This is a genomic window from Aeromonas crassostreae, assembly GCF_054052445.1.
In genome coordinates, this window is sequence record NZ_JBSTYM010000004.1 from 1 (window position 1) to 57,671 (window position 57,671).

The 57,671-nt window shown below is 55.5% G+C and carries 52 protein-coding genes and 3 tRNA genes; 24 read left to right on the forward strand and 31 right to left on the reverse strand.

Annotated elements, in window-relative coordinates; genetic code table 11:
* Positions 1-182 precede the first annotated feature (182 nt).
* Positions 183-1,331, forward strand: a complete 1,149-nt coding sequence (locus ACW5W4_RS04170; RefSeq protein ID WP_456688528.1) for an MFS transporter — start codon at positions 183-185, stop codon at positions 1,329-1,331.
* Between the two features lie 155 nt (positions 1,332-1,486).
* Here ACW5W4_RS04170 and ACW5W4_RS04175 read toward each other — a convergent pair whose 3' ends face one another.
* The 3 genes from ACW5W4_RS04175 to dinG all read right to left on the reverse strand — a co-directional run bounded on the left by ACW5W4_RS04175 (position 1,487) and on the right by dinG (position 5,355).
* Positions 1,487-2,383 carry a histone deacetylase family protein gene (locus ACW5W4_RS04175; RefSeq protein WP_456688529.1) on the reverse strand — a complete coding sequence of 299 codons (897 nt, stop codon included), beginning with the start codon at positions 2,381-2,383 and terminating at the stop codon, positions 1,487-1,489.
* 89 nt (positions 2,384-2,472) lie between these two features.
* Complete coding sequence (locus ACW5W4_RS04180; protein WP_456688530.1) at positions 2,473-3,132, reverse strand: YccT family protein; 660 nt, start codon at positions 3,130-3,132, stop codon at positions 2,473-2,475.
* A gap of 150 nt (positions 3,133-3,282) precedes the next feature.
* Positions 3,283-5,355: an ATP-dependent DNA helicase DinG gene (dinG, locus tag ACW5W4_RS04185; RefSeq protein WP_456688531.1), complete on the reverse strand. Its 2,073-nt coding sequence runs from the start codon at positions 5,353-5,355 to the stop codon at positions 3,283-3,285.
* A gap of 381 nt (positions 5,356-5,736) precedes the next feature.
* Here dinG and ACW5W4_RS04190 point away from each other — a divergent pair, with 381 nt between their 5' ends.
* The 3 genes from ACW5W4_RS04190 (at position 5,737) to ACW5W4_RS04200 (ending at position 9,219) form a co-directional block, all read left to right on the forward strand.
* The gene (locus tag ACW5W4_RS04190) at positions 5,737-6,756 is read left to right on the forward strand and encodes a porin (protein ID WP_456688532.1); all 1,020 of its coding nucleotides are present in this window, start codon (positions 5,737-5,739) and stop codon (positions 6,754-6,756) included.
* Between the two features lie 190 nt (positions 6,757-6,946).
* Positions 6,947-7,888 carry a hypothetical protein gene (locus tag ACW5W4_RS04195; protein ID WP_456688533.1) on the forward strand — a complete coding sequence of 314 codons (942 nt, stop codon included), beginning with the start codon at positions 6,947-6,949 and terminating at the stop codon, positions 7,886-7,888.
* Between the two features lie 140 nt (positions 7,889-8,028).
* Positions 8,029-9,219, forward strand: a complete 1,191-nt coding sequence (locus ACW5W4_RS04200) for an amino acid aminotransferase (protein ID WP_456688534.1) — start codon at positions 8,029-8,031, stop codon at positions 9,217-9,219.
* A gap of 94 nt (positions 9,220-9,313) precedes the next feature.
* Here the strand turns inward: ACW5W4_RS04200 and ACW5W4_RS04205 are convergent, their stop codons facing one another.
* From ACW5W4_RS04205 to ACW5W4_RS04215, 3 genes are all read right to left on the reverse strand, one after another.
* Positions 9,314-10,843: a helicase HerA-like domain-containing protein gene (locus tag ACW5W4_RS04205; RefSeq protein ID WP_456688535.1), complete on the reverse strand. Its 1,530-nt coding sequence runs from the start codon at positions 10,841-10,843 to the stop codon at positions 9,314-9,316.
* Between the two features lie 100 nt (positions 10,844-10,943).
* Positions 10,944-11,432: a DUF2062 domain-containing protein gene (locus tag ACW5W4_RS04210; protein WP_456688536.1), complete on the reverse strand. Its 489-nt coding sequence runs from the start codon at positions 11,430-11,432 to the stop codon at positions 10,944-10,946.
* Positions 11,429-11,944, reverse strand: a complete 516-nt coding sequence (locus tag ACW5W4_RS04215) for a DUF2062 domain-containing protein (RefSeq protein ID WP_456688537.1) — start codon at positions 11,942-11,944, stop codon at positions 11,429-11,431. The genes ACW5W4_RS04210 and ACW5W4_RS04215 overlap by 4 nt, the downstream gene beginning before the upstream one ends.
* 27 nt (positions 11,945-11,971) lie before the next feature.
* Between ACW5W4_RS04215 and ACW5W4_RS04220 the strand changes: the two genes are divergently transcribed.
* The 18 genes from ACW5W4_RS04220 to ACW5W4_RS04305 all read left to right on the forward strand — a co-directional run bounded on the left by ACW5W4_RS04220 (position 11,972) and on the right by ACW5W4_RS04305 (position 27,572).
* Positions 11,972-14,182, forward strand: coding sequence for a DNA internalization-related competence protein ComEC/Rec2 (locus tag ACW5W4_RS04220; RefSeq protein WP_456688646.1), 2,211 nt, complete (start codon positions 11,972-11,974; stop codon positions 14,180-14,182).
* Positions 14,183-14,212: 30 nt separating this feature from the next.
* Entirely contained in the window at positions 14,213-15,991 is a 1,779-nt protein-coding gene (gene msbA, locus ACW5W4_RS04225) for a lipid A ABC transporter ATP-binding protein/permease MsbA (RefSeq protein WP_456688538.1), read from the forward strand.
* The gene (lpxK, locus tag ACW5W4_RS04230; RefSeq protein ID WP_408794830.1) at positions 15,991-16,977 is read left to right on the forward strand and encodes a tetraacyldisaccharide 4'-kinase; all 987 of its coding nucleotides are present in this window, start codon (positions 15,991-15,993) and stop codon (positions 16,975-16,977) included. The genes msbA and lpxK overlap by 1 nt, the downstream gene beginning before the upstream one ends.
* Complete coding sequence (locus tag ACW5W4_RS04235; RefSeq protein WP_408794712.1) at positions 16,961-17,149, forward strand: Trm112 family protein; 189 nt, start codon at positions 16,961-16,963, stop codon at positions 17,147-17,149. The genes lpxK and ACW5W4_RS04235 overlap by 17 nt, the downstream gene beginning before the upstream one ends.
* Positions 17,146-17,910 carry a 3-deoxy-manno-octulosonate cytidylyltransferase gene (kdsB, locus tag ACW5W4_RS04240; protein WP_456688539.1) on the forward strand — a complete coding sequence of 255 codons (765 nt, stop codon included), beginning with the start codon at positions 17,146-17,148 and terminating at the stop codon, positions 17,908-17,910. Before ACW5W4_RS04235 ends, kdsB begins: the two co-directional genes overlap by 4 nt.
* Before the next feature lie 203 nt (positions 17,911-18,113).
* Entirely contained in the window at positions 18,114-18,758 is a 645-nt protein-coding gene (gene uvrY, locus ACW5W4_RS04245) for a UvrY/SirA/GacA family response regulator transcription factor (RefSeq protein WP_041998212.1), read from the forward strand.
* Positions 18,759-18,869: 111 nt separating this feature from the next.
* On the forward strand, positions 18,870-20,723 hold the full coding sequence (gene uvrC, locus ACW5W4_RS04250; protein ID WP_456688540.1) for an excinuclease ABC subunit UvrC: 1,854 nt from the start codon (positions 18,870-18,872) through the stop codon (positions 20,721-20,723).
* 169 nt (positions 20,724-20,892) lie between these two features.
* Entirely contained in the window at positions 20,893-21,447 is a 555-nt protein-coding gene (gene pgsA, locus ACW5W4_RS04255) for a CDP-diacylglycerol--glycerol-3-phosphate 3-phosphatidyltransferase (protein ID WP_041998207.1), read from the forward strand.
* A 203-nt stretch (positions 21,448-21,650) separates the two neighbouring features.
* A tRNA-Gly gene (locus ACW5W4_RS04260) sits at positions 21,651-21,726 on the forward strand.
* A 55-nt stretch (positions 21,727-21,781) separates the two neighbouring features.
* Positions 21,782-21,855, forward strand: a tRNA-Cys gene (locus tag ACW5W4_RS04265).
* 41 nt (positions 21,856-21,896) lie between these two features.
* A tRNA-Leu gene (locus tag ACW5W4_RS04270) sits at positions 21,897-21,983 on the forward strand.
* A 352-nt stretch (positions 21,984-22,335) separates the two neighbouring features.
* On the forward strand, positions 22,336-23,541 hold the full coding sequence (locus ACW5W4_RS04275) for a tyrosine-type recombinase/integrase (RefSeq protein WP_456688541.1): 1,206 nt from the start codon (positions 22,336-22,338) through the stop codon (positions 23,539-23,541).
* 149 nt (positions 23,542-23,690) lie between these two features.
* Positions 23,691-24,047 (forward strand): hypothetical protein, encoded by a 357-nt coding sequence (locus tag ACW5W4_RS04280; protein WP_335831321.1) that lies wholly within the window; start codon positions 23,691-23,693, stop codon positions 24,045-24,047.
* The gene (locus ACW5W4_RS04285; RefSeq protein WP_025201450.1) at positions 24,040-24,342 is read left to right on the forward strand and encodes a YkvA family protein; all 303 of its coding nucleotides are present in this window, start codon (positions 24,040-24,042) and stop codon (positions 24,340-24,342) included. The genes ACW5W4_RS04280 and ACW5W4_RS04285 overlap by 8 nt, the downstream gene beginning before the upstream one ends.
* Before the next feature lie 136 nt (positions 24,343-24,478).
* Positions 24,479-25,114 carry a hypothetical protein gene (locus ACW5W4_RS04290; protein ID WP_042648291.1) on the forward strand — a complete coding sequence of 212 codons (636 nt, stop codon included), beginning with the start codon at positions 24,479-24,481 and terminating at the stop codon, positions 25,112-25,114.
* Positions 25,115-25,285: 171 nt separating this feature from the next.
* Complete coding sequence (locus ACW5W4_RS04295) at positions 25,286-25,594, forward strand: DUF2787 family protein (protein WP_456688647.1); 309 nt, start codon at positions 25,286-25,288, stop codon at positions 25,592-25,594.
* Between the two features lie 634 nt (positions 25,595-26,228).
* Entirely contained in the window at positions 26,229-26,861 is a 633-nt protein-coding gene (locus tag ACW5W4_RS04300) for a hypothetical protein (protein WP_456688542.1), read from the forward strand.
* A gap of 3 nt (positions 26,862-26,864) precedes the next feature.
* Complete coding sequence (locus tag ACW5W4_RS04305; protein ID WP_456688543.1) at positions 26,865-27,572, forward strand: PIN domain-containing protein; 708 nt, start codon at positions 26,865-26,867, stop codon at positions 27,570-27,572.
* Positions 27,573-27,788: 216 nt separating this feature from the next.
* Here the strand turns inward: ACW5W4_RS04305 and ACW5W4_RS04310 are convergent, their stop codons facing one another.
* The 15 genes from ACW5W4_RS04310 to ACW5W4_RS04380 all read right to left on the reverse strand — a co-directional run bounded on the left by ACW5W4_RS04310 (position 27,789) and on the right by ACW5W4_RS04380 (position 44,578).
* Complete coding sequence (locus tag ACW5W4_RS04310) at positions 27,789-28,055, reverse strand: hypothetical protein (RefSeq protein WP_456688544.1); 267 nt, start codon at positions 28,053-28,055, stop codon at positions 27,789-27,791.
* Positions 28,056-28,063: 8 nt separating this feature from the next.
* Positions 28,064-28,324, reverse strand: coding sequence for a hypothetical protein (locus ACW5W4_RS04315; RefSeq protein ID WP_456688545.1), 261 nt, complete (start codon positions 28,322-28,324; stop codon positions 28,064-28,066).
* Positions 28,325-28,797: 473 nt separating this feature from the next.
* The gene (locus tag ACW5W4_RS04320) at positions 28,798-31,662 is read right to left on the reverse strand and encodes a hypothetical protein (protein WP_456688546.1); all 2,865 of its coding nucleotides are present in this window, start codon (positions 31,660-31,662) and stop codon (positions 28,798-28,800) included.
* Positions 31,663-31,740: 78 nt separating this feature from the next.
* On the reverse strand, positions 31,741-32,193 hold the full coding sequence (locus ACW5W4_RS04325; protein WP_456688547.1) for a hypothetical protein: 453 nt from the start codon (positions 32,191-32,193) through the stop codon (positions 31,741-31,743).
* A gap of 16 nt (positions 32,194-32,209) precedes the next feature.
* Positions 32,210-32,404 (reverse strand): hypothetical protein, encoded by a 195-nt coding sequence (locus ACW5W4_RS04330; protein ID WP_244054165.1) that lies wholly within the window; start codon positions 32,402-32,404, stop codon positions 32,210-32,212.
* Positions 32,405-32,471: 67 nt separating this feature from the next.
* Positions 32,472-33,614, reverse strand: a complete 1,143-nt coding sequence (locus ACW5W4_RS04335) for a tyrosine-type recombinase/integrase (protein WP_456688548.1) — start codon at positions 33,612-33,614, stop codon at positions 32,472-32,474.
* A gap of 92 nt (positions 33,615-33,706) precedes the next feature.
* Positions 33,707-34,855, reverse strand: coding sequence for a hypothetical protein (locus ACW5W4_RS04340; RefSeq protein ID WP_456688549.1), 1,149 nt, complete (start codon positions 34,853-34,855; stop codon positions 33,707-33,709).
* 287 nt (positions 34,856-35,142) lie between these two features.
* Positions 35,143-38,154, reverse strand: a complete 3,012-nt coding sequence (locus ACW5W4_RS04345; protein ID WP_429220335.1) for a DEAD/DEAH box helicase — start codon at positions 38,152-38,154, stop codon at positions 35,143-35,145.
* 459 nt (positions 38,155-38,613) lie between these two features.
* Complete coding sequence (locus ACW5W4_RS04350) at positions 38,614-40,056, reverse strand: hypothetical protein (protein ID WP_456688550.1); 1,443 nt, start codon at positions 40,054-40,056, stop codon at positions 38,614-38,616.
* Between the two features lie 161 nt (positions 40,057-40,217).
* The gene (locus ACW5W4_RS04355) at positions 40,218-40,907 is read right to left on the reverse strand and encodes a hypothetical protein (protein ID WP_111587618.1); all 690 of its coding nucleotides are present in this window, start codon (positions 40,905-40,907) and stop codon (positions 40,218-40,220) included.
* Between the two features lie 12 nt (positions 40,908-40,919).
* Complete coding sequence (locus ACW5W4_RS04360) at positions 40,920-41,588, reverse strand: TM2 domain-containing protein (protein WP_111587619.1); 669 nt, start codon at positions 41,586-41,588, stop codon at positions 40,920-40,922.
* A gap of 126 nt (positions 41,589-41,714) precedes the next feature.
* Positions 41,715-42,095, reverse strand: coding sequence for a WCX domain-containing protein (locus tag ACW5W4_RS04365; RefSeq protein ID WP_456688551.1), 381 nt, complete (start codon positions 42,093-42,095; stop codon positions 41,715-41,717).
* Positions 42,096-42,122: 27 nt separating this feature from the next.
* A complete protein-coding gene (locus ACW5W4_RS04370) occupies positions 42,123-42,608 on the reverse strand; it encodes a hypothetical protein (RefSeq protein ID WP_456688552.1) in 486 nt (161 codons plus the stop codon).
* Positions 42,609-42,832: 224 nt separating this feature from the next.
* Entirely contained in the window at positions 42,833-43,837 is a 1,005-nt protein-coding gene (gene rhuM, locus ACW5W4_RS04375) for a RhuM family protein (RefSeq protein ID WP_456688553.1), read from the reverse strand.
* A gap of 318 nt (positions 43,838-44,155) precedes the next feature.
* Positions 44,156-44,578 (reverse strand): hypothetical protein, encoded by a 423-nt coding sequence (locus ACW5W4_RS04380; protein WP_456688554.1) that lies wholly within the window; start codon positions 44,576-44,578, stop codon positions 44,156-44,158.
* Between the two features lie 278 nt (positions 44,579-44,856).
* On the opposite strand from ACW5W4_RS04380, the gene ACW5W4_RS04385 reads away from it, so the two are divergent.
* Complete coding sequence (locus ACW5W4_RS04385; protein ID WP_456688555.1) at positions 44,857-45,582, forward strand: hypothetical protein; 726 nt, start codon at positions 44,857-44,859, stop codon at positions 45,580-45,582.
* A gap of 79 nt (positions 45,583-45,661) precedes the next feature.
* Positions 45,662-46,168, forward strand: coding sequence for a hypothetical protein (locus tag ACW5W4_RS04390; RefSeq protein WP_456688556.1), 507 nt, complete (start codon positions 45,662-45,664; stop codon positions 46,166-46,168).
* A gap of 260 nt (positions 46,169-46,428) precedes the next feature.
* Here ACW5W4_RS04390 and ACW5W4_RS04395 read toward each other — a convergent pair whose 3' ends face one another.
* From ACW5W4_RS04395 to ACW5W4_RS04440, 10 genes are all read right to left on the reverse strand, one after another.
* Positions 46,429-47,532 (reverse strand): hypothetical protein, encoded by a 1,104-nt coding sequence (locus ACW5W4_RS04395; RefSeq protein ID WP_125729360.1) that lies wholly within the window; start codon positions 47,530-47,532, stop codon positions 46,429-46,431.
* Positions 47,533-47,564: 32 nt separating this feature from the next.
* Positions 47,565-48,623 (reverse strand): HNH endonuclease, encoded by a 1,059-nt coding sequence (locus tag ACW5W4_RS04400; RefSeq protein ID WP_125729361.1) that lies wholly within the window; start codon positions 48,621-48,623, stop codon positions 47,565-47,567.
* Positions 48,624-48,730: 107 nt separating this feature from the next.
* A complete protein-coding gene (locus ACW5W4_RS04405) occupies positions 48,731-50,230 on the reverse strand; it encodes a hypothetical protein (protein ID WP_263309386.1) in 1,500 nt (499 codons plus the stop codon).
* Positions 50,231-50,426: 196 nt separating this feature from the next.
* Positions 50,427-51,335, reverse strand: coding sequence for a nuclease-related domain-containing protein (locus tag ACW5W4_RS04410; RefSeq protein ID WP_215270495.1), 909 nt, complete (start codon positions 51,333-51,335; stop codon positions 50,427-50,429).
* A 277-nt stretch (positions 51,336-51,612) separates the two neighbouring features.
* A complete protein-coding gene (locus tag ACW5W4_RS04415; protein ID WP_103260365.1) occupies positions 51,613-52,632 on the reverse strand; it encodes a Fic family protein in 1,020 nt (339 codons plus the stop codon).
* Between the two features lie 471 nt (positions 52,633-53,103).
* Positions 53,104-54,684 carry a diguanylate cyclase gene (locus ACW5W4_RS04420; protein ID WP_456688557.1) on the reverse strand — a complete coding sequence of 527 codons (1,581 nt, stop codon included), beginning with the start codon at positions 54,682-54,684 and terminating at the stop codon, positions 53,104-53,106.
* 504 nt (positions 54,685-55,188) lie between these two features.
* Complete coding sequence (locus ACW5W4_RS04425) at positions 55,189-55,317, reverse strand: Fic family protein (RefSeq protein WP_456688558.1); 129 nt, start codon at positions 55,315-55,317, stop codon at positions 55,189-55,191.
* Positions 55,318-55,631: 314 nt separating this feature from the next.
* The gene (acuI, locus tag ACW5W4_RS04430) at positions 55,632-56,615 is read right to left on the reverse strand and encodes an acrylyl-CoA reductase (NADPH) (protein ID WP_427262225.1); all 984 of its coding nucleotides are present in this window, start codon (positions 56,613-56,615) and stop codon (positions 55,632-55,634) included.
* Positions 56,616-56,666: 51 nt separating this feature from the next.
* On the reverse strand, positions 56,667-57,302 hold the full coding sequence (gene acuR / locus ACW5W4_RS04435; RefSeq protein ID WP_427262226.1) for an acrylate utilization transcriptional regulator AcuR: 636 nt from the start codon (positions 57,300-57,302) through the stop codon (positions 56,667-56,669).
* A 108-nt stretch (positions 57,303-57,410) separates the two neighbouring features.
* Positions 57,411-57,659, reverse strand: a complete 249-nt coding sequence (locus ACW5W4_RS04440) for a GlsB/YeaQ/YmgE family stress response membrane protein (RefSeq protein ID WP_408794726.1) — start codon at positions 57,657-57,659, stop codon at positions 57,411-57,413.
* Positions 57,660-57,671: the final 12 nt, after the last annotated feature.

The following is a 57,671-nucleotide window of genomic DNA, read 5'->3' on the forward strand; positions in this document are numbered from 1 at the left end:
CAAAAACCCCCGTCGCGGCCCCCTCAAACCCCCCCGCCCCCCCCGGGGGGCCCCCTCTTCTGTTATGGCGCCAATGGCCGGACCGGGGCAACACCTGGCAGCCGTTCGTTCAGCGCCGATTGACAATGGCTTTGGCGGTGGCATGATGCGCTCGCATTTTGACTCTCCCCACGGTTTTATCCATGACCACATACTCCCGGCCAGTGCTGTCATTGCTCTGTGGCCTGCTGCTGTTGACCCTGGCCATCGCGGTGCTAAATACCCTGGTGCCGCTCTGGCTCGCCCATGACAAGCTGCCGACCTGGCAGGTGGGCATGATCGGCTCCGCCTATTTTTGCGGCAACCTGCTGGGGACTCTGCTGGCGGGGGCGCTGATCAGACGCGCCGGGTTCAACCGCAGCTACTACTTGGCCAGTGCCCTCTTCGCCGCTGGCTGTGTGGGCTTAGGAGTCACCCTGGGCTTCTGGAGCTGGCTTATCTGGCGCTTCATCGCCGGCATCGGCTGCGCCATGATCTGGGTGGTGGTGGAGAGTGCGCTCATGTGCAGCGGCAACGCGCGCAACCGGGGGCGCCTGCTCGCCGCCTACATGATGGTCTATTACCTGGGGACTGTGCTCGGGCAGCTGCTGGTCAGCACCTTGCCGACCGGTCTGATGGATGTGCTGCCCTGGGTCACTGGCCTGGTCGCGGTCGCCATCCTGCCGCTGCTGTTTACCCGCATTGTCAACCAGCAGGGCGAGCAGCAGGGGCCAACCCGGGTGTGGTCCATGCTGCGCCTGCGCCAGGCGCGCCTTGGGGTCAACGGCTGCATCCTCTCCGGCATCGTGCTGGGGTCGCTCTATGGTCTGATGCCGCTCTACCTGAACCACCAGGGGGTCAGTGATGCCGGTATCGGTTACTGGATGGCGGTGATGGTGAGTGCCGGCATCCTGGGGCAGTGGCCTGTCGGCCGTCTGGCGGACAGGTTCGGCCGCCTGCCGGTACTGCGGATACAGGTACTGGTGGTCATTCTGGGCGCCTTGGCGATGCTCGGCGCCGCAGGGATGGGCCCGGCGCTCTTCATCCTGGGCGCCGCCGGCTTTACCCTCTACCCGGTGGCCATGGCCTGGGCCTGCGAGCAGGTCGAGCAACATCAGCTGGTGGCGATGAATCAGGCGCTGCTGCTGAGCTACACCCTGGGCAGCCTGCTCGGCCCGGCCTATACCGCGCTCTTGATGCAGCACTACTCGGACAAGCTGCTGTTTATCATGATCGCCAGCGTCTCCTTCATCTATCTGCTGATGCTGCTGCGCCCCATGGGCAAGCATCCGACGCCGTTGGCACATGCCTGATGGCCGTGATGGTAGATGCCTGATGAAAAGGAGTGCCGTATGCCATCTCCTGACCGATCTCTGATGGTGGTTCCGAAAGGGGCTTTTTTGCGAGATGCAACCAGGCGGCCCCGGAGCCGCCTGGTTGTTATCAGGGGTCGGCGAGGGGGCAGGGGCTAGCCGTAGCGCTTGTTCGCCTCTTCGAACAGGGACAGATGCAGGGGGATCAACTGCCGCCAGTCGCGCCTGTATCCGCCTCCCGGTACGGCGGCGATGGGCAGGCCGTGGCGCATCGCACAGTCAAACACCATGGCGTCCCGCTGGCGCACCCCGGCGTCGCTCAGGGAGAGGTAACCGAGCTCATCGGCCTGGTGCACGTCGACCCCGGCCTGATAGAGGATGAGGTCGGGGCGGTAGAGGCGCAGCGCCAGATTGAGCGCCTGGGTCAGGGTCTCGAGGTAGGCGTCGTCCTCCATGCCGCTTGGCAGGGCAAAATCCAGGTGGGATGCGGGCTTGTGGTGGGGAAAATTGTGCTCGCCATGGAGGGAGAGGGTGATGATGTCCCGGCTCCCCGCGCACAGGGCGGCGCTGCCATCCCCTTGATGGACATCGAGATCGACGATGAGCACCTGTCCGCAGCGCCCCTCGTCGAGGCAGGCCCGGGCCGCGATCACCAGATCGTTGAACAGGCAGAAGCCGCTGCCAAAGTCCCTGTGGGCGTGGTGATAGCCGCCGGAGATCTGCAAACCGCAGCCCTGCTCGAGGGCGTGACGGCTGGCGGCCAGGGTGGCCCCGACCGAGCGCAGGGTGCGCTCAATGAGCAGGGGGGACCAGGGAAAGCCGAGTCTGCGGATGGCGTCTCTCTCAAGCTGGCCGCTGAGGGCTGCCGCCACATAATCGGCATCGTGGACCCGTGTTATCTGCTCCCGGCTCGCGGTGGGGGCCTCTGCCAGGGGATAGCCCCGAGCAGCCAGGATCTGGTAGAGCGCCTGGTACTTGGCCAGGGGAAAGCGGTGACGCGCTGGCAGGGTCAGGGAGGAGTAATGGGGGTGATAGAAGATGCGCAGGGCCATGGCAATGGGTCCGAACGGAGATGAAAAAGGGGAGCCTGGCTCCCCTTTTTGCATAAAGCGACTTTTGCATAAAGCGACGCGCTGCGCCCTTATTGCTGCTGGATGACCCAGATCTGGAAGGCTTTGCGAGTCTCTGTATCTGCCTTGTTGTACCAGCTCTGCAGCTGGGTCAGGGCTTCGGGGTTGCTCTGGGCCTTGCTCGGGGCAACCTGGACAGGGGCACTGGCGGCGGCCATGACGGCGGCGGTGGAGACGGCGACCGTGGTCGGCTGGTTGAAGGCCTTGCCCATGGCGATCAGCTCCTGCTGATAGTCACGGGTCAGCTGGAACCCTTCAACCTTGGGCAGGACGAACTGCTCGCTCTTGACGGGCTGACCGCTCACCTTGTCCTTGAGCACCACTTGCTGGGTCTTGATGAACTGCTTGGCTTCGGCTTCGTTGCGCGGCTTCTTGTAATCCAGGGCCAGGCGCTGGTTGTCTTCGGCGGTGAAGTTGATGACCAGGGGCTCGGCGGTCACGAACTTGGTGTCGCTGCGGCTGGAGTAGTTGCCTTCGAAGGCGACCACCAGCTGATGATCACCCGCCTCAAGCGGATATTGGTTGGATTTGTCGAGCAGCTTGGGATTAACGGATTCGCCATCGATCAACTGCACCACATAGGGTGGGGTGACTTCCAATTGGACATTGGCCAGGGCGCTTCCGGCCCACAACAGACCAGCCAGAGCCGGCACCAGAACAGTCAGTTTCATCTCTTCTCCTTGAACAGTCAGGCGATGGCCTGCTGAAAACAGGGGCCATTTTTGCAGGTTTGGCCGAGGGCGGCAATAGCCAAGGGGCGCCGATTCGAGCCCGGGCCGGGCCCCTCTATTCCTCGGTTTCTCAATAGCGGGCGGCCGCCGTCACTCGATGCGGCGGGTAAAGGGCGGCAGGGCATCGAGCAACCCCTTGCCGTAACGCTTGGTGAGCAGGCGGCGATCGAGAATGGTCACCCGGCCCAGATCCGTCTCCTTGCGGATGAGGCGACCGCAGGCCTGGATCAGCTTGCGGGACGCCTCCGGCACCGTCAGCTGGAGGAAGGGGTTGCCGCCGCGCTGCTCGACCCATTCGGCGGTCGCCTCCTCCACCGGGGAGTTGGGCACCGCGAACGGGAGCTTGGTGATCACCAGGTTGGTGAGGTAGTGGCCGGGCAAGTCCAGCCCCTCGGAGAAGCTGCCGGTGCCAAAGAGGATGCTGGCCTGGCCGCCGTCGCATTTTTGCTTGTGCAGGGTCAGCAGGGCGTTGCGCGACGCCTCCCCCTGCACCAGCAGAGAGAGCCCCTTGCCCCTCAGCCCCTGGGCGACCTCGTTCATCTGCCGGTAGGAGGAGAAGAGCACCAGGCTCGCCTCCTTGCCGGCCACCAGCCGAGGCAGCACCTCGACAAGCTCCTGGGTGAATCCGGGAGCGCTCGGTTCATGGGTCATTTTTGGCAGGTAGAGCTCCGCCTTCTGATAGTCGAAGGGGGAGCGCAGGCGCAGGTAGCGGGTGCCGTCGTGCTCCTTGAGTCCCACCTGATGGCGAAAGTAGGTGAAGGAGGAGAGGGCGGTGAGGGTGGCCGAGACCAGCACGGCGCCGATGCAGCGGGACCAGAGCCACTCCTCCAGCAGATAGCCGACCTCGATGGGGGAGGCGTGCAGCCAGGTGTCCCCATCCTCGCCTCTCACCATCCAGCGCGCCAGGGGTGTCTTGCCCTCGGGGACATGGCGACCGAGCATCTCCCACAGGGCGGTGAAGCCCTCCAGCCGTTGCAGGTGAAAGCCGGTCTCGGCCAGCAGGGGTTCGGCCTCCTTGCGGCGGATTTCGCCATCTTTCAGGGCCTCGCCGATGGCGCCCTGCATCCTGTCCAGCGCCCGCAACGCCTTCTTGCTCGCCTCTTTCAGGTTTTCGGCCAGCATGGGCAGCGGATCGGGCAGTACCCCGCCCTCGAACCTGTGCTGTCCCTCCGGGGTCAGCAAGCCCTCGTGGGCGGTGAGCCACTGCTCGAGGGCCTTGAGATCCGGCTGCAGGGAGGCGAGCGCGTCTTGCAGCTTGAGCTGGGGATCGAGCAGGCTCTCCTTGTTGAGGGCCCGGGCCAGCTTGCCGCTGCTCTGGGCCAGCTTCTCCAGCCAGCGACGGGACCCCTTGATGTTGGCGCTGGCGGCGCCGTGATCCCGGGCTATGGTGGGCAGGTGATGGGCTTCGTCGAGCACATAGAGGCACTCGTCCGGGCTCGGCAGGATGATGCCCCCCCCCATGGTGAGGTCGGAGAGCAGCAGGGCATGGTTGACCACCAGCACATCGGCCGCCTCCATGTCGTTTCTGGCGCGATGAAACGGGCAGTGCTGATGGTGGCTCAGGGCCTTGTTGCAGCTGTGGCGGTCGGCGGCGATGCGCAGCCAGCCCGGATCCGGGATGGGATCGGGCCAGTTGTCCCTGTCCCCGTCCCACTTGCCGTCGGTGTAGGCCTGCCACAGCGCCTGGTAGAGGCGCTGATCCCCGGCGCTCGGCTTGTGTTTGCTCAAGGCCTCGAAGTCGAACTCGAAGTTGCTCATGTCGGCGCCGCTGGCCGCCTGCTCCAGCAGGTGCTCGCAGCAGTAACGCTGGCGCCCCTTGACCAGCATGAAGCGAAACGGCAGCTCGCTGTGGCGATGATAGAAGGGCAAATCCTTGTGGATCAGCTGCTCTTGCAACGCCACCGTGGCGGTGGAGATGATGAGCTTCTTCTGGGTGAGCCGCGCCACCGGGATGGCGCCCTGGGCATAGGAGAGAGACTTGCCTATCCCAGTGCCCGCCTCGGCCACCAGGATGCGGCGAGACCTGTCGTACTCCCCGGTGAGGGTCTTGGCTATCTCGGCCACCAGGAAATTCTGCTCCCTGCGGGGCACAAAGCCGGGCAGGCCGTCGGCTATCTGACGATAGGTGGCGCGAATACTGGCTTTGAGACGGGTCGATAACATGGCTTTGGCGGGTCATGGCTGGGATTGGAGTGACAGGATACCCGCAACCCGGCGCCCGGGTCGAGGCAGGGATGACAGCCCCTTGTCATGCCCGCCGCCAAATATGCCAACACAGCGGTTGGGGGGTGGATGACTCCCCTCAGCTGGCATAAAAAAGCAGCGTTTTTCGCTGTAAACGTTTTCCCTTAACAGGGGGAAAGAGATGAGAGAGGGATCACATTTTTTCCCCTATGACTATGGAATCACGGGAAAGTTCCAAGTTTTTTCATTGCGGATTGCAAAACCCGGTGCTAGTCTCGGGCCCCATAGTGATGCAAAGAACATCGCTAACACAGGGAATAACAACAACTTAGTGTTTAATTACAGTAGGCATTGGAAACTATGAAAAAGACAATTCTGGCTATTGCTATCCCGGCTCTGTTTGCATCCGCAGCTAACGCTGCCGTCATCTATGACAAAGACGGTACCTCTTTTGACGTTTACGGCCGTGTTCAGGCTAACTACTACGGTGAGCACGACGATACCGATGGCGAACTGATTGGTTCCTCCCGTCTGGGTTGGTCCGGCAAAGTTGCCCTGAACGACACCTGGTCCGGTATCGCCAAGACCGAGTGGCAGGTTTCTGCCGAGAACTCCGATGGCACCAAGTTTGACACCCGTCACCTGTATGTTGGCCTGGACGGCAACCAGTACGGCAAGGTCATCTTCGGTCAGACCGACACCGCTTTCTACGACGCCCTGGAAGCGACCGATATCTTCAACGAGTGGGGTGACGTAGGTAACTTCTACGACGGTCGTCAGGAAGGCCAGATCATCTACTCCAACAGCTTCGGCGGTTTCTCCGGCAAGCTCTCCTACCAGACCAACGACGAAGAGGCTGTCAAAGTCTCCGACGTCGGTCAAAGCGTGAAAGAAGTTGCCGTATTCGGTCCGGACGTGAAGCGTAACCACGGCTTTGCCGCCGCTGCCGGTTACGACTTCGACTTCGGTCTGGGCTTCGACGCCGCCTACTCCACCTCCGAGCTGGAAAACAAGACCTCTGGTGACAAGGGTGACAAGGACGAGTGGGCCATCGGTGCCAACTATGCCATCAACGGTTTCTACTTCGCTGGTGTGTATACCCAGGCTAAAGTTGACAACGACAACACCGGTTGGGACAGCAAGGGCCGTGGCTACGAGCTGGCTGCTTCCTACAACGTAGACGCCTGGACCTTCCTGGCCGGCTACAACTTCACCGAAGCCAAAGAGAACGGTGGCAGCTACGAAGATCAAGTTGACGAAACCCTGCTGGGCGTTCAGTACAACTTCACTTCCAAGTTCAAGGCTTACACCGAGTACAAGATCCAGGGTATCGACAACACTGACGACGAGTGGACTGTTGCCCTGCAATACAACTTCTAATCAAGGCTCCCTCTCATAGGGAATCGTGACAGAGTTGATGAAACGGCCAAGCTTGCTTGGCCGTTTTGCTTTTCTTCCCCCGCATTTGGCGCCCTGCGCCGCATCACATTGCCGGCCTCATCGGCTTGGTATCGCCACCGATATTCGTTAGATTAATCAGCTTGTTGCCCCGACAGGGAAGGAGCGGGCCTTGATTGATTTTACTCATCCGGCATGGCAGGCGTTCGCGAGACAGCTGTTGGCGCAAGCGCGGGTGCGCGTGCGCGATCGCAATCTTCACCCCCTGGTCGCCCTGCTCAGGGACAATCAGCTGCTGCACTCCCTTGGCGGCCAGCAGGTCGAGCTCACCCCGGCGGGACGGCGCTACCTGCAGCGGGAGCTGACCTTGGCCAGCCTGGCCTGCGCCCCGCCGAGTCCGGAGGAGTGGATCCACGGCCAGGGCTGGCAGCTCAGGGAGAGGGTCAACCGGGATGTGCTCGCCGCCCTCTATCGCAAGGGGGACCAGCCCTTCGGCGCGGCCGAGCAGATCGATTTCGAAGACAAGGGGGTAGGGCTGTGCGCCGATGCCGCACTCAGGCTGAGGGCCAGTCGCCCCTTCAGCCTGTTCATGCAGGGGGGGCAGCTGCTCGACGCCGGCCCCTGGCTGCAGGCCCTCGGGGAGCTGAGTCTGCCGGAGCGCAGCCTGGCCGGGCTCGGCAAGCTTATCTGGCCCGGCGATGAGCCCGCCCGCCTCATCACCACGGAGCGCCTCGGGGTGTTCGCCGAGCTGGCCCTGCCCGAGGATGCCCTGCTGGCCTGGGCCCCGGGCGAGGCTCTTCATCTGCTCGCCCCCTTGCTGGCCGCCCTGCCCCCCGGGGTGAGCTGGCATCATGTGACGGATCTGGATCCCGCCGGCGCCGCCCGGGTGCAGGCCCTGGCGGCGCGTTTCGCTCGCCCCGCCAGCTGGTGGCTGCCCCGGGATCTGGCGCCCTTCATGGCAGCCTATGCCACCCCGCTGGCCGATCACCGCGGCTGGGAGCCGAGCCAGCTGCCCCAGGCACTGTGCCGCGCCTGTCATCCCCTGATCGCCGCGCAGCAGGGACTGGGGGCCGATGTGATGGCCCTGGCGCTGACATGGCAGGCGCTGGGTTAGCCCAGGGAAACGGGACGCGAAAAAGCGGTTTTCCCACAAGATGACGGGTGGTATAAAGGAAGGCGCTGCGCCGCCCAAGGGGCGCGGCGTTTACCATCCAGGACGCCCCCCAATAAAATCAATGGAACACAGGGAAAACCATGTTTGAAAAGGTTGTTGCCGCCCCAGCGGATCCGATTCTGGGCCTGACCGAAGCCTTCCGCGCCGATCCTCGTACCGACAAGATCAATCTCGGGGTCGGGATCTACAAGGATGAATCTGGTGCCACTCCTATTCTGCGCAGTGTCAAGAAGGCCGAACAGCGCCTGCTCAGCGATGAGCTGAGCAAGAACTACCTCGGCATCGAAGGCTACGCCAGCTACGGCGCCATCGTGCAGCAGTTGCTGTTTGGCAAGGGTGCCGAGCTCATCAACAGCGGCCGGGTCAAGACGGCCCAGGCGCCGGGGGGCACGGGTGCCCTGCGCATCGCCGCCGAGTTCGTGGCGCGCAACAACCTCAGCAAGACAGTCTGGATCTCGGATCCGACCTGGGCCAACCACGTCAGCGTCTTCCAGGCCGCCGGCCTCGAGGTGAAGTGGTACAAGTACTATGATCCGGCCAGCAAGGGGCTGGATTTTGCCGCCATGCAGGCGTCCCTCTCTGAGGCGAAGGCCGGCGATCTGGTGCTGCTGCATGGCTGCTGCCACAACCCGACCGGCATCGATCCCACCCGGGAGCAGTGGCTGGCCCTGGCCGAACAGAGTGTGGCCGCCGGCTGGCTGCCGCTGTTCGACTTCGCCTATCAGGGCTTCGCCCGTGGCATCGAGGAAGATGCCGAGGGGCTGCGCATCTTCGCCGCCTGCCATGACGAGTTGCTGGTGGCCAGCTCCTTCTCCAAGAACTTCGGCCTCTACAACGAGCGGGTCGGCGCCTTCACCCTGGTGTGTGCCAGCAAGGCGATTGCCGACGTGGCCTTCACCCAGGTCAAGACGGTGATCCGCGCCAACTACTCCAACCCCCCTTCCCATGGCGCCGCCGTGGTGACCACCATAGTGCAGGATCCTGTGCTGTACGCCGAGTGGGTGGCCGAGGTGGCCGAGATGCGGGTGCGCATCCGCGAGATGCGAGAGCTGCTGGTGGAGAAGCTGGCGGCCCTGGGCGTGGCCCAGGACTTTGGCTTCATTCGCGAGCAGAACGGCATGTTCTCCTTCTCCGGGCTGGACAAGGCCCAGGTGGAGCGCCTCAAGCAGGAGTTCGGCATCTATATCGTGGGGTCTGGCCGCATCAGCGTGGCGGGGATCACCCATGCCAACATCGATCCCCTGTGCGAGGCCATCGCCAAGGTGCTCTGAGCCCGGCAGCCCGGCGCGGCCTGTCGCGCCGGACGCTGACATAAAAGAGGGGCTCGCCATGGCGGGCCCCTCTTTCTTTATATTGTCTGGCGTACTAGCGGCGGCGCCTGCTGCCGCCGAGCAGGGAGCCGAGCACCCCGCGCACCAGCTGACGGCCCACCTCGCTGCCCAGGGTGCGGGCCACGCTCTTGGCCGCCGTCTGCACCACGCCATCATGCTGGCCGCCCCTGGGGCCGGTGCGACCGAACAGTATCTCGCCGAGGGAGCCAAGCAGGCCTCCCTCATCCTCCACCTGTGTGCTCCCTCTGGCGCCCTTGCCTGAGGCGGGTGCCGCCTCCTGGTCCGCGTCTGGTGCTCCTTGCAGCCGCTCGAAGGCAGACTCCCTGTCCTGGGTCTGCTCGTATTGGCCAAACAGCAGGGATCCCTGGATCAGGGCCTGGCGCTCGGCCGGCGTGAGGGGGCCTATCCGGCTGGCGGGGGGCGCCATCAGGGCCCGCTCCACCACGTTCGGGCGCCCCTTCTCATCCAGGGTGGAGACCAGGGCCTCGCCGACGCCAAGCTCTGTGATGACGCCGGCGGCGTCGAAGGCCGGGTTGGCCCTCAGGGTATCGGCGGCGATGCGCACCGCTTTCTGATCCTGGGGGGTGAAGGCGCGCAGCGCATGTTGCACCCGGTTGCCGAGCTGGCCCAGCACGCTGGCGGGAATATCGGCCGGACTCTGGGTGACGAAATAGACCCCCACCCCCTTGGAGCGGATGAGGCGCACCACCAGCTCAATCTTTTCCAGCAGTGCCTTGGGGGTGTCGTTGAACAGCAGGTGGGCCTCGTCGAAGAAGAACACCAGCTTGGGCTTATCCGGATCCCCCACCTCGGGCAGCTGCTCGAACAGTTCGGAGAGCAGCCAGAGCAGGAAGCAGGCGTAGAGTCGGCTCGACTGGGTCAGCTTGTCTGCCGCCAGTATGTTGATGTGGCCGCGCCCCTGCTCATCGGTCTGCAGCAGATCCTGGATGTCGAGCATGGGCTCGCCGAAGAAATGGTCCGCCCCGGCCCGCTCCAGGGTCAGCAGGTTGCGCAGTATGGCCCCCACCGAGGCGCTGGAGACATTGCCGTAGCGGGTGGTGAGGGTCTTGGCGTGTTCCCCGACAAACTGCACCATGGCGCGCAAGTCCTTGAGATCGAGCAGCAAGAGCCCCTCGTCGTCCGCCACCTTGAACACCAGCTCCAGCACGCCGCTCTGGGTGTCGTTGAGACCGAGCAGGCGGGAGAGCAGCAGGGGGCCCATGTCGGAGATGGTGGCGCGCACCGGGTGGCCCTGCTCGCCATAGAGATCCCAGAACACCACGGGACTGGCGCAGAAGGCGGGGGCCTCAATGCCCATCTGGCCGAGCCGCTCCTCCAGCTTGGCCGAAGAAACTCCCGGGGCGCCCAGGCCGCTCAGATCCCCCTTCACGTCGGCGAGAAAGACGGGGACCCCCAGATTGGAGAAGCCTTCCGCCATCACCTGCAGGGTGACCGTCTTGCCGGTCCCGGTCGCCCCCGTGATGAGGCCGTGGCGGTTGGCCTTGGCGGGGAGCAGCGAGAGCGGGTCGTTGCCGGCATAGGCGAGGATGATGGGATGGGCCATGGGGACTCCTTGCGACGGGTTCGAATAGCAACTGATTGATTGTATTCAGTGTGGCGTCAAGGTGGCCCGCTGACAAGGGCGTGGGGAAAGGGGGAATCGATCAGTGAGTGCGGGGCCAGCGGCGCACGATCAGGGCGCAGATGAGGGCCCCCAGCAAGGCGCTGAGCAGGCCGAGCAGCAGGCTGCCGAGCAGGAAGGGAGGCAGCAGGCTCTGCGCCTCCTGCTCGAACCAGGCCAGGGACCATTCTGGGTGAAAGGGGAGGGGGGGCTGGTGCAGGAGGGCGCAACCGGTGCGGTAGGCCCACAGATACATCAGGGGCAGGGTGAGGGGGTTGTTGAACCAGACCGCCAGCAGGGCCAGGGGCAGGTTGAAGCCAAACAGCAGCGCCAGGCCGACGGCGACCAGGCTGTGCATCGGCAGGGGGATCCAGGCGGCGAACAGGCCGGCGGCGCAGGCGCCGCAGAGGGCGCGAGGGCTGGATTGCCACAGCGCCGGGGCGAGCAGGCGATCGCCAAACAGGGCGAACCATTTCTGCTGGCGCAGCTGCTCCGGGGTCAGCCGCAGCCGGTTGCGCCAAGACGGGATCATGACTTGTCTGCACCCCGATTGCGCCATTGGCGCACTATGCTCAGGCGCCACAGGCCGCGCACCACCACATAGCCGGTGAGGGAGCTGATGATGGCCAGCACCAGGGAACCCAGCAGCAGGGGCGGGGCTATGGTCTCGAACACCGAGACCAGCCAGGTCCAGGTAAACTCTATCTCCACCTGCTGATGGGGGCGGCCGAGCAGATGGCAGCCCACCACATAGGCGCCGTAAAACAGGGGCGGCATGGTGATGGGATTGGTGAGCCAGACCAGGGCAACGGACAGCGGCAGATTGACCCGGCAGAAGATGGCGCCACCGGCGGCCAGCAGCATCTGGAAGGGGACGGGGATCCAGGCCATGAAGAGGCCGACGGCGAAGGCCCCGGCGGCGGATCGGCGATTCAGATGCCAGAGGTTGCCATCGAGCAACAGGTCGCCAAACAGGCGTAAGTGCTTGTGTTCCTTGAGCGTTTTATGATCCGGCATCCAGCGTTTAATGAGATGTTTGGGCATAATGAAACCTTGCTAAATACTTGCTCCATGGATCTGCGTCTCTTGTCGTTTGCCCTGGGGGCAAGCTCTTGTCTGCTCTGGCCATGGTTGCCTTCATTCCAATGGGGGGGATTATGGCTGTCCTTGCTGATCCCCTTCTGTTATATGCGTGCCTGGCGGCTGCTGTTTCTGGTGCTGGGCATCCTCTGGATGCAGCTCAACATGCAGGCTCGGCTCTCCTGGCTGGACGCCCTGGGTGAGCAGGCGAGCCACATCATAACCGCACAGTTGCAAAGTGCAGAGCCTCAAGACGATAAATTTACGCGGCTGCGGCTCAAGATCATCACCCTGAACGGCGCCAGCCTGCCCCTCTCCCCTCTGGTGCGCATCAATGTTTACCAGACGTTGCCCCCGTTGACGGCGGGTTCGACCCTGACCCTGGTGACCTCCCTCAAACCGGCCCACGGTCTGGCGAACGAGGCGGGCATGGATGGCAGGCGCCAGCTGCTGGGCAAGGGGATCAGCGCCACTGGCAACCTGAGGCGGATCATCGAGGTGGCGCCCGCGCCCCCGGGGTTGCGGGCGCGCTGGCTGGCACGGGCCGGCGAGGCCTGGCAGGGGCTGGCCCAGGCGCCGCTGCTGGCGGCCCTCACCTTCGGCGAGCAGGGGGGGATCACGGATCGCCAGTGGGATCTGTTTCGCGGCGCCGGGCTGAGCCACATCATCGCCATCTCGGGGCAGCACATCGCCCTGGTGGCCGTGCTCGGCTGGTGGCTGGGGCGGCTGGCCGGGCAGCGCGGGGCCCTGCTGGTCTCCCTGCTGTTTGCCGCCACCTACAGCTGGCTGGCGGGGTTCGCGGTGGCGACCGAGCGGGCCCTGATCATGGTGCTGATCTGGAGCCTGCTGCGGCTCTGGCGCCGGGATTGGCCCCCCTATCGCGTCTGGCTGCTGGCCTTTGTTGCCATCGTGCTCTGGGATCCCTTTGCGCTGTTTGCCGCCGGTTTCTGGCTCTCCTTCCTGGCGGTGGCGCTGCTGATGGGGGCCGGCTATCTGTACGGGCGGCCCAGCCTGCTGCGGCTGCAGGGGATCTTGCTGCTCGGCCTGCTGCCGTTGCAACTGGCCCTGTTCGAGGGGATGGCGCCCCTGGCCCTGCTCATCAACCTGCTGGCCCTGCCGCTCTTTTGCCTCTTCATCATCCCCCTGGCCCTGCTCGGTGTGCTGGCCAGTCTCTTCTCCCTTGCCCTGGGGCACGGCCTGCTCTGGCTGGCCGATGGCGCCCTCGGCCAGCTGCTCGGCGCCCTTGCCTGGCTCGACAGCCAGTGGTCGCTCTGGTGGCCGCTGCCGGGCTGGGCCCTGCCCGCCAGCGTCCTGTTGCTGCTGATCTGGCTCGCCTGGCGTCTGCCCGCCGGGCGCTGGCTGGGACTGCCCCTGCTCGCGGTGGCGCTGCTGGCCTGCTGGCCGACGCCTCCCCGCTGGCAGGTGCGGGTGCTGGATGTGGGGCAGGGGTTGGCGGTGCTGGTGACCCGGGGGGAGAGGGCCCTCCTCTATGACACCGGGGATCGTTATCCCGGCGGCTACAACATGGCCGATGCGGTCATCCTGCCCCTGCTGCGCCGCCTCGCCATCGCCGAGCTGGACATGTTGATCCTGAGCCACAGGGACAGGGACCATGCGGGCAACCGTGAGGCCCTGCTGGCGGCGCTGCCCACGGCCCGGGAGCTCTCCTCCTACCCCTTTTCGCCCAGTACCCAGTTGTGCCGGCGCGGCCAGAGGTGGCAATGGCAGGGCTTGTCCCTGCGCATGCTCTGGCCAGAGGGCAGCGGCGGCGGGCGCAACAACGACGGCTGCGTGCTCCACATCAGCGATGGCCGGGTGAGCGTGCTGCTGGCGGCCGACATCGAGAAGGAGGCCGAGGCGCGGCTGCTGGCGCTGGAGGGGGAGGGGCTGCAGAGCACCTTGCTGATCAGCCCGCATCACGGCAGCAAGACCTCTTCGACGCCGGGTTTTGTCGCCGCGGTGGCGCCAAGGGGGGTGGTGCACAGTGCCGGCTTCATGAACCGGTGGGGATTTCCCCGCCCCGAGGTGGTGGCCCGCTATGGCCAGGCGCCCTCGGCGCCCAGCCAGTGGCAGACCGGGGTGTCGGGGGCCATCCGGTTCGATGTGGGGTCAAATGGGTTTGTTGTTCGGGCCGAGCGGGAGGCCGGCCCCTGGTATAGACGCGCCGGCGCTTGGTGGAAACCGCGGCTTTGGCTAGAATAGCCCGTCATTTCCCATTTATAACGGCGATTCATGCAACAAGATACCTCTCAAGAGAGCTGGCCCGTGTTCAAGCGGTTGCTCGGCTATGTCCGCGATCGCAAGCTGGGTCTGGTCGGCGGCATCATCGGCATGCTGGGTTACGCGGCGGTCGATACCACCTTCGTCTATTCCATCAAGCCCCTCATCGATCAGGGCATCAATGGCAACGACAAGACGGTGCTCACCTGGATGCCCTTCTTCGTGCTGGGCATCGTCGCCCTGCGCGGCGTCGCCACCTTCCTCTCCAACTTCTGCATGGCCTGGGTCGGCAACCATGTGGTGCTCAAGCTGCAACAGGAGGTGTTCAACCACCTGATGGCCATGCCCATGAGCTTCTTCGACCGGCAAAATACCGGCGCCCTGCTCTCCAAGGTGACCTATGACGCGAGCCAGGTCTCCTCTGCCGCCAGCTCCACCCTGGTCTCCATCGTGCGGGAAGGGGCGACCGTCATCGGCCTGCTCGGCCTGATGTTCTGGCACTCCTGGCAGCTCTCCATCATCTTCCTGGTGGTGGGGCCCGTGGTGGGGATACTGATCAGCTTCATCAGCCGCCGTTTCCGCACCATCAGCCGCCAGATCCAGAAGGCGATGGGCAACATCACCACCTCCACCGAGCAGATGCTCAAGGGGCACAAGGAGGTGTTGATGTTCGGTGGCCAGGAGGTGGAGTCCAAGCGCTTCTTCCGGGTCAGCAACCACATGCGCCAGCAGAACATGAAGATGGTGGCGGCCAATGCCATCGGCACCCCTGTGGTGCAGACCGTGGCCTCCATCGCCCTGGCGGTGTTCCTCTATGTGGCGACCATCGACGGGGTGCGCGAGACCCTGACCGCGGGTACCTTCACCGTCATGATCACCTCCATGATGATGCTGCTCAAGCCGCTGAAAAGCCTGACCGACATCAACAACCAGTTCCAGAAGGGGATCACCGCCTGCCAGAGCCTGTTCGGCCTGCTCGACAGCGCCCCCGAACAGGACACGGGCACCCGCACCCTGGACAGGGCCCGGGGCGAGATCGAGTTTCGCAACGTCACCTTCACCTATCCGACCAAGCAGACCCCGGCGCTGCACAACGTCAGCTTCAAGGTCGAGGCGGGCAAATCCGTGGCCCTGGTGGGGCGCTCCGGCTCCGGCAAGAGCACCATCGCCAGCCTGTTGACCCGCTTCTACGACATCGACGAGGGGGAGATACTGCTCGACGGGGTCAATATCCGGGAGTACCGCCTGAGCGAGCTGCGCAAGCAGTTCGCCCTGGTCTCCCAGCAGGTGCATCTGTTCAACGACACGGTCGCCAGCAACATCGCCTACGCCGCCGAGGATCGCTACGACCGCGAGCAGATCCGCCATGCCGCCATCGTGGCCCATGCCGATGAGTTCGTCAGCAAGATGAGTGACGGCTACGACACCCTGGTGGGGGAGAATGGTGCCTCCCTGTCCGGCGGCCAGCGCCAGCGGATCGCCATCGCCCGCGCCATGCTGCGCGATGCCCCCGTGCTGCTGCTGGACGAGGCCACCTCGGCCCTGGATACCGAATCCGAGCGCCACATCCAGGCGGCCATCGACGAGCTGTGCAAGGCCCGTACCTCCCTGGTGATCGCCCACCGCCTCTCCACCATCGAGAAGGCGGACGAGATCCTGGTGATCGATGAGGGACGCATCGTCGAGCGCGGCGACCATGGCACCCTGATGGCCCAGGGGGGCACCTATGCCCAGCTGAGGGCCATCCAGTTTGGCCACCCGGATCATGCCCCCGTGAGCGACCCGGTTTGATGCTGGAGCGTCTCTGGTACGGTCAGAGTGGCTGGCGCTGGTGGCTGGCCCCCTTCGCCCTGCTGTTTGGTCTCATCAGCGGCCTGCGCCGCCTCGCCTATCGCCGGGGCTGGCTGCAGGCCTATCGCGCCAGCCTGCCGGTGGCCGTGGTGGGCAACCTCTCGGTGGGGGGCAATGGCAAGACCCCGGTCGTGGTCTGGCTGGTGGAACAGCTGCAGGCCAGGGGCTGGCGTCCCGGGGTGGTGAGCCGCGGCTATGGCGGCAAGGCGCCCCGCTATCCCTACCGCCTCGATGAGGCCAGCACCACGGCAGAGGCCGGCGATGAGCCCGTGCTCATCTTCAACCGCTGCCGCTGTCCCGTGGTGGTGGCGCCGGTGCGAAGCGAGGCGGTGCGCCTGCTGGAAGCCAGTGGCGAGGTCGACATCATCATCACCGACGACGGCCTGCAGCACTATGCCCTGGCGCGGGATATCGAGCTGGTGGTGGTGGATGGCGTGCGCCGCTTCGGCAACCGCTGCCTGCTGCCCATGGGGCCGCTGCGCGAGCCCCTCTCCCGGCTCGCCGGGGTCGATGCCGTGCTCTGCAACGGCGGCGAGCCCGGCCCCGGGGAATATGCCATGACGCTGGTGGCGGCCGCGCCGCGCCGGGTGCTGGACGATGCCATCGCCGAGGCTCCCCTCGGGCCCGAGGTGGACGCCCTCGCCGGCATAGGCCATCCCCCTCGCTTCTTTGCGACCCTGGGCAAACTGGGCTACCGGCTGCGCCAGGCCCAGGGTTATGCGGATCATCACCCCTTCGATCGCGACGAGCTGATCGCCCGCTTCGCCGATCGTCCCCTGTTAATGACCGAGAAAGATGCCGTCAAGTGCCGCGCCTTCGCGCAGCCCGATTGGTGGTATCTGCCGGTCAGTGCCGAGCTGCCCCAGGCACTGCTCGACACCCTGTTGCAATCCCTGAAGGAGTCTCGTTTTGGCACTGGACATTAAGCTGATCGACATCATTGCCTGCCCCGTCTGCAAGGGCAAACTGCAATACCACAAGGAAGCGGGCGAACTCATCTGCCGCTTCGACAAGCTGGCCTATCCGCTGGAGGAGGGGATACCGGTACTGCTTGAGAACCGGGCCCGCGCCTTGACCAGCGACGAGCTGCCCTCATGAGCTTCGTGGTGGTCATTCCGGCCCGTTACGCCTCGACCCGCTTGCCGGGCAAGCCCCTTGCCGATATCGCGGGTCGGCCCATGGTGCAGCACGTGGTGGAGAAGGCCCTGCAATCGGGGGCGGATCGGGTCATCGTCGCCACCGACGACGAGCGGGTGCGCGCGGCCCTGGCGCCGTTTGCGGCGACGAGCGGGGCCGAGGTGTGCATGACCTCCCCCGATCACCAGTCCGGCACCGAGCGCCTGGCCGAGGTGTGCCGTCACTACGGCTTCGCCAGCGACACCATCATAGTGAACGTGCAGGGGGATGAGCCCCTCATTCCCCCCGCCATCATCCGCCAGGTGGCGGACAACCTGGCGGCGGCCAGCGCCCCCATGGCCACCCTGTCGGTGCCCATCCTGGATGCGGAGGAGACGTTCAACCCCAATGCGGTCAAGGTGGTGACCGACAAGGATGGCTATGCCCTCTACTTCAGCCGCGCCCCCATCCCCTGGGAGCGGGACAGCTTCGCCGTCTCCCGCGAGCAGATAGGCCCCTGGTTCCAGCGTCACATCGGCATCTATGCCTATCGCGCCGGCTTCATCGAGCGCTATGTGACCTGGGCGCCGAGCCAGCTCGAGCAGGTGGAGTGTCTCGAGCAGTTGCGGGTGCTCTGGTACGGGGAAAAGATCCACGTCGCCCAGGCCCTGGCGGCGCCCCCGGTCGGGGTGGATACCCAGGCCGATCTCGACAAGGTGCGGGCCCTGCTGGTGCGCCCCTGATGGAGAGGGATCCGGTCAAAACGGCGTCTCTGGGCGCCGTTTTTTATTTAAATTATATATAATTTGTTGATTAATAAGCGTATTTATAAGCTGTTTCAAACTTTTACCCGCCATGATTTGCCAAATCATCGAGTTTGGTTATGATGCAAGACGCCGTGTTAACCCTAACTGGCACATAACGAGATAAGAAACGGGGTGTTTGGGTGATAAATGTATTCCTGGTCGATGATCATGAGTTGGTGCGTACAGGGATAAGACGCATTCTGGAAGACGTCCGTGGTATCAAGGTGGTGGGCGAGGCACAGAGTGGCGAATTGGCTGTCACCTTCTGCCGTCAACATCACCCGGATGTGATCCTGATGGACATGAACATGCCTGGCATCGGCGGGCTGGAGGCGACCCGCAAGATCCTGCGGCTGCGCCCCGATGTGCGCATTATAGTGCTGACCATTCATTCTGAAAATCCCTTCCCGACCAAGGTGATGCAGGCGGGTGCCGCCGGTTACCTGACCAAGGGCGCCGCCCCGGAAGAGATGATCCACGCCATTCGCCTGGTGCACTCGGGCCAGCGTTACATCTCCCCCGAGATAGCCCAGCAGATGGCCCTGAGCCAGTTTGCGTCGGCGGATGAGAACCCCTTCAAATCCCTCTCCGAGCGCGAGCTGCAGATCATGATGATGATCACCAAGGGGCAGAAGGTGAACGAGATCTCCGAGCAGCTCAACCTGAGTCCGAAGACGGTCAACAGCTACCGCTATCGCCTGTTCAGCAAGCTGGACATCAATGGGGATGTGGAACTGACCCATCTGGCCATTCGCTATGGCATGCTGGATGCGGATACCCTGTAGACGGGCTCGCGAAGCGATCAAAGGCGGCCTGTGCCGCCTTTTGCTTTTCAAGCAGCGAGCGCAGTATGATCTCCCCGTCTTTTTGCATTCATCCGTTGAGTCGAGTTGCCGATGACCCTCTCCCCCGAGCCCCTTTTTGACAGCAAAGCCTTTTTGAGTGCCGTCAGCCACCAGAGCGGCGTCTACCGCATGTACGACAGCGGCGGCACCGTCATCTATGTGGGCAAGGCCAAGGATCTGAAGAAACGGCTCGCCTCCTACTTTCGCACCCACGTCGACAGCATCAAGACCCGTACCCTGGTGCGCCAGATAGCCGACATCCAGGTGACGGTGACCCACACCGAGACAGAGGCGCTGATCCTCGAGCACAACCTCATCAAGCAGTACCAGCCGCGCTACAACGTGTTGCTGCGGGACGACAAGTCCTATCCCTGGATCGTCATCACCGCCCATCAGCATCCCCGCATCGGCGTCCACCGTGGCGCCCGCAAGATAAAGGGCGACTACTTCGGTCCTTACCCCTCGGGCGGGGCGGTGCGCGAGAGCCTGCACCTGATGCAGAAGATCTTCCCGGTGCGCCAGTGCGAGGACGCCATCTATGCCAACCGCAGTCGCCCCTGCCTGCTCTATCAGCTCAAGCGCTGTGCCGGGCCCTGTGTGGCCGGGCTGGTGAGCGAGGCCGAGTATGCCCAGCAGGTGGAGCTGGCCCGACTGTTTCTGGCGGGCAAGAACCAGCAGGTGATAGGGGAGCTGGTGGGCAAGATGGAGTCTGCCAGCGGCGATCTGCGCTTCGAGGAGGCGGCCCGCTACCGGGATCAGATCCTGGCGCTGCGCAAGGTCACCGAGCAGCAGTCGGTGAGCGGCAACGTGCTGGACGAGCTGGACGTGGTCGGCGTGGCGTTCGAGCAGGGCACCGCCTGCATCCACGTGCTCTTCATCCGCCAGGGCAAGGTGCTGGGCTCGCGCAGCTACTTCCCGAAAGTACCCGCCGACACCCCCCTGGACGAGGTGGTGCAATCCTTCCTGCTGCAGTTCTACCTGTCGGGCCAGGGGGGCAGGCAGATCCCGAGCGAGGTGCTGCTGGACGTGGCGCTGGAAGATGAAAGCGTTATCGCCGACACCCTGAGCCAGACTGCAGGTTACAAGGTGCGGGTGCAGAGTCGTACCCGGGCCGAACGGGCCCGCTTCATCAAGCTTGCCGCCATCAATGCCGAGAGTGCGCTGCGTTCGCGCCTGGCCCACAAGAGCACCATGGCGGCGCGCCTGGCCCAGCTCGAGGAGCTGCTGGAGCTCGACACCCCCATCACCCGCATGGAGTGTTTCGACATCTCCCACACCATGGGGGAGCGCACCGTGGCCTCCTGCGTGGTGTTCAACCGGGAGGGCCCCTTCAGCGCCGAGTATCGCCGCTTCAACATCGAGGGGATCACCGGCGGCGATGACTACGCCGCCATGGAGCAGGCTCTGGCCCGCCGCTTTGGCAAGCAGCAGGCCCCGGATAAGGTGCCGGACGTGCTCTTCATCGATGGCGGCCTCGGCCAGTTGCGCCGCGCCGAGGAGATACTGGCGCGCCAGCTGGAGTTCCTCGGCGGCAAGCATCCGCTGCTGGTGGGCATCGCCAAGGGAGTGACCCGCAAGGCGGGGCTGGAGACGCTCATCATGGGTGAGAGTCACGAAGAGATGCACCTGCCGGCGGACATGCCGGCCCTGCACCTCATCCAGCACATCCGTGACGAATCCCACCGCTTCGCCATCACGGGTCACCGCGCGAGACGGGCGAAGGCCCGTACCAGCAGCAGCCTGGAAGAGATCCAGGGGGTCGGGCCCAAGCGGCGTCAGGCCCTGCTCAAATACCTGGGCGGCCTGCAGGAGGTCAAGAAGGCGAGCGTGGACGAGCTGGCCCGGGTGCCCGGCATCAGTCAGGAGCTGGCCCAGCACATCTTCGAGGCCCTGCACGGCCATTGAGGGCGGTGCACGCACAAGGGCCGTGACGGGGAGGGGGCCGAAATGCCATAATGCCCGGGCTTTTGAGGATTATTGATGGATTCATGAACCAAGGCGGGTGCCAACCCGGTTGCAACGCCAACCTGGCTGGGGCTACCATCTAGCGGTATACAAGAAGTGGCTGAAAATAATGACAAATATTCCTAATTTACTGACGTTTTTCCGGATATTGCTGATCCCCGTCTTCGTCGTCCTGTTCTATCTGCCCTACCAGTGGTCCTATCTGGCCGCGGCCATCGTCTTCTTCTTGGCCGCCGCCACCGACTGGTTCGATGGCTACCTCGCCCGCAAGCTGAACCAGTCCACCGCCTTTGGCGCCTTCCTCGATCCGGTCGCCGACAAGATCATGGTGGCCGCCGCCCTGGTGGTCATCGTCGAGCACTACAACACCGTCTGGGTCACCATCCCCGCCATGACAATGATAGGGCGCGAGATCATCATCTCCGCCTTGCGCGAATGGATGGCCGAGCTCGGCAAGCGTTCCGCCGTGGCGGTGAGCTGGATTGGCAAGTGGAAGACCATGATCCAGATGGCCTCGCTCACCGGCCTGATCTGGCAATACGATATCTGGATGGTATGGTGTTCCTACCTGCTGCTCTACGTGGCCACAGTGCTCACCTTCTGGTCCATGTTCCAGTATCTGCGCGCGGCCTGGGGCGATCTGAGCTACCACTCCCGCTTCTGAGGGAGGAGGCCCTCGCCCGGGCAGCGGGCGAGGGCAAGAGTGACGGTTTCCCAAGTTGCTTTGCCAGATAGGCAACAAGTGCTGAAAAAAGACAAAAAGCATAAAAAATGGTCGAACGATCAGAGTATTAAATAATTTGGGTTGACTGACGGGCCAGCATCGCTAGAATGCGTCCTCGTAGTCAGGCACTCAGCCAGACCAATGCGGGAATAGCTCAGTTGGTAGAGCACGACCTTGCCAAGGTCGGGGTCGCGAGTTCGAGTCTCGTTTCCCGCTCCAGTTTCTTGCTCGTTCAGAGCAGTGAAAGAGAGAGTACCAAGTCTCTTTTTTGCATGGCGCGTTAGCAAAGCGGTTATGCAGCGGATTGCAAATCCGTTTAGTCCGGTTCGACTCCGGAACGTGCCTCCATATTGACCAGTCCGCACAGCGGGCTTGATACCGATTGCGGTGCCCGAGTGGTGAAATCGGTAGACACAAGGGATTTAAAATCCCTCGACGTTCGCGTCGTGCCGGTTCGATTCCGGCCTCGGGCACCATTAAGATTGAAGAAAAAAAGTCTTACAGATTAAACAGATACGACGCTTTATTGCGTCGTTTTTGTTTTTACCTCTCTCTAAAATTTCTCTCCAACTTTTCCTTTCTTGTCCATTTCTTGTCTAAGCGACTTACTACTTCCTGCTACTCGTTGCGAACAACCTGCGCTTCGCCCCAACATAGCCAAGGACACGTGGTTAGCCTGCGCTCCGGGCCTTTCCGGGGTCTGTCTCTGGTGCTGAGACAAGTGCCGCTCACCGTTACCCCTTCCGCTTCACCCCCTCCCAAACCCGCATTGAATCCCCTTTGAAACAGATATTAATCCCATGATCCAACCCATCATCGGAGGTATCTATGCAGACCAAATTTCGCTTTACCAATGCAGCTATCAAGGCTTTGCCCGCACAACAACGAGACGCAGGCGCTACTGAACTGGAGTTCTCCGATACAGAGGTCATTGGCTTAAAACTCTTGTCAGGAAAAAGCCAGGGCAGTAAGCGTTTCCTACTGCGCTATACCCTCCAGGGCAAGAAGCGCAGCATCGCCCTGGGGCGATTCGGCGATATCGATGTGAGCCAAGCCAGGACCATTGCCCGCAAGTACAAGGCGATGCTGGCAGAAGGTATCGACCCGGTAGCAGAGCGGGATAGCTACAAAACCGAGCCTACCCTTTCGGAGTTCTTCTGGCAGACCTTTTTGCCACACCTCAAGACCATCGGCAAGCGGTCGATCAGCAGCGACATTCAGCGGTTTAAACACAATATCGAACCACGCTTTGGGGCCATGCGTTACCGGCAACTCAAGGCGATGGATGTCCTGCAGTTGCAATCGGAGATGGTTCACCCTAACAACCCTCAGCAGACGGCCTACGCACCGAGTACCGCCAACAGGGTATTGGCCCAGCTAAAGACCATGGGCAGCTATGCGGTGCGCTGGGGCATTCTGGAGACCAATGAGGCGGCCAAGATCAAGCTGTTGAAGGAGGACAATGCCAGGACGCGTTTCCTATCAATTGAAGAGATGAAACGGGTCATTGAGGTGGCATTGCAGGACCGCAATCAAGCAGCAGGTAGCTTCATCGCGATGCTCTACCTGACGGGGGCGAGAAAGTCAGAGGTGTTACTCGCTAAATGGGAACATGTGAACTGGGAGGATAAGACGCTGTTCGTACCCCTGACCAAGAATGGCAAGAGCCGGATCATTTACCTGAGTGCGTTGGCTATCGATATTCTGGAGAAGCTCCCCAGAATAGCCGGTAATCCCTATGTGTTCGCGAGCCAGCATATTCGCTGTCAGGGCAAGCCCATCGGTGAACCCAGATGTGCCTATGAACGGGTGTTGCAGAAGGCCGGTATCGAAGACCGCGATGAGGTTTGCTTCCATACGGCTCGCCATTCTGTCGCCAGTGCCTTGGTCTCTTCCGGGCAATACAGCCTGTATGACGTCAAGGCGCAACTGGCCCACGCCAACATTCAATCCTCCCAGCGGTATGCAAAGCTGACCTCTGAGCGCAGTCGCAATATCAGTGAAGGTCTCTCGTCGATGATCCAGGCGGAGTGACCGAAAAGGTATTGTTTATAAACAGATATTAATAACCAGACAGCGCTGTCACATCGGCTGTTGGTCCACATTTCACAGTTCCTAGGCCCTTAAGTTCATCTGAGCTTAAGGGCCTTTTTATTGGAGAGAAAAACACGATGAAAACTTGTATGGAATGGCCGGATGAGACATTGCTCGCGGCCTACCCGGCACTCCATGTCTCGGTCATGGAGCAAATTATCGAGCCCTTTTCATCAGTAGAGGAGGGGAGGGCATTCTGGGACGCTACCGGTTGTAGTCTGGTCATTGTCGAGAAAGGTGATTCGCTCAGCGAGTTTCAGGTCTTACCGCTGCACACCCAGAATCAGGTGATGTTCGGTTTGCGTTACCCGGAGCAAGAGTTCGCCATATCCGAAGATTGGCGTCTGTTGCTGGCCATCCTCAACGATGAGGGGGCGGGCATTTACCTGCTGATCCACTCAGATGCACCGCTGCTTCCTACCCTGGAGGTGATGCACCATGAGTAATCCCAGCCATAGCGACATCATGCGAAAGTTAAAAGAGATCAAGGGGATTAAGGAGCTGCTGGAAAAGGCCGTGCTCTTGTATGTCCTGCTCACGGATGGCGATCTGCCGGTCTGGTGCTATGCGCTCATCATCGGTGCGCTGGCTTATCTGGTAAACCCGTTCGATGTAGTACCAGATCCCATTCCATTTGCCGGTTATCTCGATGACTTATCGGTCATCACCTCAGCACTAGCCGCACTGCCGGTTAAGTCACACCACCGTCAATCCGCCAAGGACCGAATGAGATCACTGTGACAGTGATGGAGTCGGTCCTGTCGCGCTATCGCGTTTTCTATGACCCTCTATCTATGACCCTTTATCTATGACCCATCTACCGATGATCTGGAGATCGCAATCTCTGGTTATCTAACGATGTTGTAAGGAAACTATCATGACAAGACCCCGTAAAAACCGCGTTGAAGAGACCCCTAAATCTGTCAGTAATACGGCAGCAGCATCAAACACCCCCGACACCGCGCCAACCACAGAGCCCCCACTCACATCCGGAGCAAGCGGCTGCGCCGACCCCCTCTCGCCAGCCCTTGCGGCTGACGCCGACAAGGCCAGGCCTGGACCCGGCGACACCGCAGACTCCGTGCCCGGCGGCCCTGCACCCATACACACCTTGCTCAACCATACCGCCGAGAAACTCAGTGCCCGATCAGAAGGTTTGATTTTCTATGCCATTGGTCGTCATGAAGAGAGTGGCGAGCTGTTCCTGAAAATCACCGGCAATCAGGGTGGGGGTCTGCATAGCAAGGAGTGGATTGCGCTGTCGGCGATTGACGGTGTGTTGTGCTCCTTGCCCGCAGACAAGCCGTTTAAATCCAGCGTTATGAAGCGACTGTTTAAAGGTGGCAGTGCCAATAACGCCGGATTCTTATCAGCCATTCTGCGCTCGGACGGGCTGAAGTTGGTCCAGAAGGCAGACGGCAATCCGATGCTGCACGAACTGGTGCCTGATTACCTTGAGCGCTTGGGTTCGCTAACCAATGAGCTCTGTACCGTATCTTCTACCATCGAATAACCCCTGCATAGCACTCACCTGTCCAAGGGTGAGCCCTCCAACAACCAATCTGAGGTGATTATGACGATCCCATTTGCGGGCGATTTTGCCCTGCCTGTCAGTCAGGCATTGATGAGTATTCTGGATCAGGAACTGGTTAGATCTGGAATGGTGCTGAAGGGATAATCCAGTCTGGTCTTCAACTTCCGGGACCCGGATTACGGCCCGGTCCGTGGCGGCTTTCATCCGGTAGAAATACGGCTGCTCAAGCGTAAAGACAGGTGGCTGTTCGATTACGTGACGGACTTTAGCTATCAGGGGCCGGAGGATATGGCGGAGTTGGTCAAAGAGATCGACTTCAACTTTTTGAGCGAAGAATACTACCTGCTCCGTTACGGCCAGATGGGACCAGCGTCGGCCAGGGAGCTCTATACGATGTGGGAGTCGAACTTCGTCAGTTACTACCAGATGGGCGTGTTTACCGTCTCAGTGGCTGCGTAACCGTCGCACCGGACAGGAGAGGAACAGGAACCAGCGGCGGTTTGGTACTGGCAGTGGCGCTGCTGTGTTTACCTTTCCATGTAGGGCAAGGAGCGATGGGCTAACCCAACTCGAAACCGGTCAGCGGCTCAGTAGGTTAGTCCATCCTTCGTCTGTTTCAGGTGTCCTTCTCACCACCCATCCCCCAAAACAAGTATCCCCGGCCTGTGGCTGGGAGGCTTGTTTTTTTGTCATTGGCGAGGAGGGAGAAAGACAGATATGTGTGTATCCCCAATAGCGTTATTCCACCAAGCCTGAAACCGGCTGACTATCTGGGTTTTTGGATACTTGTTTGCACGCAACAGGCTAGATTTGCGTAGCACAGAGCTGCCACCGTCGAGTAATCGCTCATTCTGTGATGATGGCAAATGTTAAATTTTTCAATCTGCTGGTATGGTAGGATTCTTACGCATCTATAGGTGGTAGGCTACAAGTTCTAGCTGAAGCAGCCTGGTTGCAATAGGTGTAGGTGGGTTTGAGTTCTCCGAGGTCTGTCTATTGCCAAAAAATAATAGGAATGGTCCTAGATGAGCTAAAGTTTACTGTTTAATAAAAGATCATGTTTTTTTGATGAAAAATTCCATAGAGAGTAAAAATGAAAACATACAAAGATGTGTACATTCATGCAGCGGATAAATCTATCGTAGAGCTTATTTCTAAGGTAACTGAAGATATTAACCCCCATTGGAGCCGGTCATACGAAAGTGAAGAAAACTCAAAATATTTAGGAGAGGTAGCTTTTAGTTTTAAGAGGTCTGGAGACAGTGTTTTACCTGATGCGGGTGTAAGTATTTTTAAAAAGGAAGGAAATACGTGGTACATCCCAAATGTTGTGCCACTTCAGCAGAGTCAATTAGATTATGATGAGTATAATGAAATTATTACGGATTTCTACGCATCCTGTTTGAAGCCTGTAGCATCTGAACTAGGTATAGATGTTGAGATTACTTCTGGGTCGTTAAGTGGTGAAGACATAGTGGGCGTTGATGGATTCAGGTTACTTAAAGCATTTTCTTTGTCTGCAAATAAATCTACAGGTAGCTCTCACCCTTGCGATCAAAGAAGATGGTTTGCATTTATCGTTGGGACCTGTAGTAATGGAGAATATATTAGCACATCAGATCTGATTCGAGTTTTATGTGAGCAAGGGTGGAGTGAAAATACAGCTGAAAAACTTGCAATAGAATATGAGTTTGCAAGAGACTTAATTAAGTACATGGAGAGTTGATTCATGTATTTATCCACTAATGATGTCAAGGTTGATATCTTAAAAAAAGAACTCCCAGTACTCTTTTTTGATACGTGTTCAATTCTTGATATTCTAAACTCTTTGCATTTGCATAACTTATCGGAATCTTATGCTTGTAGCATGCTCGATTTGATTAAGTTGAACGAAAAATCGTGTTGGCTTGTATCCTGTCAAAACGTCCATGAAGAATGGCATGATAATATCGATGGGGTTCTTGCCACGATGGATAGGGAGGTAAATAAAATTGATAGGAGTATATGCTCTGCAATTGCTGTGAGTAATTTGCTCCTGAATAGTAATTTTTCGTTACCGCCGAGAATATCAAGTCTAAATATATCAACAAAAGTTAAAGGCTTATCAGAAAGGTTCTTACATTCATGTCGCTCAATTGAAAGAACAACCTCTCATACATTAAAAGCTATGCAGAGAATTAGAAAATTAGAGGCACCAGCAAGAAAGGGGAAGTTAGAACCTAAGGATTGTGAGATTGTTGAATGTTTTTTAGACCTTTGTCATGAACTAAGATTGGGTGGCTTTAGAGAGAGAATAATATTCTTTACTGCAAACAAAGATGATTTTGGCACATATGGAAAATTGAAGTCACCACTAGATACACAGTTTAAAGCTTATGATGCAGATTTGATCAACAACGTTGATCACGTTCTCGCAATATCCAAAAGACAAGTATAACTATCCATTTAAGAGTCGCAAGGGTACACCAATATGCTTCTTATAACAGTTATCTTCCTTGTGGACGCTATACTGTCAGATGAATTAAAGCAGAATATTTCCTGATTTTTCTATTTTTAGCTAAGCGGTTGGTATTAACTACAAAATAAAAGGGTCACAACAGTGGATGTTGTGGCCCTGACCTGATGCTTGATCACAGGAAATTAGAGGCATGAATTAAACACTAACACCAGCACTTTCAAGGGCTCTGCGTTCCTCTAAAATAGCTTCGAAAGCATCATGAATAGGAGTCTCTTTATTCATGTTGGCTTCTACGTGAATAAGTGCTCCAGCAGCTTCTGCAAATGCTTGTGCGGAATTTGGCTTCGAGTGCGTTGCCGCCATTTTATTAATTATTTCGGCAGTAGATACCTCTGCCTTTTTGGCACGGTTAAGAGCATTGCGATCTTTACGAAATGCTCCTTGCTGTGTAAGTGTACCCATGTTTTACCTCAGTGTGTTTTTGTGATTTGACTAATTCGCCCGGGAGAAAGTTTATATTCTTCAGCTAAACTCTTCTTCGGTGTACCGGTTCGAGATTTTTCTCGAATTTCCATATCGCGAACACGAATCTTTAACTGATCAATTTCGCGAGACTGATGGTCAGCAACCTTAGCTGAGATTCGTTCCCGCTCTTCAATAGAGCTTAATCTATTACTATGCTCTTCTAGCTCTTCGACAATAAGCTTAAGTGCGTCGATTGTGCGTGTCATATAGCACCTCCTTACAATGGATAGAAATATACTTCTTTAAGTGGGGATGACAAGCGTTTTTTTGATGAAGCTAAACATGCTTTCACATGTTGTTGATTTTAAATGATTTAAATTTCGTGAGATTTAGTGCGCCGTGAAAGTTTAGCTGTTTTGACATCGGCCATGGTAATTAGAAAAACGATCTTAGAGGGATTTGGATTTGCCCCCGATTTAAATAGAGCGTCATTAGACTCTGTTATTTAATGGAACCCTACCAAAATAGGGGCATGTAGCACCCTCGAAAAGTGACTCTAACCACCCATTCCGCCATTTTTTTTACCCTGACTGGCTATCTGTCGTCAAAAAATAGCCCAGGAGGCCCGTGTTCTGGTTCGTATAGTCATCATTACAGTGCCACGTAAAAAGAAGGGGAAGCAATTATTATGTTGCTTCCCCAATCGCCTTATTACACCAACCAGATATTGCTATATCAATCAGTCGGTTATCACTTCATGACTCGGCGCATCCAGCGTGATTTGCGCTATCTCGGTCTTGGGGTTGTTCAACCGGCCTTGGAGCTGTGGCATGTCCTCGGGCTTGAACAGCGCCCCCAGACCTATCCCTGGACACTCTTGCAGGATCACCCGCATCAGGCGGACGGTGCGCGTCGTCACCGGTACACACTGCCCGACCAGTTTGGCGCGTTTGGCGGACTTGCAGTCATCCACGCTGGTTGGGCAGCCATTGACCGTCAGCCATTCGGCCAGCTCATCGTACCCCATCGTTTTCGTCATGCCGAAGGCGGACTGGGTATAAGCACGCAGAAAAACCCGCTTGAGGATACCAAGCGAACCCTCATCCGTCATACGCATTGGTAAACCTTTTATCGACGCCTTGCAGACGAAGTAATCCTCCCAGCTCTCCCAGTCATCGAGGGTCTTCAGACAGTTCGACCGCCGCCAGTTATCGAATACCACACGTTGCTCCATAGCGGCTGCTACCGTCGGCCAGGGGCGTGTATCAAAGCAAATATGCTCGGTGCCTAGCACACTCTGCATTGATGGCAGCATGGGTTGCCGCTTGAAGTCGAACTCAAGATTCAGGGTCTTTGACCTGCTCACGGAGACGAGATCGCGTTCATTGATCCACATTTCAGCCGTAGATATTAAATGGTCACTCTCGACTTTTTGGCCGGGGGTACGATTCAGATAAAGGTCAAGCATGTACGCCTGATGCAGCTCCTTAGTGCAGGGGGGCTTAACCCCAGCCTTGGCCAGGATTTGGGGCTGACCCTCAACGCCTTCTGGTGTGAGTTGACCACGAGTCTTCATCGCGATGACCTGTTTAACCTGATGTTTTTGCTCCAGCATCCGAAAGCCAGGGCCATCCAGTCGCTCGCCCAGTTCCTGAAAGCGGCGGCATATCGGGCCAGTCAGCACAAGTTCGTCATAGGTTGCATCGGTGAGGAAGCCATCCGTCGTGACGCTCACCACTGTTCGGTGAGCAGGGATGGAGGCCAAGACTTCTCCGAGTACGGCACGGATCAGGCCGGTCGTATGTGCGGCAAAGAATGCGTTGGTGATGGCGGAGCGCTCAATGGGCTTGCTCACTCCACTGGATGTATCGAAGGCTGACTTGCCCCTCAGACCTTGAGCCAGCTTGCCATAGAGAGAGTTACCGATTTCTTTCCAAAGTAGCTCTTCGAAGGATTTCTTCACATACGATTGGCGTTTTTCCCTAACCTGCGAGACAAAGGGTTCAAACAGGCGCTGTGTCGTATCTGCCCAAGGGATGATGACACCTTGATGTATCTCAATCTGGCAACCCATGCGGAGTGCGACCTCGATCTCTGGTGCGGTACAGAGCGATTCACCAGTGAGGGGGAACAACAGGCCAATTTCAGTACGCACCGGTAGGCTGGGATAACGTGTCCCGTCTGGAAATCTAAATTTAACGCGAGCAAGACCAAAGACATGGCCACAGAACTCAGCTGTGTTCGTGGTCATTCGCCCTCGCTCATAATCAAGGGGAAAAAGGTCAACGAGCCCTGTGGTATAGGCCCCGCTGAGGTCGAAATCGTTGAAGAGCGATAGGGGGGTCGGGCCACCCCAAAAGCATTCATTTCGTCCACCGTGGTAGCAATCGATGGCAAGACTCTCGAATAGCTTTGCAGCAGGGGTCATCTCCCGAATCGTCTTGGTCACAGGTCTGGATGTATTTTTGTTCCATCCAGTTTGCACCACCTCATGGGTTCCAAATAGCTGATCCCGGTCTTGGCCCGTTTCGCGCAGATGTTTCAGGAACACCGATGTGGCACAGCCGCCAATCGTCTTTGGCAGGGATGAAAGCCCCAGTGTCTTAGCGAATGCATGGAGTTGTAGGCCATATTTGACTGCAATTTCGGCATCGCGCAGGGCATAAGCTTCAAAGGCTGCCTTGTTGCTGGCGAGTAGTTCATCCATGCGATCAATAGAGTAACCCGCAGGGAGTGACAATTTTGGTAAGCCAATGAGTTCACCAACGGCTGCAAGGCCCGCACCACCAGGGGTGTGTAACATAGTATCGACAAAGGTGATCAAGGTTCTTTGTGCTTTACGCTGCTTGTCTCGCAAAATCAGCGGGGCAGGTTTAGCTTGACGGTGCAAGACGTTCTCAAGATCGATGCCATAGGCATTGTGTATGGACGCCACTGTTCGGCGAATACCATTAACCTGAGTTTTGAACCGCCAGAAGTCGCCAAACGAGGCAAGGTCTGCTCTTAGGAAATGGGCATACACAAATACGTGCTTGGGCCATTCTGTGATTAGCCCCTTCGCTTTACATTCAATAATGATGTGGCTGATAAATCGTTCAAAGCTCAGTCGGTCAGATTTCTTCGAAGAGGCGGGATAAATGATGTCTGCGTGCTCTCCTTTTTCCGTTTTAACAAAGAACTGGTAGGAGAGAATGTCGTTGTGCATTGTCTTGGGGTTGTATACGTATTCGCTGTCTATGCCTATATGGATCCCTGCACCTTTTGCGGGAACCACTGTCTCCCCAGGCTTGAGATAATGCTGGGTGCGTAACCGCAGTGCCTTGTTTGTTGAATTCTCCTGTGCTGACAACAGGTAGCCGGGGATTTGCGTGTCGTCAGCAATCGAGGATCCGTCTGCGGTAACCAGTTTGCCGTTGTTGAGTAAGGGGGACTCACAGATAGAAGCGAGAACAGCATCCAACGGTGATGCTGCCGTAGCAAACAAGTCGATTGTCACATCAGTAGATAGGGGCGTATTGCTGGTATCGGCAGGCTTGGTGATGACTTTGCCTTCACGCATGACATGGTCATAATCCATGTCGTACAGACCGAGGGGGATAGCCAAGTTGCTCATTTTTTTCTGGCCTCAGAAATTGAAGAAGGGCCCTCAGGCCCTTTTGTTACAGCTGATTGGCTAGATGTCTTAGAGCAGCCGGGCTGTGATGGTGTCTAAGCAAGCGCTGCGTTCTTCTTCGGTCTTGAACACAAGCCAATGGGGTTGTACCTGTAGAGATTCATTGAACAGGCCGATGAGCAACGCCTCGTTCTTATCGATGGAAACCACACGATCAACCCATTCAATGTCGACGAAGCCGTTGGCGAGCACGAGCAGGTTGCTTTTGGTTTGGCGCTGAACTTGTTTACACAATTGGGTCATCTCCGTCAGCGCCTCTTCTTCCGTATCGAACTTCATAACAGCCACCGCCTGCTGTGGGTTATTACGTTGCCAGAGACTGAGGTAATAGGTGCCATCGTCACCCTGTGACGGCAGTATCAGGCTCCGTGTGAGGGCGCTGAGTTTTAACAAGTTGGTGCCACAACGCACGAACGAAGAAGTTTTGTTGGTTTGAGCTTGGGTAGTGCTTTGCATTGCCATAATGTTTACCTTCTTATCAGTTAGTAAGCCGAGAAAGTCGTTCACTTTCCCAGCGGATGACTTCCTGGATGGGGAAGCGAGTCTGCCGACCGATGGTGACGAACGGGGGTAACGTCTCGGGGGCGATGACCATCTGTTTGTCTACCCAGCTCTTGCTGACTCGCCATCGCTGGGCCAGCTCGCTTCGAGTGATCATTTTGTCTTCGTCCATCGCGACCTCTCGTTTGTGCTGTTCGTTCGACTGGAGCTACTGTCCCAAAAATCGAGAACATAAAATCTCATCTGTCATGCACGCTGCTCCAACTAGCCTGTGTGGCGTTGATTTTTTCGATGAGCTCGTTGACCTGATATCTCGCGTACAGCCGTGTCGTCTCAAGGGAGTTGTGGTTGAGTGTCTGAGCTGCCAGGGCCAGATCACCGGTTTCCTGGAGCAAGGTGGTGGCAAAGCTGCGGCGCAAATCGTGAATACATAGACCTTGGATCCCCGCATGTTTACAGATTTGTCCGAAGGCATGGCGCGGATACGCTAAAGGGGCATTGGCCCGGTTAGGAGAGAAAAATAAGTAGTCTTTAATGCCGAACGCTGCCTGCTGCTCTCTAATCGTTGCGATGGCTGACGTCGATAACGGTACAACGTGCTGTTGGCCGTTTTTGGTGAGAGGAAGGACGAGATAACCAGCATCAAGATGAACGTTCGAATTCTTGATCGAGAGCACCTCACCGATCCGCATCCCTGTATAGAGGGAAAGCAACAAGGAGTTGGCCCCAGGTGTTTGTAGCGCATGGCATGCCGTGATAAACCCCTGACGTTCATCCGTGGTGAGGACTCGGTGACGCTGGTTGTTTTCTTTGAGTCTCTTTACCCCATTCATGGGGCTAGAAGCTAGATAGCCATGTTCGACCGACAGCGTGAACATGCGGGAGAGGGCAGCGAGGATCTTGTTTACACTGGATGGCTGGAGATGGGCACAGAGGTCGAGCTTGAACGATTCAATGTCTTGGCGCTCGATTTTTCCGATCTTGCTGGCACCAAAGCGAGGCAGGATATACTTCTTCACCTTATACAGCTCAGATGCCGTGTTACGTTTGTTCAGCTTGAGGTCGGTGAGGTAAAGGGTTTGATAGACCTCATCGAGCCGTTTGTTCTTGCCCAGCGAGTAAGTGCCGCCTTGGAGTGCCTGCATTCGCTCATAAACAGCGCTACGAGCATCCTGGATCGACATGTATGGATACGTGCCAAGCGTTTCACAGATCGGCTGGTAGCGATGGGTGGTCTTGAACAGAAAGGAGAGGGATGAAGGGTAGCGCATGATCCGAAGTTGAGGATGCGTTACGTCCTTGTACTCCTGCTGCTTCCCGTTCGCAGGGGGAGGAAGGGCATCAAGGGTTTTACGAGTGAAGTGTAGGGGGATGATGGGCATGACTGTTACCTCCTGATAGTGGGGAGGTAACAGTAATCAATGCGTGGTTTGAACTATCTCATGCGTGATGCATGCTGGTCAGAACATGCTCCCTAGTGATTGAAGTAGTAGTCAACGAGCGATGGATATTTGTACATTTCGGTGATGAGGTTTCGTCTAGTTGCAAGAGTATCTGAGCTAGAATCCTTGGACCCCATCTGTGTAAGTGGAAATGCTTCGTCAAGTGCCATAATCATTTCAGGGCCCGTTATATAGTGCTCTTCGGTTATATCAGTCTTAGAGCATTGAAATTTTGGTTGCGAGTGTTGCCAATAATATAGCCAAATCTTGTAAGTTATATTTCTTATCCTAGTTGATACACAAGCAACTTTATGTGTCGTTCCCTCTCCAAAAGACCTTGTTATCTGGTCATGGCGAAAGTAGGTGTCAGGTGTCATTGTTTTACTGCGTGGCTGTAGCTTTCTCGAAGTTTCGATGTCATCAAGAGTTTTATAAACAGTCATGGCAAAAATATTAACAACAATGCGTATTTGATTTGTCGTTTTTTGAAAATTATCTAGTGTTTCCTGCAATGCTTCACTGGGAGGGGTGTTAGTAAGTAGTTGTTTATCTCGATTAAAAATCCTAAGAGAATATATGATGGGGTTTGTAATAGATGTCATGACTATATAGGCTATAAGCTCATCTACAGTCCCAGGGATCTCTTTTTTAGGAAATGCATTAAATATAGAATTAGCAAATGATTTAGCTTTTTTAACCATAGCTAGAGCTGGAACGTCGACCCAATGTGGTTCGGCTTGTTGCCAAGGGATAGGCGTGTCACTACCCTGTATTGTAACGGAAAGGGAGGCCCCCAGATCATTCATAGAGTGCAAGAGCATAGTTACGTCTTGCTTAAAGCTTAGGTCTATAAAACTATTTCTATTCTTTAAAAAATATAAGCGCATTGCTTTGGATAATAAATTTTCGTATTTTTCTTCTTTGTGTGAAAACTTATCAATCTTATTCTTTAGTTTCTCATGAAGATATTCAAAGTAAGGGAGAGCTAGCCGCATTTCATCGTCTCTATAAAACAAATTATTTACAGAGTTGAAGAAGGAACGTGTATTCATAAAATCACTTCTAGGTCTTCCATCTTCATTCATAAAGATATGACGCAGCTCATCCTTTCCTAGCAGACTGGAAAAGAAACTGATATCAGGGTCATCGTGCCCGATGAGTCTATAACTTCCTTTAGCCATATATCACCCAAATAAAAAATATAATTTTTCTATTTTTGCTACTTACAAGCACTTCCTGACATATCTTACTCGCTGTACTAGCTAAGAGGAAACAGCATTGTTTTGACCAAGATCATGTTTTCGAGTGAGGTAGAGGGCTTGCTGGGGGGGCGGCAGTGATGAATGACAGCACTGGCAATGGATGATGATGGCCATAAGTCATAGTGATTTTCAATAACCATCATCATGCATATTGCCCATATGATTTTCAGTATTACTGTGTATTTTATAGATTCAGAGCAAACTGATCATGGTGATGTAAAGATCTTTAATTCTACATCTAGTTCATCTGCAGTGCTTAGCCAATCTTCGATGAGCTGATACGCTTGAATGCTAGTCGGCGAACAGGCCTGCGGGTTCTCCATGCTAGTGATGAAGTGTTTGGTAGAGAACGAGTTTCCTGTGACGATCCAAATTTCTTTTTTACACTTAATGGATAATCTTCTCGTACATATCAGATCCCATATTTTTTGGGAAAGGGAATCGTCATCTGGTGCTGGATGGTTAATTATTCCATCTACTAACCTATAACGTGTTTTCAATGGATGCTTTGCATTATCGGAGGGCCAAGAGTTCTTCCATGTTGAGTAGTTTCCAGGTTTAATTTCGCTATTGCCAGAAATTAGCATATGAATGTTTTTTATTGCCTGACTACCAACTTCAGCGATGGCACCGGCTGATGATTCAGGCTTTAAGGTATCACCACACTTAACATGAACAAAACATAACTTCTCTGGCGAGGACAAAATGAAATCGGCCGGTTCAACACCCATGTCGCAGCAAAGTACTATATCACATCCGGGTATATATGTTGCAAATGGTCCAAGCGAACCATGTGGAGTAGCCGGGTCACCGTATCCCTTGAGCATATCAATAAGATGAAAGATAGAATTCGTGTCAAAATTATCCTTGGTAGTTAGATGATATTTTCCATCAATCGCATGCCCTTTTTCCTTAAGATTGCGAGAGTTGAGTGCATCAAGAGGAAAAAGTGCATTACATGCAAAGCTGTCTGCGGCGCTAATTCCACGCTCGTAGGGCAACGCAAGTTTATAAAACGCTCCGCCTAGGTACGTTACTCCGTCTTCGTATAGTACTTTCAACCTGTGGCCAGAGTTTAAAAATGCTGTTATCCATTTGAGATCGTCTCGTGCCTCAGAAGCTCCGGTCAGAGCGACCTCAAAATAACCATCTTCACCCAAATAGGTCAGAGCGAGCTCTATCAGATCGCCTTGGGCGTCGAATGTAATACCATCTTGATAGTCAACATAAAAAAAATCAGGATTGACTACACCATTATCAGTGGGTGTTGGACTATTACAATCCGTAAAGTCAAGTAACACGGACAGTATTTTTGAAATAGGTTTATTAACTATTGGCTGTGCATATGATTTGATCAGTCGTCCGGCGTTTCCTCCTGCATTGATACACTGACTTATCATATCAACCCATTCAGAAATATCATAAAGCGTGAAGTTCGCTTCTTTTTGGTCGACAACCCTCCCAGACCTGGCACCAATATAAAAGCTACTGTCTCTTTTTCCGTCCATGCCAATGTTGTCGACCTTTACCATGGTTAGTGCGTATTTGGAGTTGCTCTGATTGCCACGGTCACTATCAAGATTCTGTCCCTTCAGCGCTACAGACTCCGGACGTCGAACAGCCTGACCGATAGCTCGGGCATGTGTTTCTTTGATTTGATGAATGGCTGTCTTTGCAGCCAGAGCTGTCAGCTTGTCAATATGAATCGCATCACGAAGTCGATACTGCTCTTGGTTGTAGTACCGTCTGCCACCACTATCGAAGATAGCGACACCCGATTCAATTTCTTTTACGATAATGACGTGCAGTTTTGGTTCAAAGAAGAGCTTGTTTGTAAAAAATCTCGAACTATTAAACTCAACATAAACGATAACCTGCATATCAAGAACATCAGCGTAGGTCTTAACTAATGCTCCAGTTCCGTGCAATTCCCAATAAAGTCGGTCCATCAATAGAGGTAGAGAGAAGTTATCTCCTTTTTGGACAAAACATACCGATGCATGTGGAATATTGAAATCATCTATTGGGTTAAGGCTACTAAGGTCAACTCTTTCTTTGAATTTGCCATCAAAGTAGCTGTATTTTGGAAAACTATCGAGAAACGACCCAATTAGATAACTCGTGCTGAGCGAGCGAACAAATTCTGATGCCCCACCACTGGCAAGATAGTCATCAAATCGTTGATAACTCTCCCACATCCCTTCGTTTGCTCCGTGGCTAAGGTCTATTACCAATGGCTGAACCTCCCCATAACGACGGACGACCCGACCTACCGCCTGTACTAGTTCACGCCCGCTTCCCAATTCATAGGTGAGGATCAGCAATTTAGCCTCAGGGATATCAATCCCCTCGTCAAGTTTGTGCTGGTGAATGATAATTCGAAGACCTTCTACTTTAAGCGCAGGGCCCACTCTTTTGAACCTATTCTGCTCCTCATTTATATCTAATCGCTCATGTACACTTGCTGTTGTGAATAGCCTAGACAGTAGAACATGGTACTTTTGTATTTCCACCAGGTTTTTACATTTCACAATGCATTTCAAATCGTCATTAGCATTCAGATAGTCTTGGATCTTTGCTGTTAACTCCAATTCACTTTCTATCTGTTCATATCGTGGGGCCATGATAACCCCATCATCTATAGCATCTTTAAAAGTAAAAACATAAAAATGCTCAGTGTTTACGTTTAACTCAAACAAGTCATTACGATAAGGCGTTGCGGTAATTACAACTTTCATTGCCGAGGACTGACGTATTATTTCACGCCATATAGGAGAAGGTTCGGAGTGCCCCTCATCTACAATAATAAGATCAAAGCTTTGTTGTACTTCTTTTAGCTCATCATCACTCAGTTTTGTCAATTTTTGGAAGCTAGTGATGTAAACCCCATCACCCTGATTAAAATCAGAGTCACGGTAAGTCTTCTTTAGCTCAAAATCAGGGTCATTAATCGTATTGCGGAAAAATTTTCTCGATATTTCCCGAAAGAGTTGATCCTTCACTGCCTTTCGGTGGCATATAACAAGAACCTTCAAAGCATCGGACAGGTGTGATATGAGAGAAATAACTCCGGTTTTTCCTGCTCCAGTGGGTAGATTGATCAGGAATGCCTTCTCAGTTTCGTTTTTCTCTGCATACCCGACGAAGTTGCGTACAGCCTCCAGCTGACAGCCTCTTAATCTCTCTTGTGCTGAATCCAAGTATTCTAAGATTGTCACAGTAATCATCCATGCCAGTGAAGGGGCTTATATCGAACTTTTTATGAAGCGCGATGGCTGGTAAGCATATCAAATCCATAATTCCATATACCCGATCAAGACCTACAGGTAAATCTCTTTACGAGGCAGATGTAGCGCCCTTGCTTTTTTGGGCATCCCAAAGTGCCTCAAGCAGGAGTCTATAGTGGAGGGGAGAATGCAGTGTAATGTGTGTATCCCCATTGGCGCTGTTACACCTATTCATTCTTCGTCAATAAATCAGATAGTTACGTACAGTCGGCAATACGCATTTCACGCGTGTTGCGCAGGATGATGGATTTTCATATGGGCGATTGAAGCTGGATCAGGAGATGTGGCTCGGCCATTAGTCAGGACCGTTCCGTTTTAGCTAAGTTGTGCGATAAAGAGGCCAGTGCCGCCCGGCCCTGACCTCTGTGTTTTCTGCTCTATGGTGCCGGATTACTGACAGGTTCCCCAGTTTATGCCGTCCGTGCCACATTCCAGGCTATGAGTACCGTCCGCATGGGTTGTCTGCTTCTTGTAGAGGCCGTCGCTGTCGTAACTGGTTCGGATGGTATTGCCATTTTCACTGGCCGTCATGCTCTTGACCCAGCTAGCCGCATCAGGATCTTGGGATGGTTCGTCGTACTGATAGGGGAGGGCTTCGAGAGCCGCAGTGAGCTCACCCATATTCAGGGTGGATAGCTGCCCTTCCAGACCAACCCAGTCGTTCAGGAAGCTGAATGCGCCCACCTGTCGGTTATAGATGAACTGGGTGACGTAACTCAGATCGTTGGCGTCATAGCTGATGGTGGCGTAACGGTGGGTGATCGCTGCCGCCATATCGTCAGGAGCACAGTCGTTGAAGCTCTCTGCCGATGCTTCGGCCAGATTCACCAGTGTGTATGTCTTGGCGTTTGAGCGGGCCGAGAGGGTTTCCTTGATATCACAGCTATAGGGGGTGTTGTCCCCATGGCGCGACTCAAAGTCGTAGCGGGTTGTGTAGGTGTAGTTATTGCCTGTCACTTGGCGCTCTTCACCGTAGATGATGGTCTTGATAATTTGCGCGAAATCATCGCTCACCTTCACCAGCTCGGTGCTGCTCTGGGCTGCCCCTTGCAACTGGATTTCACGATACCAAGCATCCGGATAGGCATTGTTGTGATCGCGACTATCACCCTTGTGGTAATCGACATAGACAAAGGTGGCGTCCGGGTTATTCCGTTTCAAGGCTTCAGTCTCGGTGAAGGATTGCTGCAAACCGCGCACGATCTCCTGGGCCAGCGTGCCTGTCTCGCTATCACCGTTAGCGATGAAGTCCGTATACAACTTCTGCTCGGAAATGTTGTAGTGACTGACAACACGGCTGACGGCCTGTTTCATCGAGGCGATCAACTGCTCCTGCTTTTGCCGGTTCGCCATGACGGTCTGGCAAGTCGTCTGCGATTGTGCTGCCAGCTCACTTTCTACACTGCTCCAGAGCACCGTGGTCAGCGGCGTCACATGGTAGACATCATCCTTGGTGATGGGGGCAAAGGTGGGAGGAAGGACCATCTGATAGGCTTCTGTTACCGGGCCAAGATCCTGGTCCACGGCATCCACCGGCACATCGACCACCAAGGGGGCGTATTGAGCGCAGGTTTGCAGGTCTACCGGCAGCTCTAACCGATAATCACCGGCATCATTGGTGGTTGTCTTGGGTTCACCATCATCCCACTGACGGTTGAAATTGAGATCGAGATAGACGGTAGCGCCTTGAATGTATCCATCAATCGCCTTTCCTGACATCGCCAAGGAGGCACTCGGTGGGGTTGGACTATCCGTGTTTCCACCGTCGCTATCACCACCGCCACAGCCTGACAAAGTAGCCATCAACATCATGGCCAAGGGGGTTTTCTTCATTGTTAGTTTCCCGTTTATTATTGGTATGCGATAACGCCCAAAGCATGGTCCGTTATCATCGTGATAATTTTATCTCGGTGTACGGCTATAAAATGTTGATTAGCCTCTGATTTATGAGTTTCTATTCACCGTGCTTTTCGTTGTGTTTCGGCTTCAGTGCATCAAGGTGCAGACAGTTCTGTCTCGCACACGATGACTTCGCACTCAGATGGGTCAGGGAAGTCTCCGCCTTCGTCGGTGACATATATCTTGTCGGCATGAACGCGGTAGTTACCCGCCGGGGTCAGCAGTGAGTTTTCATACATGCCCTGATAATCGACTGAGACAGAGGTCGCACCATGGGATCTCAATGTGACGTGTCCGTTGGGGGCAATAGTGATGGATTGTTGAATCCCATTTTCACCTCCGAAGTTGAAGTACCGGGTTCCCGTGAACGGCAGCTCGACTGCTTGCTGCTGTGGATCCCCGGTATGGTCAGTACCTCTGGCGCTCTGGCACATTTTCTCTAGCAGTAGATCCAGCATTCCCTCGGGCTGTGGTCGCCCGTTAATCTCCAACGCCTCCACAGAAAAACCATCATCTTGCATCCAGACCTGCACCATGGCCCGTGCAGGCTGACTGGCATAGGTGATGGTGCCGCTGACATTCACCAATTTCCGACCATCCGCCGCTTTCCCGCCGGTCCACTCGGGGTCTTCGAAAAAGCTGTTGACCATCTTCTCGACGGAGATGTTCGGGCACATCTCCAGCTCGCTTTCCTTGAGGGTTGCCACATCCAGCATGCTGAGTACGCCAGCATAAGCGCCTGTCGAGCAGAGCATCATTAAACCGACTGCAGTTTTTATGTTCATACAAGGCGCTCCTCACCACACCCATGAAAACGCGGATATGGGGCGGTAGTTATAGCGACGGTCAAACTCCTCCTGTGTCAGGCACAAAACACGGATGAACTCGATCACGGACAAGATCAGGGGAAGGCCGGTGGTGCAGAGCGCTAGGTAGATAAGCCCCCAGCCCCAGTTTCCGGTGTAGAACTTATGCAGACCAATGCCGCCGCCCAAGAATGCGAACACAGCGGTGAGCCCCTTGCGCTTGCCACGGTGCGCAACGGCGTTTGCGCCGTTTAGCGGTACCTGCGGGGGAGTGGTCGCGGCAGAGGGTTGTTGGGAGGATGCCGCCCCCTCTTTAATAGGCCATGCTGCGATATCGATAGGCTTCAGCAGCTCATCCGTTATGGCTCGGGCTTTCTTCTTTGCGGCGCCGAAGGTATCGATGGCATCGACAAACGAGCCATTGAGGGTGAGCTGTATGGTCTCATCGCCTTGGGAGGCAAAATTCACGGTGATACGCATACCGAAAGGGTTAAAGCCATATTTCCATGCTGCTTCGATCCTGCCTTGGGTGCGCTCGATGGTTTTTAACGTGCCGCCTTGGGCTTGCAAATGGGCGGCGACATGCTCGAAGAGTTGCTCATAGGGACTGGTGGAGCAAAGAGTGTTGTCGGACACTTTTTGCAGGCTGATGGTGTTCATGCATTACTCCTTGGATATCGACTGCGGGATGGTTGACGACAATGTGAAACAGCGACGACAGGTGGTGTCGCGGCATGTCAGGCGCTGTCGCCAGATGTATAAATTGGGATCTTTGTCACAAATGGGTCAGGGCGGAGCCTGGCTCATCAGGGTCAATAGATGGCGTAAATCACGGACGATTTGCTCATGGATAAAACCGGGCGAGATCACGGTGAGCCCCGGCATCCAGGATTTGATGACAGGCAGAATTTGGTTGGCATCGAGCACACGACTGCTCAATAACAGCGCGCCGTCATCCAGGGTTTTGACTATCTCCTGCTCGGGCAGCAACGGGCGATGCTGAAAGTTGATGGCGATGGCGGCACTGGCCTTGAGGATCACCTCGATCATGCCGGAGCGCCAGAGCGTCGGATCGGTCTCGATTTGTCGCGCAATGAGCGCGTCATGAGTAAAGGTCTGTTGCGATAGCTCAACCAGCGCGATGGAGCTCAGCGGATAGGCTTGCAACCGCCCCTCGCTGACGCCGACCAAGTGCTAGGTGCCCTTGTAGTTGACGAGCTGATATGGGCTAAACAGTTGCTTGCGCTGGTCTTTGGTGATGAGCCAGCATTGCAGATGGTGGGTCAGTGCCTGCTCTAATACCGGTAACTGGTGACTCAGTGAGTCGGCGGACTGAGCATCGAACCCCTTGATGGCGAAGAGGCTTGGGGGGCCTCTGTCCAGCAGCTGACCCAGACGATGTTCACTGGCGTGGAGGAACAGATCTGTGATGCCAAGCTGTTCGGCCATTTTTCGCAGCTTTCCATCGCTCTTGTGATTGAGAAACCCAGGATCCAGCCAGTATTGCTGGTTGCGGTGCTCTATCGGTAGATAACTGAGGCGTTGATTGAAATCCTGCTGCAGGGTGCGCACGGTGACGTTGTACTCGGTGGCCAGATCACTGAGGTGCAGCTTCTCACCGCTGTACAGGCGAGTGAGGAGCATACCGAGGCGCTGAGCAATCTTGTCGTGTTCGTGCATACCATCACAGAAGGGGAATAACCGTGTCGTGGATTATCCAAACAGGCCGCGACACGGCGTGACGAATTGGATGGCAGGCAGTTTTTCGCAAAACCCATCATCGGCGATGGGCTTTTGTCATCAGGAGAGGGGTTTTGTTATCAACCGGCGAGAAGCGGTTGAGCAGGCCGGGAAGACTGTTGAGGACTGGGGGGCAATATACTCGGCGCGGGTTTCCGCTTCGTTCATGGATTACTCCCTATAGCCAACATATTCATGATCAGGCGGATCAGGGTCTCCTTTTGGGCGGGGTCAGATTCGGCCACCAGTAGCGCCAATGCTGCCAACCCGATATCGTTAATCACCGGTTCCCCGGCCGGGGTTAACAAGCGACCGTTACGGTGCAGAAAATCGACAAACAAAAACGCCCCGCTGCGCTTGTTGCCATCGGCAAAGGGGTGATTCTTGATAACGAAATAGAGCAGATGTGCAGCCTTGGCTTCCACGCTGGGATAGGCGGCTTCACCAAACACACTTTGATCCAGATTACCCAGCAGGGCTGCCAGCCCATCGCCGCGCTCACGGGCAAACAGCTCGGTGGCATCACCCCGCGCCATCAGATCCCGTTTAAGATTGCTGAGTGCCTGGCGGGCCTCCTCTGGCGCTGGGAGTTCCCCGCCCGCCACGGTGGGTGGCTCGGTCAACAAACCCTCGTCATAACGCTGCAGCAGCAAAAAGGTCTGGGCATAGCGGGTGACGATATCCACTAGCCCCCTGCCGGTCTCGGCCACCAGCATCGGGGTTTGTGCCGCCGTCTTGATCAGCGACAGGGCGGCCTCCAGTTCGCGGGCATTGGCCTCGAACCGCTGCTGATTGAGGGTGTAGCCCTGGATCAGGTGATCCCGCACTATCCGGGTAGCCCACTGGCGAAACAGCACCGCTCGCCGCGAGCTGACCCGGTAACCGACCGAGATAATGGCATCCAGATTGTACTGTTTGACCTTGCGCCGTACCTGACGTTTGCCCTCTTGACGAACCTCCGAGGAATCCTCGGTAGTTGCTCTCCCGTCCAGCTCTCCGTCGCTATAAATGTTTTTCAGGTGCAAGCTGATGTTATCGGTGGTGGTATCAAACAGCTCGGCCATCTGGCGCTGACTCAGCCAGACCGTCTCCCGCTGGCTATCCAGCCGCACTTCGACGAAGTGACCGGCTTGCTCAAAGATAACGATGGGGCTGGGATCGAGATTCATGTTCCCTCTTACAACTGGTTGGTAAAGGTTTGGTGCAATAGCGACTACTTTACCTCATCCAGTAGCTCGATCTTGTTTTGCTAACGGGGTCCATTTTCTGTCTTCCTTGTTGGTAGCGGTCGGTAAAAATGGCTCCTTGCTGGAAGACGGAGTAATTTCTGCTCTTGCTAGTATTGATCTTGATTGTCCGCTCCAGGCCAACGCTATCATGTCGTGATTAAGCATAATGAGCAGTCTTCCAAGTATTTGCCGGTCAAGAATGCAAATCATGCCCCCCATAGCCGCGCCACACTTCGCTCTTATGAGAGAATGGCTAAGCTACGACCAAGACGGTGCTTGACCATAATGCGTATTCTTCAGAGCATCGCTGAGCAGCAGGCAATACCAGGTCGCATTGGGGTAGCAGCTCGTGCCGTCTGTGTGTTCAAGGAAGCTGGCAACCTTGCAGTAGCTGGGGTCAGTGAGATCGTAGGGTACATCTATGTAAATGCTGCCGTCATATCCCTCTACCCAGCCTGACCAACTTATCCCCGCACACTCGCACCACCCAATGTCTACTGAATCAAGAAAGGCGATGAGTTGATTGCGCACCGGCATTAACTCCCAGGGGCTATCCTCTTCGAGTATGTATTCATGGTCATCCTGCGAAAGGGAATCTGGGACATAATGGAATTTAACAAACAACACATCTCGTTGTTTGTCTATGGATATATGGTCGATATGTTTTATTAACATTAGCATGAATCAGTATCCCCCTAAGAATTTCTTGCAGACAATAGCTTTTTGTTCGTGACAGCTCAACTATGATTTGAATAATTATCGTAACCCATCGTCTTCACATCAAAACTTAAAGAAAACCATAAAAATAAAGGCTTCTAAAATACGCCAAAACGAGTAGCAAGATTTATTCTTTTGGAGGGGGTGTGAAATAAATTTGATTTATAAACTTTGCTTGATTTTCAACATGTCGGTGAAGATACTGCTATGGTTCATGCTGACTATATCCAAGGGGAAAGATAGTGAATCGCAGTTTCACGCTAGAATGTAAAGAAAGCCTATCTGAGTTCATTCAGGGGCATTATGAAAAGCTTAAAAATGACATGGGCTGGGACCTTTTATTCTGTCGGTACGAGAATATGTATGCGCCACGTTACCCCATCGCTTTCTTCGGTCTTAACCCTGGCGGTGGGGCTTGCGAGATCAATACAATCTCTGTCGAAGGGAAGTGTGACTACTACAACGGGGAATGGATAAAAGATGCAAAGGGTATGGCCCCCTTGCAACTGCAAATGCAAGCCTTATACACGCTGATTGGCAATGAAGTAGGGGCAACTCATGAGCAGCTAATGGACGGTTCACTGATGACCAACCTGATCCCTGTTCGTTCGCGTAACTGGGCTTCATTGGTAGGCAGGCAAGCATGGCTTGAGCATAGCCGTCTCATCTGGGCTGAGCGCATTAAGCAGGTTCACTGCAAGCTCTACATAGCGATCTCACGCACGTCTTTCGAGGAGTTGCATGGCCATCTAATCGCGCAAGGGTTCAAACTGGTTGGTGAGCAGATCAATGAACAGATAGGTTGGGGTCGGGTAAGATACCAGGTACAGCGTTACGAGTGCGATGGGCAAGCATCTCTATTAGTCAGACTCCCACATTTGTCGACCTACAAAATCTTTAGCCGCCCAGCCTGCCAACCGGCAATTGATCGCATCATGGCGGCAATCTCAAGTGTCTTAAAAGAGTAGCTTTCCGCCCAAAGGGGGTTGCTGGCAGAATTCCCCCTTTTGACCTCACATGCCTGTCACGAGTAGAGTGTGGATACCTATGTTAGACATGGAAAAATTTGTACTGATCCGTAAAACAGTGTGTGAGATAGCGGAAATAGAATGCTCACCAGTTTCTGCAGGCACCGTCAGTATGCTAAATTGGTTTGAAACCAAAGTGACTGCATACGTGGATAATGGGAATTATCCGAAGTGTGATTATTTCTATGGTGCAGCTTGGCTTTTTTTTATCACATCAATTCGTCCATTTCGTTCACATAATCTTGTCACAGCATTGTGTTACTGCACCTTTATTATGCATCGCAGAGGTATTGTCGTAAGTGGAGTTAGCCAAGATGAGGGGTTGGAAATCATCGCAAGAGTGAAAGCAGAGTACAAATCCTCTCCTGCGCAAGCGGCAATTACATTTGCGCAGGAATATCGATACTGGCTATATATTCACAGCGAGGAGACACCATTGTCTGAAATGGATGCGATGGTTGATGTAAGGGCAGCTGCATACACAGGTTGTAGGGGGCTTAGTGCGAATCTCATTACATGTTGGTGAGTCGTATGTGTAGTGGTCAACTAAATCCGGACACATAGTTAAGCCGCTTTTCGGCTTCTGCTGGCGGTATCCCATCATTGTGTTGATGTGGCGCCGCCAGTAGAGTGTGAAAAGCAATATTTCGAACGGCTCAAAAGTGTCTAGAGAAGCCTGGGCGATTCAGTTCAAGCTCCGAAACATCCCCACCTATTAGCCGGGAAAGGCTTGCTTTCATGACGGTGGTGGCGATGACCTCGGGAGATGAAACCTATTAAATAGCCCTATTTTTCTTTAATGATATTTGTATATGCTAAGAGTCTACATAGTTTATCTCTTTCTTTATCTTGTATTTTTAATCCCAGAAAACCAGGAGTTAATAATCCAGCCTCAAGCCTAATTAGATAACTAGATTTGTAGGAATCAGTTTTCTTATGCTCTTCAAATTCATGAATTGTATTGATTTCATCGTCCGCACGAAAGATAAGAAATTCGGCTGTTATTCTATTCGCCTTCCCATAATCCCAAAATGACCACACAGACAAAATAAAATAGGTTTTACTGAGCCCCTCCTCGTTTGTTAGATCAATCAAACCTTGAATATTCCAAGTCGGGGTATAGCCATAAGGATGGGCATTGTTACTGAATTGAAACATTGTGGGATTTTCTTCAATTATTTCCTGTAGTGTTCTTATGAAGTATGGTTCATGTTTTTCAAAACCTGCCAATATGTTTGCATTTCTAATTAAAGAATCAAAAACTAATGATGGGTTAGGGTGATCTATCCCTATTCCGACCTTCATTCCTTTAAGCTCAGCCACTCCATTTTTAAGCTTAACGTCGCTATGTTGGTATTCATTGACTGGAGATATGAAGTTAGGATAATGGTTTGTCATGGATTTTGGAAAGTACCTCGAGGCTAAAGATGAGCCTAAAGAACTCGTGAGCAACTCTCTTTCTATTCTGTCTTTATAATACCTATCTACCTTAATGTACTTTTCGGCGCCTTCCAGTGCCATGCTCAATGTTGAACTTGGTACACTAGTGTAAAAAGGAATAAATCCATCACAGCTCCAACTACCAACTCTCTCAACTATATTTAGCTCAACTTTATCTGATATATACGTACTTGAATGTGCATAATGTTTGCAACTAACTAGCCATCTTATCGTTCCATTCGCACTAACCTCTTCAACCCCCAAATCAATCCCTAAGTCAGGCCCATTAGAAATCGATTTAAAGATTCGAAATCTTTTTACCTGAGTAAAAAATTCTTGACAGAACAACTCAAAGTCATCTGGAGTATTTGAAAGTCCTGTTTGATAGTTATTAGCGCGGCTATGATTTGCATTAGCTGAACATATTTCACGAAAATCAATTATTCCCATATTATCCCAAGCCACAATTCGTAATAAAATTTTTATTCTATAGCATTTAATTGCCTATTCACAACACAGCTTGCCGTATGCCCCACGATAGGAACTGTCCGGGTTTGCTTTGTGCTGTGATTGACAACATCGACATAGCGAGCCATCCGAGATGCAACTATTTCCAAACAGCGTGTCCGAAGTTCGTCCCGATTAGCACCGAAGTGAGCTTGACGGTGTGCGTCTGCTGTTAGAGCTATGACATTATCAACACTATCAGCACCGCCTTCCGATAGTGGGATGATGTGGTGTGTTTCCAAGTACCTGCCACCATTGGCCATCAAGAATCCTGGAAGCCCAGTTAGCTCACAGACACCTGCTGAGCGATTCAAGACCAAACGCCGAACGTTCGGGTCTCTATACCGTTGGACTCCGTTACAGGTGTAGATTTCAGGACGCTCTTCCGTACAGAACTGGTCTGTAATTTTTGCATCATCAATAGGGTAGGAATCATTGTATCCGTTTTCACTACAATACTGTTTATTAAGATCAACTACTGGGCAGTTATCGCCTCTAACTAGAACAAAGGAGCCATTTTCATCATCAAAGGACTCGACGGTCCAGAGCTGGGAATCTAACTCCCTACCGATTGCTCGGTCGTAGTCTTGGCCCTCCACATCCTTCTCACGTATTGGCCCAGATACAATAACCACGTTGAGGGGGGTCATGTTCATGTGGGCTAATTGCACGGTAGAACTGAAATGCTGTGCTCTAGTTATCCTTGGGTCTTTTATCGTCCGTTTGTGATTCTTTGTGCTTTTCTCAAGTTCACGAATCAATGAGTCGACATATCGCCTCATATTACTTTGAAAGATTATGTGGCCCTGGCCATCAGAAGAGAGTTCTTCGAACCAAATACAAACAACCAAACATTTGTTGTCCTTGCTACGGAATGACCAGTCATAGCAATACGCACCATTTGATTGCGGACGGCTGACAGGATGCCCTTCCTTCGTATAGCCCCAACCAGTTACATCTATGCCAGCACTTTGCACACAATCGATAATCAGTTTCTTTGCTTTGGGTTTTAGAGATTCAATGCCTACATCCACCGTATAACTCCTTCAAAAAACGTACAATGAATTGCCTCCATTGCTCTAGACACTTCCCAGCCGTAACGGGTAGCGATTCACTTTCAGTTTGCTAGCAATAATGTCAGCTACGCCTTGGCCTGACGCCACTTCGTTAGCCATCGATACTGTTCGGGATGAATGCGTAACAGCTCTGCGATAACTGCTTCACGCTTATCGGCTGTCATCCGGGTAAGAAGCGACCTGACATCCGACATAATGCTGTCACGGCCAGCGCCTCTGGCTTCCGCCTTGCAATACCACTCATGTCCCTCACTAATGTTGCCAAGCTCGATACAGACTGCACCAAGTAGTGTGCAGGGGCGAAAGTTGTTGGGTTGAAGGCGGTGAGCTTCAGCACCCATGTTCAATGCGGCAGCATGTTCGCCATGGTCACGCATCGCGCCACCATGAGTGGTGAGAATGGCGGATTTCAGCTTAGGCTGAACCTGCCGCTTGGCTGGGATGGCACTCAGCAGCGCAATCGCCTCATTCGATGCTGCGCATTTACGCAAGTGTCCGCTGGCATTGACTGCACTCCATGGGTTCTTGCTGTTGCGGTACTCCGCTAGCCAGTGATCAGCTTCGAGTCGGTTGTAGCTATGCAGAATCTCCTTTGTCTCGTACTCACGGCCATTGCTCTTGAGCCAGATGGTTTCAGTCTCCAGTAGCCGTGTACCTGCATCCAGCTTGAGAAGGATTGCCATGAGCTGTTTGAGGTGATGTGATTCGACATATCCAGTGACACCATACTTCTCCCTGAGTGCTTGGTTCTTCATCCGTGCGATGTACTTGGGGTCACTCTCACGCTGAATCCGCTCAGCCTCAAGTCGCACACTTCGGGCTTTCTGCTCGGCTTTATAACGTTCTTCATCTGCGGCCTTCTGAGCGGCGATCTCGCGTTGTTTCTGTTGCGCAAGCTCGTTTCGTTGCTCCTGTTCTGCTTTCCCTTTTTGGTCGAACTGCTCTTGGGAGAGGTCGCCGGTCAAGAAGCACAGCAAGGTATTCAACCCCCTGTTCAAGAGAAATTGTCTGTTTGCTGCTGATATCGTCGCGCCTTGTCCGGCAGCGACAAGGAGGCTGTGCAACCTGGCACCGCCCGTGATCGCACTGGTGATATCATCCACCCAGAATTGTTTGGCCAGTTCATGCGGGGGGAGGGACACAGAATTCTGGCCATCGGCCAGACCATTTTTGATCCGGAACTTCTGCAGGTAATCCCAAGTGGGATTTTGACTGGTCTTCTCTATATTAGCTTTGTCGTCTGGCTGAGCAGCTAAGGGCTTCGTGATTGAAGGTTGGTAGCGATGCACAATCTTTCGGCCCTTATAGTAAAGAGATTTAGAACGGCGCTGCTCCTGTTCTACCGCAGATTGGCGTCTGAACTCAGGGAGAGTCATATCGCCGTTGATAAAGCCCCTCAAGGCGTTGAGATCGTAGCTGGCTAGAATGTCGTAGCGGGGCGAAGTCAGAGGCTCATTCCTGAATATGGCTACGAGCAAACTATGGAGGTTATCGCCTATCGATAGGGCAGCAGGAATGTCATCGACACCGTAATAAGTTGCGAGATCCATGGGCGAGATAGACATCGAGCACACTCCTTGTGCAAAAAAGAATTAGTACAATAGCGCCGCTGGCTTTTTACCTGCAATGGGTGACTTCAATTTCATCGCTGCGAATCCCCCTGTATTCCTCTATACCCCAAGAGCTTCAAACTGAGGGGCATTCAAGGGTGGAGGGATAAGTTTGCTGACTGATGGCGTATCAGTCGGCAATGAAGATCTCTTAGCCAGCCTTGGCAACGTCCCGTACTTTTTGCTCTACCTGGTGCGCGATGGCCTGGATCTGAGCCAGTTCAAGTGAGCCAGCTCTAAATTGGGGGAGTTGTTTGGGAAGTGCAGCGGCACTGACGATGTAGGGGAAGGTGATCTTCTGGCGTAAATCCACAAACCAGCCAGGTAGAACCAGAACGCCACCTACCGGGACTTCGGTCCCAGTTGCACTGTTGAGCCAGTTACGCACAGTGGTGACGTTACGGCGGACCTGTTCGAGCGGCGCTTTTTCAACATGGTTTGGGAAGTGAAGCGCATCATTTTCGACCCGAACCTTGAACTGTTTTTCTCCATTGTTGATGGGTTTGGAGCGACCCTTAGTCTCGATGACAAAGACCCCGTTAGGGCAGATGATCAAATGGTCGATGTTGAATCCATCAAACGGGATATCGTGGTAAACCCGATAGGGGTGCTGTTGGGGCCTAACGATTTGGTCCAGCTCCTGACCCACTGCCAGTTCACAGGAGTAACCCAGCTTGAGGTGTTGAACCTTGTTGGCCATTTTGTAAGTTTTGGTTGTGCCATAGATAAAGAGACCCAGCATGACTACCCCAGAAGTCAGCATCACAGTCGTGCTCATAGCCTTCTTATCGATGTAGCTCTGTAACAAGAGGTAGAACCCGATCATCATCATGGTCAATGGCGTGAATAGCATTTGGGAAAAGAGGTCTATCTGTAGGTCTTGGATTTGCTGTTGCAGGGTGTGACCCGCTGGCCTGAGCAGGTCGGCGGTCAACGGGCTGACCCTATGTGAGCGAAGCCTCTTTCTGATTAGCAAGATGATCCCAACTGATAAGAATATCGGGCCCAAGAACAAGCCAGAAGTTGCCAGCACAGATACCGCGAGCGACGAGAGTTCCATTTCATGCGTCTTTTGGGGAATGTGGTGAGGTCAGGTTAGCTGACCTATAGGAGTCTATCCATTGGGATGTGGGGTAAGTATCACAGTATCTGATTATCCCCAATGGAGATCTTACACCTTGTGGTGTTAGTGAGATAAAACAGAGAGTTACTGCGCCTCCTTTGTGCGCAAATGGGGTTCGTTGCGCTTGGGTTTACTTGGCTGGTTATATGTTTACTGATGCGACCTGGAAGCTGGGCGGCTGTAGCAACTCACTCGGTGGCCTTAGCAAGCAGTCCTATGACAACACTTCCCAATGCCCACCCTTGCGCGGACCAACAAAGCGCAATCGCCCCGCTTTAACCAATGCGGCAGCTGCTCGCTCCACCGTGCTGGTCGATTTGCCTATTCGCTCGGCTACTTGTGTCAGGGTCAGGGCAGGCTCGCTCGCTAAGAGCGCCAACACTGCATCCGGTGTTTTTGCCCGCATTTCTACCTTCATTTCTACCGGCGTTTCTACCCTCACTTTTTCTGGCAGGGTGGGCTGAGATGTCGGCTGTGCGGTAATCGCTTCGGCCAACGCATCTCGCAGCGCCTCTAGCAGAAACAGAATAAAATCGGTGCAGTCACTCAGCCTGTCGGCCTGACTTAATTGGTGGTAGTAGTGCTCTTGGCGCTCTTTGATGATCGCTTCCACCGGCAGGAAGGCCATCACTGGTTGCCAACGGCTCAAGATCACCGTTTGCCACAAGCGTCCCATACGACCATTTCCATCGGAAAAGGGGTGGATAAACTCCAACTCGTAGTGCAAGGCACAAGAGGCGATCAAGGGATGGGCCTCTGTTTCTGCCAACCATTGCATCAGTTGTTCCATCAGACGCGGAACCTGAGTCGCGGGGGGAGCCATATGCACTAATTGCTCACCTCGATAGATGCCGACCCCACTGCTACGCCATTGCCCTGCGTCATCGCATAACCCGTGCATCAAACGTCCATGGGCCCTGAGCAAATCCGCAGAAGAGGTAGGGGCCCAAGCCGACATTGCTTCATAAGCGGCAAACGCATTGCGCACCTCCTGGATCTCACGGGGCAATCCCAGTACAGGTTTGCCGTCGATCACTGCCGTGACTTGATCCAGGCTCAGGGTGTTGTGCTCGATAGCCAGGGATGCCTGGATGGTGCGGATCCGGTTTTCCCGGCGCAGCATGGGGACTTGCGAGCTCTGCGTCGAGCGCCATTGCCCCACCAATTCTGCGATCTCCGCCACCCGGCTCAACATGGCGTGGGTCAGGGTGAAGGGAGGGGAATAGGCTGCCATGGGGGACTCCGACTGAAACGATTGCAAATGCGAAGGCTCAGAGATTATCAGATCGGGGGCAAGACCAACACGGCGGCGTATCTTTGCGAATTCTGTGATAAGCGGTATGCGATGTTCTATGACGGAGTGCGATTTGTTGCGAACTTGCAGTGTTACTCGCTCCATCTACTTGCTATTTCATGCAATGAGATGCAAACGAAGCTCTTTGATTTAAAATCCCTCGCTTTTCGAGGCGTGCCGGTTCGATTCCGGCCTCGGGCACCATTAAGATTGAAGAAAAAAAGTCTTACAGATTAAATAGATACGACGCTTTATTGCGTCGTTTTTGTTTCTGCTCCCCAGCGCTTCCCCTCTCTCACTTTTCCTTTCTTGTCCAAGCGACTGACGACTTCCTGCGACTCGCTGCAAACAACGGGTTCTGCATTCCAACATCGGCAAGGGCGTGTGATTGGGCCGTGATGGGGGACTTGGTCAGGCGATAGCCAGGCGCTTGAGCGAGGTGAAATATTTGCGATCCTCCAGCAGGATATGTTGGGCGACCACTTCATAAGCCAGAAAATGCAGTAACTCCCCCGCTTCGACCTGATCGTGCTCGAAACGATCTAACAAGCGCTGTGACCGCGCCAACAGCTGGGAGTGGAGCTGGCTGTGAGCGCTACCTTCCACGTAGCCTTCCTGCTGGAAGAGTGCCTCTTCATCATGGAAATGCTGCTCAATGTCCGCCACTAGCTGCGCAATGAGGCGGGCGATGTCAGGCTTAGGTTGCGACTCCAGCAGCGCCTGCAGCAAGGTGTTCGTTTGCTCAAACAAGCTGCGATGCTGGTTATCGATCAAAGTGATACCCGATTCATAGGTACTGCGCCACACTAGGTGCACCAGATTGGGGTAGGGGGAAGTGATCTGACCCGGCTCATCGTCCAGGGTCTCGTTTTCCACCCGATTGCGGCCTGCGGCCTTGGCACGGTAGAGTGCTTGATCGGTGCGCTCCAACCAGGAATCCCAACTGTCCGTCGATTGACAGACCGCCAAGCCAAAGCTGGCGGTGATGTGTAACCCGTTTGAAAACGGATATTGCTCGATAGCACTCCGGATCCGTTCCGCCAATGGTGCCGCATTGGCAAAACCGCTGTTGGGAAGCAACAGTAGAAATTCCTCACCTCCCCAGCGCCCCAGTAAATCGGTGGTACGGATGCAGCCCTGCACCACGACGCAGAACTCTTTGAGGGCGATGTCGCCCGCCCCGTGACCGAATTTGTCATTAATCTGCTTGAAATAGTCCAAGTCCATCATGATCAACGAGACCGTATGGCCGTAGCGCTCGAATCGCGCCATCTCCTGCTTGGCGGCCTCCTCTATATGTCCCCGGCTCCAAATCCCTGTGAGGCGATCCTTCATGGCCAGCTGACGGATTTGCTCATCCGCACGCTCCTTGATCATCAACACAAAACCATTGGACATCAGGAGCAAAGTGATAAAGGTCGCCAAAAAAGTGACCACTTGAATGGGGGTGGTGCGTAGCAGGCTGGAGATGTCGTTGGGGTAAAACATCACGCTGAAAAATCGCAGGGTCAGCACGGTGATCGAGAGGCTCAACCCAATAGCAATCAGATACTTGCCGCGCCCGATCATCACCACTCGCCTATCCAGCAAGGTGATCAGCATGAACAGACACTGCGCACTGCAGATGGCGCCACAAATCATGATGCGGGCACCGATATCATCCATGAAAAAGCTGAACGTCGTCGCCAACAACAAGGGAGGTGCGTAGAACCACAAGCGCGACAGGCGGCGCTGCTGAAACACCACGACGGCCGCTAAGAAGAACGAGAGACTCGCGGATAACGCCGTGTTCGCTACCAATACAGACAAGAAGTCGTGTATCTGGTTACGCAAGAAGAACAGCGTGAAGACCAGCGTCTGCAAGGCCAGCCCGAGCGTCCAGAGCAGTAGCTCTTTCTCGTCTTTGGCGCGGGTGACCCAGCCAACTGAACACGTCAGGGTCACGCTGGCAGCGATGAGCATCATAAACATGGTGGGGATATCAATGATCATCTGGGCACACTAATTGATAAAGGCCAGCGGCCATTCTAATCCAGCGGCCATTCTAATAAAGGCCCTTTCATCGTGCTACTGGTAGCCTACCAGTGGTAGTGCTCGATCGCACTCCCACGCGGGCACGGCCAAAAAACACGGTACCACAACGTTTTCTGCTCGCGGGCCAGTGGTAAGGCACGACAATCAACGAGCTTAACCCCCATTGACCCACATGGCGCTGACTACGGCATGGATGCGGAGCCGCGAAGCGTTTACACCCGCATTTCTACCGGCGTTTCTACCCGCATTTCTTGCCGATATGTTGACTGTGATGCCGGTTACGCGGCAATCGCCTCGGGGCATCTCGCAGCGCCTCCAGCAGAAACAGAATGAAATCGGTGCCGTCCTCAGCCTGTCGGCCTGACTCAATGGGTGGTAGTAGGGCTCTTGGCGCGCTTTGATGATCGCTGCCACCGGCAGGAAGGCCATCACGGGTTGCCAGCGACTCAAGATCACCGTTTGTCATAAGCGCCCCATACGGCCATCTCCATCGGAAAAGGGGTGGATAAACGCCAACTCGTAGTGCAAGGCAAAAGAGGCGATCAAGGGATGGGCCTCTGTTTCTGCCAACCATTGCATCAGTTGTTCCATCAGGCGCGGAACCTGAGTCACGGGGAGCCATATGCACCCATTGCTCACCCCGATAGATGCCGGCCCCGCCGCTACGCCATTGCCCTGCATCGCCGCATAACCCGCGCATCACGGTGATCTGGCGGAAGACCAATGGCTGTAGCGGGGCAGACCGCCGGCCAGTGGCTCGCCGAGTTCGACCCGAAGGCGTGGCCGGAACCGTGGGGCATAGAGGGAGCAAAGGCCCCATGGGGGCCTTGTGGACATGGCGGTCGATGGCCGCAGAGGGGATCGCCGCGCGATGGGAGGCGCTCCCGCTCAGGCTGAGTCAGCCATTACTCCTGGATGTTGACCAGGATCCGGCCGCGAACCTGGCCTGTCAGGAAGGCGTCACCCAGGGCCACGACCCCTGAGAGGGGCACTTCCCGGGTGATGAGGCCGAGGCGGCTCAGGTCGAGATCCTGGGCCAGCCGGGTCCAGGCCTGCTGGCGCAGCGGGCGCGGCGCCATCACGCTGTCGATGCCATAGAGGGTGACGCCGCGCAGGATGAAGGGCATGACGGTGGAGGGGAGGTCCATGCCCCCCGCCAGGCCGCAGGCGGCCACGGCGCCGCCGTAGCGGGTGGTGGCGCAGGCATTGGCCAGGGTGTGGCTGCCGACGGTGTCGATGACCCCGGCCCAGCGCTCCTTGCCCAGGGGGCGGCCCGGCTCTGCCAGCTCGGCGCGATCGATCACCTCGGCGGCGCCGAGGGAGCTGAGATAATCGGCCTCGTTCAGGCGCCCCGTGGCGGCCACGACCCGGTAGCCCAGCTTGGCCAGGAGGGCGATCGCCACGCTGCCGACGCCGCCGTTGGCGCCGGTCACCAGTATGTCGCCGTCCCCGGGGGTAACGCCGTGCTTCTCCAACGCCATCACGCAGAGCATGGCGGTGTAACCGGCGGTGCCGATGGCCATGGCGTCCCGGGTGCTGAAGCGCTCAGGCAGGGGCACCAGCCAGTCCCCCTTGACCCTTGCCAACTCGGCCAGCCCGCCGCTGTGGGTCTCACCCACGCCCCAGCCGTTGAGTACCACCTTGTCGCCGGGACGCCAGTCGGGGTGCCGGCTCTCTTGCACTGTGCCGGCAAAGTCGATGCCGGGGATCAGGGGGAAGCGGCGCACCACGGGGGCGGCGCCGGTGAGGGCCAGACCGTCCTTGTAGTTGAGGGAAGACCACTCCACCGCCACGGTCACATCCCCCTCAGGCAACATCTCCTCGGGGATGCTCTGGTAGGCGGCGCGATAACCCGCCTCGTCTTTTTCGATCAGGATACCCTTGAACATCTTGTCTCCTCCAATAATTGGACTGGTTGATTATTAATAAGCGTTAAAAAATTACCTGGCTAACTTCATGAAAAAATTAAGAAAAGAGAGCATGGGCTCGGTACTGCCCACCAGGCGTGCGCGCAGCACGGCGCCTTCCCAGCCGATCCAGAACTGATGGGCGAGGGCGGGGCAGTCGCAGCTCGGGGGCAGCGCCCCCGTCGCTACCGCCTCCTCCAGACACAGGGCCAGCAGGGCTTCCCAGTCGCAGAGGATCTGCTCGAGGCGAAGGCGCAGCGCCGGAGTCAGCTGCACCACCTCCTGACCCAGGTTGCCCACCAGGCAGCCGCGCTGGAACCCATAGCGGGTCATGCCCCGGCAGGCGCTGTCGACGAAGGCGCCCAGGCGCGCCAGGGGAGGCAGGCTGGCATCCCCCAGATGGCGCGTCAGCTTGCGGCAAAAGTAGTGGTGATAGGCATCCATGACCGCCAGGGTGAAGTCATGCTTGTTGGCGAAATAGTGATAGAAGGAGCCCTTGGGGATCCGGGTCGACTGCAGGACACGCTCGATGGAGGTGGCGGCGATGCCCTGCTCGGTGAGCAGCTCCATGCCGCGGTGGATCAGCAGATCCCGGGTATCGGCATAGGATTGTCCGTGCTGGGCGGGGCGGCCACGGGGGCGACGGGGCAGGGAGTCAGGGGTTGGCATGGGGCTTATTAGACGCCTCATCTAGAAATGATGCAAGCCCGGGATGAAACAGAAAGCAAGAAAGAGCGAGGGCGCCAGCGGCGCCCTCGTGTCGGTCAGAAAGCGCCTTCAACTGCGCAGCTTCTTGTAGGCAAACAGCACCAGCAGGGCGCCGGCCACGGCGATGATCAGGCTGGAGAGATTGAAACCGGTCACTGTGCCCATGCCGAGCAGGGTGCTGAGATAGCCCCCCACCATGGCGCCGACCACCCCCAGCACCACCGTCATGATGAAACCGCCGCCATCCTTGCCCGGCATGATCCACTTCGCCAGTATGCCCACGATCAGACCCAGCACTATCCAGGAGAAGAAACCCATGGAGAAACCCTC

Excerpts from the sequence above, each read along its gene's own strand:
- ACW5W4_RS04170 (WP_456688528.1), top strand. The coding sequence starts at position 183 with ATGACCACATACTCCCGGCCAGTGCTGTCATTGCTCTGTGGCCTGCTG.
- ACW5W4_RS04175 (WP_456688529.1), bottom strand. The coding sequence starts at position 2,383 with ATGGCCCTGCGCATCTTCTATCACCCCCATTACTCCTCCCTGACCCTG.
- ACW5W4_RS04180 (WP_456688530.1), bottom strand. The coding sequence starts at position 3,132 with ATGAAACTGACTGTTCTGGTGCCGGCTCTGGCTGGTCTGTTGTGGGCC.
- dinG (WP_456688531.1), bottom strand. The coding sequence starts at position 5,355 with ATGTTATCGACCCGTCTCAAAGCCAGTATTCGCGCCACCTATCGTCAG.
- ACW5W4_RS04190 (WP_456688532.1), top strand. The coding sequence starts at position 5,737 with ATGAAAAAGACAATTCTGGCTATTGCTATCCCGGCTCTGTTTGCATCC.
- ACW5W4_RS04200 (WP_456688534.1), top strand. The coding sequence starts at position 8,029 with ATGTTTGAAAAGGTTGTTGCCGCCCCAGCGGATCCGATTCTGGGCCTG.
- ACW5W4_RS04205 (WP_456688535.1), bottom strand. The coding sequence starts at position 10,843 with ATGGCCCATCCCATCATCCTCGCCTATGCCGGCAACGACCCGCTCTCG.
- ACW5W4_RS04210 (WP_456688536.1), bottom strand. The coding sequence starts at position 11,432 with ATGATCCCGTCTTGGCGCAACCGGCTGCGGCTGACCCCGGAGCAGCTG.
- ACW5W4_RS04215 (WP_456688537.1), bottom strand. The coding sequence starts at position 11,944 with ATGCCCAAACATCTCATTAAACGCTGGATGCCGGATCATAAAACGCTC.
- ACW5W4_RS04220 (WP_456688646.1), top strand. The coding sequence starts at position 11,972 with ATGGATCTGCGTCTCTTGTCGTTTGCCCTGGGGGCAAGCTCTTGTCTG.
- msbA (WP_456688538.1), top strand. The coding sequence starts at position 14,213 with ATGCAACAAGATACCTCTCAAGAGAGCTGGCCCGTGTTCAAGCGGTTG.
- lpxK (WP_408794830.1), top strand. The coding sequence starts at position 15,991 with ATGCTGGAGCGTCTCTGGTACGGTCAGAGTGGCTGGCGCTGGTGGCTG.
- kdsB (WP_456688539.1), top strand. The coding sequence starts at position 17,146 with ATGAGCTTCGTGGTGGTCATTCCGGCCCGTTACGCCTCGACCCGCTTG.
- uvrC (WP_456688540.1), top strand. The coding sequence starts at position 18,870 with ATGACCCTCTCCCCCGAGCCCCTTTTTGACAGCAAAGCCTTTTTGAGT.
- pgsA (WP_041998207.1), top strand. The coding sequence starts at position 20,893 with ATGACAAATATTCCTAATTTACTGACGTTTTTCCGGATATTGCTGATC.
- ACW5W4_RS04275 (WP_456688541.1), top strand. The coding sequence starts at position 22,336 with ATGCAGACCAAATTTCGCTTTACCAATGCAGCTATCAAGGCTTTGCCC.
- ACW5W4_RS04280 (WP_335831321.1), top strand. The coding sequence starts at position 23,691 with ATGGAATGGCCGGATGAGACATTGCTCGCGGCCTACCCGGCACTCCAT.
- ACW5W4_RS04285 (WP_025201450.1), top strand. The coding sequence starts at position 24,040 with ATGAGTAATCCCAGCCATAGCGACATCATGCGAAAGTTAAAAGAGATC.
- ACW5W4_RS04290 (WP_042648291.1), top strand. The coding sequence starts at position 24,479 with ATGACAAGACCCCGTAAAAACCGCGTTGAAGAGACCCCTAAATCTGTC.
- ACW5W4_RS04300 (WP_456688542.1), top strand. The coding sequence starts at position 26,229 with ATGAAAACATACAAAGATGTGTACATTCATGCAGCGGATAAATCTATC.
- ACW5W4_RS04305 (WP_456688543.1), top strand. The coding sequence starts at position 26,865 with ATGTATTTATCCACTAATGATGTCAAGGTTGATATCTTAAAAAAAGAA.
- ACW5W4_RS04310 (WP_456688544.1), bottom strand. The coding sequence starts at position 28,055 with ATGGGTACACTTACACAGCAAGGAGCATTTCGTAAAGATCGCAATGCT.
- ACW5W4_RS04315 (WP_456688545.1), bottom strand. The coding sequence starts at position 28,324 with ATGACACGCACAATCGACGCACTTAAGCTTATTGTCGAAGAGCTAGAA.
- ACW5W4_RS04325 (WP_456688547.1), bottom strand. The coding sequence starts at position 32,193 with ATGGCAATGCAAAGCACTACCCAAGCTCAAACCAACAAAACTTCTTCG.
- ACW5W4_RS04330 (WP_244054165.1), bottom strand. The coding sequence starts at position 32,404 with ATGGACGAAGACAAAATGATCACTCGAAGCGAGCTGGCCCAGCGATGG.
- ACW5W4_RS04335 (WP_456688548.1), bottom strand. The coding sequence starts at position 33,614 with ATGCCCATCATCCCCCTACACTTCACTCGTAAAACCCTTGATGCCCTT.
- ACW5W4_RS04340 (WP_456688549.1), bottom strand. The coding sequence starts at position 34,855 with ATGGCTAAAGGAAGTTATAGACTCATCGGGCACGATGACCCTGATATC.
- ACW5W4_RS04350 (WP_456688550.1), bottom strand. The coding sequence starts at position 40,056 with ATGAAGAAAACCCCCTTGGCCATGATGTTGATGGCTACTTTGTCAGGC.
- ACW5W4_RS04355 (WP_111587618.1), bottom strand. The coding sequence starts at position 40,907 with ATGAACATAAAAACTGCAGTCGGTTTAATGATGCTCTGCTCGACAGGC.
- ACW5W4_RS04360 (WP_111587619.1), bottom strand. The coding sequence starts at position 41,588 with ATGAACACCATCAGCCTGCAAAAAGTGTCCGACAACACTCTTTGCTCC.
- ACW5W4_RS04370 (WP_456688552.1), bottom strand. The coding sequence starts at position 42,608 with ATGCACGAACACGACAAGATTGCTCAGCGCCTCGGTATGCTCCTCACT.
- rhuM (WP_456688553.1), bottom strand. The coding sequence starts at position 43,837 with ATGAATCTCGATCCCAGCCCCATCGTTATCTTTGAGCAAGCCGGTCAC.
- ACW5W4_RS04380 (WP_456688554.1), bottom strand. The coding sequence starts at position 44,578 with ATGCTAATGTTAATAAAACATATCGACCATATATCCATAGACAAACAA.
- ACW5W4_RS04390 (WP_456688556.1), top strand. The coding sequence starts at position 45,662 with ATGTTAGACATGGAAAAATTTGTACTGATCCGTAAAACAGTGTGTGAG.
- ACW5W4_RS04395 (WP_125729360.1), bottom strand. The coding sequence starts at position 47,532 with ATGGGAATAATTGATTTTCGTGAAATATGTTCAGCTAATGCAAATCAT.
- ACW5W4_RS04405 (WP_263309386.1), bottom strand. The coding sequence starts at position 50,230 with ATGTCTATCTCGCCCATGGATCTCGCAACTTATTACGGTGTCGATGAC.
- ACW5W4_RS04410 (WP_215270495.1), bottom strand. The coding sequence starts at position 51,335 with ATGGAACTCTCGTCGCTCGCGGTATCTGTGCTGGCAACTTCTGGCTTG.
- ACW5W4_RS04415 (WP_103260365.1), bottom strand. The coding sequence starts at position 52,632 with ATGGCAGCCTATTCCCCTCCCTTCACCCTGACCCACGCCATGTTGAGC.
- ACW5W4_RS04420 (WP_456688557.1), bottom strand. The coding sequence starts at position 54,684 with ATGATCATTGATATCCCCACCATGTTTATGATGCTCATCGCTGCCAGC.
- ACW5W4_RS04425 (WP_456688558.1), bottom strand. The coding sequence starts at position 55,317 with ATGGAACAACTGATGCAATGGTTGGCAGAAACAGAGGCCCATCCCTTG.
- acuI (WP_427262225.1), bottom strand. The coding sequence starts at position 56,615 with ATGTTCAAGGGTATCCTGATCGAAAAAGACGAGGCGGGTTATCGCGCC.
- acuR (WP_427262226.1), bottom strand. The coding sequence starts at position 57,302 with ATGCCAACCCCTGACTCCCTGCCCCGTCGCCCCCGTGGCCGCCCCGCC.
- ACW5W4_RS04440 (WP_408794726.1), bottom strand. The coding sequence starts at position 57,659 with ATGGGTTTCTTCTCCTGGATAGTGCTGGGTCTGATCGTGGGCATACTG.